This window comes from Thalassobacter stenotrophicus (assembly GCF_001458315.1).
Lineage (GTDB): Bacteria > Pseudomonadota > Alphaproteobacteria > Rhodobacterales > Rhodobacteraceae > Thalassobacter > Thalassobacter stenotrophicus.
In genome coordinates this window covers 111,746-167,397 of record NZ_CYRX01000031.1, presented here as the reverse complement: position 1 = coordinate 167,397, position 55,652 = coordinate 111,746, and the positions used below count along the sequence as shown (strand labels likewise).

The following is a 55,652-nucleotide window of genomic DNA, read 5'->3' as shown; positions in this document are numbered from 1 at the left end:
ACCATCTGACGACCTTCCATCTTGGGCATGTTCTCAACTTTGCCCAATCCGTCAACGTCACCGGCAACACGCTCAAGCAGCTCACGGCCCAAGTTCTGGTGCGCCATTTCACGGCCGCGGAAGCGTAGCGTGATCTTGACCTTGTCACCGTTCTCTAGGAACTTGTAAACGTTGCGCATTTTCACATCATAGTCATTGGTGTCAGTGCCGGGACGGAACTTGACCTCTTTGATCTCGATGATCTTTTGCTTCTTGCGCGCCTCTGCTTCTTTCTTCTGCTGTTCATATTTGAACTTGCCGAAGTCCATGATTTTACACACGGGAGGCACAGCGTTGGGGGAGATTTCTACCAGATCAAGCCCGGCTTCGTCAGCCAGCGACATCGCTTTGGCGGGAGAGACGACTCCAAGGTTTTCTCCTTCCGCGCCGATCAGTCGGATTTCAGTGGCACGAATTCGGTCATTCACGCGCGGTCCCGTATCACGAACGGGGGGCGCATTGTGTGGTCTGCGGGCTATCGGTTTTATCCTTCTATGATCTCCGACTAGAGTGCGCAAAATAGCTGCGAAAACCGGCATCTTCAAGCCGATAAAACGCGAAGTTTGCCCTTGGCTTGCATAACAGCCCTAAAGTCCGCATCTCAAAATTGTGTGGCCCGCTGTTCGGGTCGTCAAAAGGAGCGTGAAGATGTCTCGAGGTTTGATCGTAGGGGCGGTTGCGGTGGTTTTTGTTGCAGTTGGGGCTGTGGTCTGGACGCAATTGGGTGAGATGAACACTCAAGGCGCGGATCCTGCGCCAGTGGTGCAGGAGACACCGCCAGAGGCGGCACCCGAAGCCACGCAGGAGGCTGCTGAAACGGTGCAAGACGCGGTAGAAGCCACCACAGATGCCGCCGCTGAGGCCGCCAATGAAGCAGCAGAGACGGCGCAAGAGGCTGTGGATGACGCCGTCCAAAGTGTGACGGGTGCTGTTGAGGCTGCCGAAGAGGCCGCATCCGACGCGGCAACAAATGTGACGGACGCAGTTTCCGATGCTGTGCCTGAGGCCAGCGGACTGGAGGGTTTCTTGACCGCAGATGGGTTTGACGCCGACGGGATCCTTGATGCGCTGGAGAACTCGGATTTGGGTATCCTGCAAAAGACCGGACTTTCGGCATTGGTAGAAGAGGCCCGCAATAACCCAGAGCTGGTTGAGAGTGTGATTTCTCAGGTAAAAGAAGCACTTGGGTTGTGAGCTGACTTTAGATTAATGCAAAAGGGCGGCCCAGATGAGCCGCCCTTTTGTGGATGGCGTGTCTGTCCTAGGCGGAACGCTTCCGCCGGCGGGAAGCCGCACCAGCGCCGAGCATTGCGAACGCACCGAGCATCATAAAGCCCGATGCGGGCAAGGGCACCGCCGATACCGGTGCCACGGTGCCGCCCCGCGCGCCATAACGCGCTGAGGTCACAAACGTTGTTACATCGCCAACCAGTTGGGTTTCGCCCAAGCGACCGTTTACGCCGCTGCGGGCCTCTGAAACTGAAAACGAATAGTCTGACACGACGGCGAAATAGGTGCCGAGGCTAAGGCTCTGCGCCTCAATCAGCGAGTTGTGCCAAGCACCCGCTTGGTTACAAAACGACCGGAACCCGACGCGGCAGCTGTCATCATTGCTCGCGATCAAGGGGTCGCTGGCGTCAATCGCGCCATTCCCGTCGCCATCAGCGATCAGGTATAGCACCGGGTCGATGGTTGGACCGTCGGTGTAAATATCAAACAAGCCCGCTTGGGTCACTTGGAACTGAAGCGTGCTGACGGAGCCGACAGTGCCGGCTTGGGTCAACGTGTGGGTGGCCGAAAGGGTAGAGGCCGCGGCCGGACCGCCAAAAAGGGCGAGGCTTGCGGCAGCGATGAGCGATGCAAATTTGGTCATGAAATCCTCAGAACGAACAATTGATTGCCCTCTGAGTCGCTCAAAACCCGTGTAAATTTGAGACTTAATTCGTGAAACATTGCGGCGTCCCCGCCCCGGGAACGCCACAATTGGGTGTTGAAGCTTAGTCTAGGAAGGCTTTTTCAACCACGTAATGCGCGGGTTTTGAGTTTGCGCCTTCTTCCAGTCCGTAGTTTTCGAGCATCGCCTTCAGTTCTAGATTGAACGCGAGATTGCCGCAGATCATGGCCCGGTCCGTTTCGGGCGTGGGTTGGGGCACGCCAAGGTCTTTAAACGCTTCGCCAGAGTTCATCAGGTCGGTGATGCGGCCCATCTTTGGGCTCTCTTCACGTGTGGTGGTCGGGTAGTATTTGATCTTTTGCCAAAAACCCTCGCCGATGACTTCTGCGAGTAACTCGTCCTCTTTGAGGGCTTCGATCAGGTCGCGGCCGTAGGTCAGCTCACCCACTTCGCGGCACGTGTGGGTGATGATGATTTCATCGAAATCTTCATATGTCTGCGGCTCACGCAACAGCGAGGCAAAGGGCGCAAACCCGGTACCGGTTGCAAACAACCACAGTCGTTTGCCGGGGATCAGCGCATCATGGACCAGCGTGCCCACGGGTTTGGGCCGCAGGATGATCTGATCACCAGGCGTGATGTGTTGCAGCCGTGAAGTTAGCGGCCCATCGGGCACCTTGATCGAGTAAAACTCTAGCTCTTCGTCCCAGCTGGGCGAGGCAATGGAATAGGCCCGCAAAAGCGGCTTGGCCTTGCCGGTCTTGGGGTTTGGTTCCCCCATCAAGCCGATCATCACGAACTCACCCGAGCGGAAACGCATGCTCTGGGGGCGGGCGACTTTAAAGGAAAACAAACGGTCAGTGTAGTGCTTTACCTCCGTCACGGTTTGGGCATCGGGCAAAACGGGGGTAGCTGTGGCGGTGTCGGTCAAGGGCTTGTGCTCGGTCATGGGTATAATCGCACGCAACATACTGCGTGCCCCTCTCATAGGCTTTGATCTGTCTCAGGGAAAGGCGGCGGGTGGCCGCGCCTTGGCGCAGGTTATCCGCGCATACGATTTTGATAGCTGTGGGTCTGCCAATCGGCGCGGGCCAGCCACTCAGGCTCTGGCTGACGCTCTGCGAGGGCTTGGGGGATTTCGACCTCATCGAAGCCGGACCGCCGTGCCATCGCGTATTGGTCTGCGATCACGTGGCCATGGGCGCGTAGCCGACCTGTGAACCCAATCCGCCGCAGTTGAGCAGCGATTGTAAAGCCGCGCCCATCCGCAAAGCTGGGGAAATCCACGCGAATGGTGGTAATCCGGTCCAGCAGGCCATCCAACACGGCTAAATCGGCATCAGATCCTAGATCCACGGCCAAGGCCGCATCGTTGGCGGGCAGGGCCTCGGGGGGCAAAAACGTGCCGGTGAAATCATCGGCCACAAAGCCTGTGTCTTGGATCAAAACGTTCGTCATAGTCATGTCCTAACCTGCGACCACAGCGCCAGAGGCTGTGCCGCGTTCAGCGCCGCGCGCTGTAAAATGGATACCACATTCGGTTTTTTCTTTGCCCCGCCACCGGCCAGAGCGTGGGTCATCGCCGGGTGCGACCCGCGATGTGCAAGGCGCGCAGCCAATAGATGGATAGCCCTGCGCCACAAGTGGATGGCGTGGCAGTTTGTTGTTGTCCATATAGTCAGCCACGTCGGCGGGCGCCCAATGGGCCAAGGGGTTCACCTTGATGCGCAGATCGCCGGCTTCAAAGAATTCAAGCGCTGCGCGGTCCCCGGATTGGAAGCGTTTGCGCCCGGTGATCCACGCGTCAAAGTCCCCCAAAGCGCGGTCCAGTGGCGCGGTTTTGCGCAAGGCGCAGCAGGCATCAGCGTCGCGTTGGTGCAGATCCCCTTCCGGGTCGTGGGCAAAGGTTGCGTTCGTGTCCGGCCGGATCAGGCGTACGTCGCGCAGGCCCAAGTGCTCCGCAAGGTCCTGCTGATACCTCAGGGTTTCGGGGAACAGCATGCCTGTCTCAAGGAACAGTACGGGCGTGTTGCGGTCCATGACGGACAGCATATGCAACAGCACAACGGATTCCGCCCCAAAAGAAGACACCAACGCGATGCGGCCGACGTCCGGATCGGTCAAGGCGCGCGACAGCACAGCAAAGGCCGAATGGTGCTTGTATGCGGCGTTGAGGCCCGCGACCCGGTCGGTCATGGGGCCTTCAAAATCAAGCGGCATCGGCTTTGCCCCCTGCGTTCACGGCCGGATAAAGGGCGGCCTTAAACGGCGCGAGGCCGAGGCGGCGATAGGCGTCGATGAAGCGCTCATCCGGGCTGTTGCGCAGATGGAGATACGCCGCAATCAGACGCTCAATCGCGGGCACGATTTCATCGTAGGCAAAGCCGGGGCCCGCCCGTTCGCCGACTGCCGCGGTCTCGGTATGGTCGCCGCCAAGTGTGATCTGATAGTTCTCAACTCCGGCGCGATCCAAGCCTAGTATGCCAATGTGACCCACGTGGTGGTGCCCGCAGGCGTTGATGCAGCCCGAGATTTTGATCTTTAGCTCACCAATGTCATGCTCCAGCTTCAGTTCATCAAACCGGGTGGCGATTTGTTGCGCAACAGGGATCGAGCGAGCCGTCGCAAGCGCGCAATAATCCATGCCAGGGCAGGCGATGATGTCCGAGATGAGGCCAATGTTAGAGGTCGCCAAGCCATGCGCCTTAAGCGTGGCGTGCAGCGCAGGCAGATCGGCGCGGTGAACATGGGGCAGGATCACGTTTTGCTCATGCGAAATGCGCAATTCGTCATGCCCGTAGGTGCGGGCAAGTTCAGCCATAGCACGCATTTGTTCGGCCGTCGCATCGCCCGGGGTGTCGCCCTGTTTCTTGATTGAGATCGACACAATGGCGTAGCCCGGTGCCTTGTGCGCGGTCAGGTTCGTATCCGCCCAAGACCGGAAAACCGGGTCGGCATCATAGGCCGCCGTAAATGGTGCCTCGGATTTCTTGGCAAAATCGGGGGCCGCAAATTGGGCTTTGATGTCCGCTAAAAGGGTCTGATCGACCCCGGTAAAGGCCGGGCGGATCTGCGCAAAACGCGTCTCAACTTGGTCGCGGATTGTCTCAATTCCGTTCTCATGCACGGTGATCTTGATGCGGGCTTTGTATTTATTGTCCCGGCGCCCAAGGCGGTTGTAGATCGATACGATTGCCTCGCAATAGGGCAGCAGGTCGGCCATGGGCAGGAAATTGCGCAGGACCTTGCCGATCATTGGCGTGCGTCCAAGCCCACCACCGACGATCACCCTAAACCCGATCTCTCCGACTTGCTCGACCAGTTGTAGGCCGATGTCATGGGCGCGGATCACGGCGCGATCAGCCTCAGCCCCAGTGACCGCGATCTTGAATTTGCGTGGTAGGAATTGGAATTCCGGGTGATCCGTGGACCATTGGCGCAACAGCTCGGCATAGGGGCGCGGGTCTGCGACCTCATCTGCGGCAGCACCGGCAAAATGGTCCGCCGTCACGTTGCGGATCGTGTTGCCCGAGGTCTGGATCGCGTGCATCCCGACGGTGCCCAGATCGTCCAACATATCGGGGATGTCCCGCAGTTTGGGCCAGTTGTATTGGATATTTTGACGGGTGGTGAAGTGCCCATAGCCTTTGTCGTATTTCGCCGCCAAATGCGCCAGCATGTCCATCTGCGCGCTGTTGAGCGTGCCATATGGGATCGCGACGCGCAGCATGTAGGCGTGCAATTGCAGGTAGACCCCATTCATCAGGCGCAGCGGCTTGAATTCGTCCTCCGTCAGGGAGCCGTTGATGCGGCGTTCCACCTGAGCGCGAAACTGAGCGTTGCGTTCCGTCAGAAATGCGGTGTCGAAGTCATTGTATTGATACATTAGTTCAGCTCCGCTTGGGTTGAGGCCTGTTTGCCATGCGCATAGTTCGAAGGCCCCGTCGCGCGAAAATCTTCGCGGAAGTGTTTGGGTTGGCCCTCAGCTGTGACATCGGCGAGGTACACGCCGACAACAGTGTCGACCTGTTGCTCGGCCTCGATGAGGCGGATTTGAGCGTCGACCTCATTGGTGAGCACTTCGGCCTGCGCAAGGTCGCGCACCCAACCGCCAGACGCGCTGAGGTAGACGACATCGCCTTCGAGCAAGTGGTTGGCGGTCAGGACTTTGGGGGTAAAGGCGCGGGTCATTGGGCGACCTCCTGTAGGGGCAGGGTTTCGACCGCATCAAGTGCGGCGCGCGGCGCGAGGCCGTAAAGAGTGAGGGCAGGGCCGGTGACACCCGCCATAGTGTCGGACAGCGTGCCCAACGTCGCAGTGTGGATGCGTTGGCCGGGTTGGCTGGCGTGTTCTACGATGGTGACGGGCGTCGCCGGGTCCGCACCGTGCATCGTCAATCGGCCTTGGATATAGCGTGCGGCCGTGCGGCCCATATAAATGGCGGCAACCTCACCGGGAGTGGCCAGCGCGCGCCAATCTTGGTCGGCATAGCCCTTGGTGTCGTGCCCCGTGATCAAGCGCACCGCAGAATTGCGGCCCCGCTTGGTCAGGCTTTGCCCGATGGTTGCAACAGCGGCAGAGGCGGCGGTGATGCCGGGGATGATCGTGTAGCTGACCCCTGCGGCGGCAATCGCATCCAACTCTTCATCCAGACGGCCGAACACGGTTGCGTCGCCGGCTTTGAGGCGGACAACATGTGCACCGGCGCGCGCGTGCTCGACGATCAGGGCGTCAATATCACCTTGCGGTGTCGAGGGGCCAAACCCAGTTTTGCCCGCATCAATGATCGTGGCTTCGCGGCGGGCCAGCTCAAGAATTGTATGTGGCACGAGGCGGTCGTGGATGACGACATCGGCCTTGTCCAACGCCTTGCGCGCCTTGAGCGTCAATAAGTCAGGATCACCCGGACCTGCGCCGACCAGATCAACATGGCCGACCTCTTCTGATTTATTCAGGGTGTTTGCCAGGTGATCTTCAAGTGCCGGAATGACCGCGTCTTCGCCCAGTTCCAACGACTTGGGGCCGTGGTCAAAATAATACTCAGCCCAAAAATCACGCCGTGCCTTGCCGAATGGCAGAACCTCAACTGCGCGGCGAAATGTTTTGCCGATACGGGCCAAGGTGCCCAGTTGCGCTGGCAGCTTTTCCTCAAGGTCGCGCTTGATTGCGCGGGCCAAAACCGGGGCGGCACCTTCTGTGCCGATGGCCACGACAACGGGGTCCCGGTCGACGATTGCCGGTGTGATGAATTGGCTGTCGGAAAGGTTGTCGACGATGTTGACGCGCGCGCCATCGCGGTGGGCTATATCGGCCACGCGGGCGTCTTCGGTCGCATCTTCGTTGGCGGCGTAGAACAGGACGGCACACATGGCATCACCGGGTTCCATTCCGCGGGGGTGCAGCGTTAGGCGGTCTTGCTGGGCCCACGTCTGGATCTCGGGTGCAGGGTCTGCGGCGAAGACTGTGACGTTGGCTTCGGTCTTGAGCAGAAGGCGCAGTTTCGCGAGAGCCGCGTCACCGCCGCCGGACAAAACGATGCGCCGTCCCGCGACGGCCATAAAGATGGGGAAGTGTTGCATTGCGTGCCTCTTCGGTTCCCCTCTAATATAGAACAATGTTCTGGTTAATTGCACCGCATCCGCGTAGATAAGAAACAACGTCCCGATCCTGTTCGGATTTGGAATGAGCGTTTGGAAAAAGCGGAGAATACGGAATGGCGATGCGCCTTGATGAGACAGACAGGAAAATCCTTGCGGAGCTGCAAGCGGACGCCTCACAAAGTCTTGATGAAATTGCCAAGAAAATTGGGTCTTCGAAGACGCCAGTATGGAACCGAATCCGCAAGATGCGCGAAGGCGGGGTGATCAAGGCGACCACTGCCGTTTTGGATGCAGATGCCTTGGGGCTTGAGGCGTGTTTCTTTGTCTTGATCCGCACGTCCGAGCATGAGGCAGAGTGGCAGGCCAAGTTCCTGAAAGCGCTCATGGCCCGGGATGAGGTACTGGAGGCGCACAGGCTCGCCGGGGAAATCGATTATATACTCAAGGTGCGGGTCGCGAATGCGCGGGCCTATGATGTGTTCTATCAGGCTTTGATCTCAGAGGTGCGGGTGTATAACGTGACCGCGCTGCTTTCGATGGAAGAGATTAAATCCACCACCGCTTTACCGCTGTAGGCGGGCCAATTCCTCGGCAATGAGGGCGGTGCCTGTGGGTATGGCGGTCGAGTCGATGGATGAATACCCCAACCGGTAGTGGTTTTGTCCACGCGCGTCGCCGGGCCGGAAAAAGGCAGCGCCCGGTTCGATCAACACGGACCTTGCACGTAGGCGCGCGGCCAGATCATCGGCAGACACCCCGTCCGGGGTGCGCATCCAAACGCTGGACCCGCCAAAGCCATTGCGCCCCGCAGGCTCCAACCCATTGCGCGCAAGGCTTTCGTCCAGCACCTCACGCCGCGCGCGAAAGGCGCGGGCGGTGCGCTGAACCTGCGCATCATAATAGCCGTGGGTCAGGTAGTAGGCCGCAAAGCGTTGGATGTGACCGGGCGGGTGGCGCAAAACCAGCCCCCGCAGCGAGCGCGCCTCGCGGATGACGGGGGCCGCCGCTACCATGTAGCCCAACCTCAGCCCCGGAAAGAGCGACTTGGAAAACGAGCCGATGTAAATCACGCGCCCATCCGTATCGAGCGATTTGAGCGCGGGGGCAGGGCGGGTCATAAAGCCCAACTCAAATTCGTAGTCGTCCTCAACGATCAAAAAATCGTCGTCTTGTGCGCGTTTCAAGAGCGCGCGGCGACGGTCCAGCGGAAGGGTCGCAGACGTGGGGCAGTGATGCGATGGCGTGGTGAACAACACGTCTGTCTCGGGTGGGATGGTTTCGGGGCGTAGGCCCGCGTTGTCCACGGTCAGCTCGGTCGTATTGCATCGGCTTTGGGTAAGGATATCGCGCAAAACAGGATAGCAGGGATACTCCATCGCCGCCGTTCGGCGTTGCGTCAGAAGGACCTGCGCCGCTGTCCAAAGCGCGTTCTGAGCCCCAAGCGTGATCAGGACCTGATCAGGGCGCGCCGAAATACCACGGCGCGGCAGGATAAGGCGAATGATCTGAGCAACCAGCTCCGGGTCATCGGCCTCATAGGCGTCAGCGGTTAGGGCGTCGAAATCCCGTCGCCCCAAGGCCTGCATCGCGCAGCGCCGCCAGCTTTGATGGTCAAAGAGCCGCTGATCGGGTTGGCCGTAGATGAACGGATAGCGGTAGTCGCGCCAAGCCTCGGGTCGCGAAATCGTAAGCGATGTGCCAATCCGCCCGCCCAAAGTGCGCGACCAATCCACCGTTGATGGCCCAGCAGGCGGGGGCAGCGTGTCGACCGGTGCGGGCGCCTGATCTGATACGAAATAGCCCGAGCGTCCGCGTGATGTGAGGTAATCGTTCGCCACCAATTCGGTGTAAGCGAGGGTCACGGTAATGCGGCTGATCCCAAGGTGTGTCGCAAGCTTGCGAGAGGACGGCAGCCTGTCGCCGGGACGGAACCTGCCACCTAGAATGCCATCCGTCACAAGGTCCTGCACCTGACGCTGAAGCGTGCCGGTGTTGGTGGGATTGAGCAGAAAGGATTCGACGGCGATAGACATGTGGCTCTACCCTTAGTCAGAATTTGGACATAAAGGTAGAGCCTTTGTTGGACCTGCTACGTACCGGGTCTGGACTTAAGAGAATACGCGGGTCAGGGCCTTGTCGACGCCTGCCGTGATCTCATCAATGTCGTCCGCAGTCGAGATCAACGCCGGCGAGAAGCACAACGTGTTGTTGAACCCCGGCAGCGACCGGTTGGTCGCCCCGATGATCAAGCCCTGCGCCATGCAGTCGGCCACGACGGCTTGGACCTTCTTTTCATCGGCGGGCTCTTTGGTGGCGCGATCAGCAACCAATTCTGCGCCACAGAACAAACCCTTACCGCGCACGTCACCGATGACACGGTGCTTTTCCGCGAGGCCCTGCAGGTTGTTCACAAACCGTTCGCCCATGGCGATTGTGTTCTCAAGCAGGTTTTCACGAACAATGATGTTCATGTTCGCGATCGCGGCGGCCGGGCCCGCTGTGCAGCCCCCAAATGTCGAAATGTCGCGGAAATAATGCAGCGGGTCCGACACGTCATCTTTGAACATCTCGAACACGGCCTCGGTGGTCACGGTGCACGAAATCGCGGCATAGCCAGAGGCCACGCCCTTGGCCATGGTGACGAAATCAGGCTCAATCCCGTAGTGCTGATAGCCAAACCAAGTGCCCGTCCGGCCGACGCCGCACACGACTTCATCGATGTGCAGAAGGACGTCGTACTTTTTGCAAATCTCCTGAACGCGGGGCCAGTAGCTAGGGGGTGGGGTGATGACACCGCCGCCAGCAGTGATCGGCTCAAGACACAAAAGACCAACCGTATCAGGGCCTTCGCGCAGGATGACCTCTTCGATCGCGTTGGCCGCGGCGATGCCGTAATCCTCTGCGTCGGGGAATTGGTTGCGATACTCAAGGCAATGCGGAACCTCAACGAAACCGGGGGTGTAGGGGCCATACTGAGCTGCGCGCTGCGGCTGACCTGTGGCGGAAAGGGCCGTGATCGTCGTGCCGTGATAGTCGCGTTCGCGGTAGAGGACTTTGTATTTCTTGCCGCCGTGCCGCAATTGGCTGATCTGGCGGACCATCTTAAAGACCTTCTCATTGGCCTCAGACCCTGAATTCGAATAATAAACGCGGCTCATGCCGGGCATCTTATCGATCAGCATTTCAGCGAACTGCGCACCGGGTATCGAGCCCGCGGAGTTGGCAAAGTAGTTCAGCTTCACCAGCTGGTCGCGCACGGCATCTGCGATTTCTTCGCGACCGTAGCCCACGTTTACGGTCCAAACGCCGCCCGACACCGCATCAAGGTGCTCTTTTCCTGTGGCGTCCCACACGCGCATACCCTTGCCCTCAACGATAATGCGCGGGTCAGTGGTTTCGAGTGGCTTGTGGGGCAGCAGATGGTGCCAAACGTGGGCGCGGTCGGCCTCAATCACGCTGGAGATGTCATTGGGAATAGCAGAGGGCGGTGCGGCAGTGACGGACATTTGACAAGACTCCGGTCAAAAAGATGCATTGGTTTTCGGCACTGTGCCTAAGGGTGAGGCGGCGATATAGGGCCAGATGTAATTACGCAATATATCCAAATATTGTCTGGCAAATGTTGGGATTGCCATTCGCGACAAAGCCACCCTAAGCTGCGGCCAAGGATGCTGTAAATGTATCCATCAGGATGGCCTGGGTATGACCTTGGGTGGCCTGAACAACGCAAAACCGGGAGACGTATTATGCGTATGAAATCCAAACTTATGGGCGCCGTCGGGGCCCTCGCGATGCTGACAGGTGCTCAGGCTGCGATGGCTGGTGGCCACGGCGGTGAGATCACTGTCGCCTACTTCCTCGAGTGGCCGATGCCATTCCAGTACGCCAAAGCCAACGGCATCTACGAAGAAGAAATGGGCGTCAAAATCAACTGGGTGTCGTTCGACGCCGGTACCGCAATGTCCGCTGCAATGGCGTCGGGCGACGTGCAGATTTCTGTCAGCCAAGGTGTGCCACCCTTCGTGGTTGCTGCATCCGCAGGCCAAGACATCAAGGCCGTCGATGTTGCTGTGAGCTATTCGGAAAACGACAACTGCGTCGTGTCCTCTGCGCTCGAAATCGACAAAACCAACGTAATGGACCTTGAGGGCAAGCGCGTTGCTGTGCCACTCGGGACCGCTGCACACTATGGCTTCCTGAGCCAGATGAACCACTTCGGCGTCGATATCTCGAAGCTGGAAGTCGTTGACATGGCCCCTAACGAATCCGCACCTGCGTTCGCACAAGGCTCGCTCGACATGGCATGTGGCTGGGGCGGTTCGCTGCGCACCATGCTGGATCACGGCAACGTCCTGCTGACTGGCGCAGAAAAAGAAGACCTGGGCATTCTCGTGTTTGACGTCACATCGGCACCTGCTGATTTCGTCGCCGAAGAGGGTGAGTTGCTGTCCAAGTTCCTCAAGATCACCGCAGACATGAATGATCGCTGGAACTCAGGTGCTGCGGCTCAGGCTGAAATGCTGCCCGTCATCGCAAAAGACGCGGGCATGGACGAAGACGCAACAGCAGCCACTATGGCCACGTTCGTGTTCCCCTCTGCTGAGGATCAGCTGTCCGAGAAATGGCTCGGTGGCGGTGCTGCTGACTTCATGTCCGGCGTGGCTGGCGTGTTCGTCGATGCAGGCTCGATCCCATCGGCTCTGGGCACTTACGCTGACGCCGTAGACACGGCTCCTTTGGCTGCTGCCAAAGGCATGTAAGTCGCATTTTGGGCCGCGCGGGCAATCCGCGCGGCCCTTTTCTATTGTCTGACCTTTTCAGAATTGGAGATCCCGATGACCACCGGGCTCGCAATCGAGAACCTCTCGATGCGGTTTGACCTTCCTAACGGAGGTCATGTGCAAGCATTGAAGGACGTGTCCCTTCAGCTTCAAAAAGGCGAATTAATGAGTGTGCTGGGCCCCTCGGGCTGCGGCAAGACTACGCTTTTGAACATTGTCGCAGGGTTTCTTGCGCCGACCGCAGGCAAAATCGTCCTGAACGACCATACGGTCCAAGGCCCCGATGCCGAACGCGGTATGGTGTTTCAGCAGGGTGCGTTGTTCGAATGGATGTCGGTGCGTGACAACGTCGAGTTTGGCCCCCGGATGAAGGGCACCCCCGAGGCGGAGCGGCGCGAAAGCTCGGACCACCTGTTGGAAATCACCGGTCTGGGTGATTTTAAGGATAAAGCGATCTATGAATTGTCCGGCGGGATGCAACAGCGTGTGGCTTTGGCCCGCTGTCTTGCGAATGACCCGGACGTGATCTTGATGGATGAACCGCTTGGCGCGCTGGACGCGTTGACGCGCGAAAAGATGCAAGGCCTCGTGCTGAAGCTGTGGAAGGAAACTGGCAAAACCGTCATCCTGATCACGCACTCTGTCGAAGAGGCGCTGCTGCTGGGGGAACGTTTGTTGGTCATGGCACCGCGCCCGGGTCGCATCCACAAAGAATACCGTCTGCCATTTGCAGAGATGGGTGTGAACTCGGACCTGCGCGATGTCAAAAAGGATCCGCGGTTTGCCCAAACCCGTGAGGAAATTCTTGGCATGATCTGGGAGATGGAAGAAGAAATCATGGGTCGGGCGGAGGACGCATAAATGACTGCTCTTGTTATTCTGCTCGCATATGTGGCGTTGTTCGTTGCCTCGATGGTGATTGTGAACACGCTCACTGCGAAAAGCCGCCCCAAGGATTTCACATCGCTCAAGACGGTGACATTCGGTGACGAAAGCGCCGTGCGCCCGAACAGGTTCGCCTCTGTTATTTCGGTGGTTGTTCTGTTCATGATTTGGGGCGCGTTTACGGGCTCTGTGATTTCTCCCATCCATGTTCCCGGCCCGTTTGAGGGCGAGACATCGTTCGAATACACCGCGCAAAATGGTGCGGGCGAAACGGATGACGCCGAAGTACGGGTCATCGTCTTTCCGGTCGGCACTGAGGTTGATCCACCCGAAGTGGCCCCCGGTGACGGTTTTGCCCTGAACGACAGTGATGAGGTGGGCGTTTGGCGTTCCAAGCTGATCCGCGTGCAGGCCAATGACGTCGGCTCCAAAGAGGACGGCTATGCTATTATCGCTGTGAACGGTGAGGCGATTGCCCCCGGCGGTTCCGTCAGCGTGGCTGACGGTCAGGTCAATATGACCGACAAAGGCTCGCTCAACTTCATCCCCGCAACTGGGTTGCAAATGCAGCCCCTGTACCTGCCATCGCCAGAGCGTGTGGTTGAGGCGATGTTCGAAGTCGCGACAGATGGCTTCCGCAACTTTACCTTGGTCGAGCACCTTGGTTGGTCACTGATCCGCGTGTTGGGGGGCTTTGCCCTCGGGGCTTTGGTCGGAATTCCGCTTGGCTATGCCATGGGCCTTAGCAATTGGTTCCGCGGTTGGTTCGACCCGATCGTTGAGTTCATGCGCCCGGTGCCGCCCTTGGCACTGATCCCGCTGATCATCATCTGGTTCGGGATTGATGAAACCGGCAAGATCGTTTTGCTGTTCCTTGCAGCACTTTGGATCATGGCCATTGGCGCGCGGGCAGGGGTGTCTGGTGTGAACATTACCAAGGTTCATGCGGCCTACTCGCTGGGTGCGTCCAAGTGGCAAATCCTGCGCCACGTGATCGTGCCCAACTCCCTGCCTGAGATTTTCACGGCAGCCCGGGTCGCGATGGGCGTCTGCTGGGGCACCGTTGTGGCGGCTGAACTGGTGGCTGCAAATGTCGGCGCGGGCATGATGATTACCGCCGCGAGTAAGTTCCAACAGACCTACATCGTGGTGATGGGGATCATCCTCATCGGGATCATTGGCTTCGGTATCGATATCCTCATGCGCAAAGCGGAAAATTGGCTCGTGCCCTGGAAAGGTCGAAGCTAAGACCAACAGACGTTATCAAAAGGGCGCCGCGTGGCGCCCTTTTTTGTGGGTGGCCTCGACTTGCTGGATTGTGTGTGCCCAAGCTATCAAAGCCGAAAGGAGCGTCCGAATGACTGACCCCAAACAGCCTCGCGATTTTATCCGCCATGTTGTGTTTTTCACAGCCAAGGACCCAGCGGATCTTCCGAAGATTATTGAGGGGCTAAAGATTTTGGGGGGCATTCCGGGTGTGCAGAACTTCGATGTCGCGCAAAGCAGCAATACCGATCCGCTGACGGATCGGGTGGATGTCGTGGTGTATGGTGAGTTTGCGGATGAGGCCGCGTTGACAGCCTATCGCGCGCATCCGCTGTATCAAGAAAGCATCCGCCGGGTCCGGCCCTTGCGTGGCACCCGTGTGGCGGCTGACTTTTAGTTGCCGCGCCAGATCCAGCCGCCACCAAAGATGCGGCTGCTGTCGAGGTCGTAGAACACACAAGCCTGCCCAGGGCTGACGCCTTCTTCGGCGGTCATCAGCTCAACAGTTGCCTCGGTCGCAGAGATGGGCCGAATGATCGCTTCACGCGGGGGGCGGGTTGAGCGGACCTTGACGCCCACGTGCCATTCATCCCGCGCGGTCAGCGGCGTGTCGCCCAGCCAGTTAATCTCACGCACAGGCACAGACCTGGTGGCGAGCATGCTCTTGGGCCCGACAACGACTTGTTTCGTGTCCGCGTCCAATTTGACCACATAGAGAGGATCGGCCAAACCACCGATGCCCAGCCCGCGGCGTTGACCGATGGTGTAGTTGATCACGCCGGTGTGGCTGGCCAACACGCGGCCCTCGGTGTCGACAATGTCGCCGGGCTGACCCGCGCCGGGGCGTAGCTTTTCGATAACTGCGGCGTAGTCACCGTTGGGCACAAAACAGATGTCCTGACTGTCTGGTTTGTCCGCGACGCTCAGCCCGTATTTGGCCGCCAGTGCACGGGTGGCCTCCTTAGAGGGCAGGTGGCCCAGCGGGAACCGCAGATAATCGAGTTGTTCCGCCGTCGTGGAAAACAGGAAATAGCTTTGGTCCCGCGCGGCATCGGCGGCGGAGTGTAGCTCGGCCCCTGCGGCGCCCATCTTGCGTTGGATATAGTGGCCCGTCGCCATGCAATCGGCATCTAGGTCCTTGGCCGTTTCGAGCAGGTCTTTGAATTTGACCCGTTCATTGCACCGAATACAGGGCACAGGTGTGGCCCCGCCAAGATAGCTATCGGCGAACTCATCAATCACCGCCTCGCGGAAGGTGTTTTCATAGTCGAGCACGTAGTGGGGAAAGCCCATGTCCTCGGCCACTCGGCGAGCATCATGAATGTCACGACCCGCGCAGCAGGCACCTTTTTTGGCCAAGGCCGCGCCGTGATCGTACAATTGTAGCGTCACACCGACGACATCATACCCTTCTTCGGCCAATTGCGCGGCCACAACGGAGCTGTCCACGCCGCCCGACATCGCCACAACGACACGCGTGTCAGCAGGGGCTTTTGCAAATCCTAGGGAATTCAAACTCTTGTCGAGGGGCATGCGGCAATCTCCGGGAAACTCTGCGCAGATATATGAAAATCTGAACTATTCTCAAGGGATGACTTCATTTGTCCTTAAAACCTTAGGCTGCATGTGGGGGCCGAAACAGCACACGAGATAGTTAACATGTTTATCAGACGGCCCAAACAACCCCATTCTGTGACCCTGCCGGATGGGCGCCAAATGACCCGCGAAGACTTGCCTTCGCCCAATACACGCCGCTGGGTTGCCAGCCGAAAGGCCTCGGTCGTGATCGGGGTTCAGTCTGGACTTTTGACGCTGGAAGAGGCTCTAGAAACCTATTCCCTGACAGAAGAAGAGTACGCGTCGTGGGTTTATGGGGTCTCGGCGCATGGGGTTTCTGGGCTGAAAACCACTCAAATACAGCGATTTCGGTAATGTTACTTAGGATTTTGTCTATTTGGCCATACAGTAACCAGTAGTTAACCATTTCGAGTCAATCTCTCGTTAACGCCGGGGGCAAACATGGAGATTTGAGATGCGCGTTTTGTTGGTTGAAGATGACCCTACGACATCGAAAAGCATCGAAATGATGCTGACGAATGCAAACCTGAACGTCTATTGCACAGACATGGGTGAGGAGGGGATCGATCTCGCCAAACTTTACGATTACGATCTCATCTTGCTTGACCTGAATTTGCCGGACATGAACGGTCACGAAGTGCTGCGACAACTGCGGATGAGCCGGATTGAAACCCCGATCCTGATCCTGTCCGGCGCGGATGACACCGAAAACAAACTCAAAGGGTTTGGGTTCGGGGCCGATGACTACATGACCAAACCGTTCCATCGCGAAGAACTGGTCGCGCGCATTCACGCCATCATTCGGCGGTCCAAGGGGCACTCTCAGTCGGTGATCAAAACGGGCCGTGTAACGGTTAACCTGGACGCGAAAACGGTCGATGTGGACAATCAGACGGTTCATTTGACAGGTAAAGAGTACCAGATGTTGGAGCTGCTTTCGCTGCGCAAAGGCACGACGCTGACCAAGGAAATGTTCCTGAACCACCTCTATGGCGGTATGGATGAACCTGAGCTGAAGATTATCGATGTGTTCATCTGCAAGCTGCGTAAAAAACTGTCAGAAGCCACCGGTGGCGAAACACATATCGAGACGGTTTGGGGCCGTGGGTATGTGTTACGCGATCCTGTTGAGGATGAATCGAATAAACCCATGGCCATCGGCGCTTAATCGTACGAGCTGGACTGGAAAAGCGGGCAACACCCTCCTATCACTACCGTGATGAGCGGAGGGGATACTATGCAGCTTGATGACAATCTTGACGTGCTGACACAAACAGAAGCCGCCGCTGAGCTTGAACGCTTGGCGGCACTTTTGCGTGATGCAAACCTTGCCTATCACCAAGCTGACGCGCCGATCATGTCGGACGCCGAGTTTGATGCGCTGCGCCGGCGCAATGCAGCGCTTGAGGCGCGCTTTCCCGACCTCGTGCGCCAAGATAGCCCCTCTGCTACTCTCGGGGCTCCTGCCGCGGAGGGTTTTGGTAAGATCACTCATGCACAGCGGATGCTGTCACTTGGCAACGCATTTACCGACGAAGATGTGGAAGACTTTGTAAAGCGCATCCGTAAATACCTCGGGTTAACTGCGGATACTCCGCTCTGGTTTACGTCTGAGCCAAAAATCGACGGGCTGTCGCTGTCCTTGCGGTATGAGCATGGCAAACTCGTGCAAGCGGCGACACGCGGGGATGGTGCCATAGGTGAGAATGTCACCCAAAATGCAAAAACGATCGAAGATATCCCCCACGTTCTTCCCGCCTCAGGCCCTGAAATCCTAGAGGTTCGGGGTGAAGTTTACATGAGCCACCAAGACTTTTCGGCCCTAAATCAACGGCAAGAAGCTGCAGGGGCAAAAACCTTCGCCAACCCGCGCAATGCGGCTGCAGGATCCTTGCGGCAGTTGGATGTGGCTGTCACCCGTAGTCGCCCGCTGCGGTTCTTTGCCTACGCGTGGGGCGAAACGTCCGCCCCAATCGCAACTTCGCAGGCCGCCGCGATTGAGCAGTTGGCCGAGTGGGGGTTTAGCACCAACCCACTTACGCAACGGGCTTGCAGTGCCCAAAACCTCATCGCCCAATATCACAAAATCGAAGAGCAGCGGGCCGACCTTGGCTATGATATTGATGGGGTGGTCTACAAAGTTGATGATCTGGCCTATCAGGACCGGCTTGGCTTGCGCTCGACCACGCCGCGTTGGGCCATTGCTCATAAATTTGCCGCTGAACTCGCATGGACAAAAATCGAAGCCATCGACATTCAGGTAGGGCGGACCGGCGCGCTTAGTCCGGTTGCGCGATTGGTCCCGGTGACTGTGGGCGGGGTGGTCGTGTCGAACGCGACGCTCCACAACGAAGATTATATTGCGGGGCGAAACGCGCAAGGGGTCGAAATCCGCGACGGTCGAGACATCCGGGTCGGCGACACAGTGCAAGTTTACCGCGCCGGTGACGTAATCCCCAAGATCAAAGACGTCGACGTCTCTCGGCGACCTGAAGATGCGAAACCTTTTGAATTCCCGACCTTATGCCCCGAATGCGGATCCGAAGCGGAGCGGGAGGCCGGTGACGCTGTGCGCCGTTGCACGGGTGGTATGATCTGCCCCGCGCAAGCCGTTGAAAAGCTAAAGCACTTTGTGTCTCGCGCGGCATTTGACATCGAAGGAATGGGGGCAAAACAAGTTGAGCAATTCTACCGCGATGAGTGGATTGCTGAACCTGCGGACATTTTCACACTAGAAGCGCGATACGGCTCAGGCCTGCAGGCATTGAAAAACAAAACGGGGTGGGGGGATCGATCGGCCCGAAACCTCTTTGCGGCAATTGATGAAAAACGCAAAATCCCGCTCAACCGGCTGATTTTTGCCCTTGGATTGCGCCACACCGGTGAGGCCGCGAGCAATCTTTTAGCGCGCCATTACAATACATGGCCCCGTTTGGCCGCGGCGATGGATGCCGCAACCGACCCGAACAGCGCCGCTTGGTCGGGGCTGATCGACATTGATGGTATCGGCCCCGTAATGGCGCATTCGTTGGTGATGGCCTTTGCCAACCCGCGCGAACGTGCCGCCATAGACAGACTTGTGGCGCATCTGGATGTGCAGCGGGTCGAAGCCCCAGCAAGTGATGGCAGCCCCGTCGCGGGCAAAACGATCGTGTTCACCGGTACGCTTGAAAAGCAAACAAGGGCAGAGGCCAAAGCCCGGGCCGAGCGGATGGGCGCAAAGGTGTCGGGATCAGTTTCCGCTAAGACTGACATTTTGGTTGCGGGCCCGGGCGCGGGTTCTAAGGCGAAAAAGGCCGCAGATCTCGGCATCGAGATCCTTGATGAGGACGCGTGGTTGGCCCTGAGCCAAGCATGAGCAGCCGTCCCGAGCTTCTTTTCCCGCTGTTTGCGAGTACGGAAACCCTTGCAGGTATTGGCCCCAAAACGGCCAAAGCGTTAACGAATTTGGGCGTCGAGGCGCCCATAGACTTGTTGTTAACACTGCCAAGCTCAATCATCGACCGCCGCCCGGTGCCGACGGTGCAAGGTGCACTAACCGGCAGCGTTGTGACCACCGAGGTTGAAGTTGGCGCGCATATCCCGCCGCGTAGTCGTGGCCGTCCTTATCGGATAGAAGTGCACGACAGTCAGACCGATTTTACGCTCATCTTTTTCCATGCCCGCACTGATTATCTTGAACGAATTCTGCCGGTTGGGGCACGTCGTATCGTCTCTGGCAAAATCGAGTACTTCGATGGTGGTATCCAGATGTCGCATCCGGATCACGTTGTGGCCCCGGATGAGGCAGGGTCGTTGCCGACGTTTGAGCCTGTCTACCCGCTGACGGCAGGGATCACGCAAAAGGCGATGTTCAAGGCCACGAGTGACGCATTGGCGCGTGCGCCAGCCTTGACGGAGTGGGTTGACCGTTCGTTGCTGGAGCAACGGCTGTGGCCTGATTGGTTAACCGCATTAACCATACTGCATCGGCCCACCCCTGAGGATGGCGCACACCCGGAGGCCCGCGTGCGCTTGGCTTACGACGAATTTTTCGCCCACCAACTGACACTCGGGTTGGCACGTGCGCGGGATCGTGCACAGCCGGGGATTGCGTCGCGCGGATCCGGCGCATTGACGGCCAAAATCATGGAAGCCTTGCCCTACACCCCCACAGGCGCGCAGTCGCGCGCAGTACAGGAAATCGGTGCGGATTTGGGGCGGCCAGTGCGGATGTCACGGCTTTTACAGGGCGATGTCGGCGCGGGGAAAACATTGGTCGCGCTACTGTCGATGGTCACTGTTGTCGAGGCCGCAGGCCAAGCTGTCATGATGGCCCCCACGGAAATTCTGGCGCGTCAACACTTGGCAGGGTTGCGCCCTTTGGCAGAAGCAGCCGGCATCGTCGTTGAAATTTTAACGGGCCGCGACAAAGGTGCTGAACGTCGCGCAAAGCTAGCGGCCCTCGCGGCCGGCGATATCCATATCCTTGTAGGTACCCACGCGGTATTCCAGCCGGATGTTGTCTTTGCTGATCTGCGCCTTGCGATTGTGGATGAACAGCACAGGTTTGGTGTCGCGCAGCGTCAGATGTTGGGGGAAAAGAACCGCGCAGTTGATATGCTGGTCATGACCGCCACGCCAATCCCACGTTCCCTTTCATTGGCGCAATATGGGCATATGGACGTGTCGGTTTTGGATGAGAAGCCACCTGGCCGCACACCGGTCCGTACCGCACTTGCGGCGCACACGCGGCTTGAGGAAATCGTGGGAAATCTGCGCGGCGCTATAGCTGAGGGCAGACAGGCCTATTGGGTTTGCCCGTTGGTTGAGGAAAGCGAGGTCGTGGATCTGACCTCCGCAGAGACACGTTTCAAATTGCTGCGCGCCGAATTGGGCGAGGGAAAAGTGGGGCTGGTACACGGCCAGATGCCGGCCGCCGAAAAAGATGCGACCATGGCCGCGTTTGCCGCTGGGGAATTGTTGGTTTTGGTGGCCACAACGGTGATCGAGGTCGGTGTTGATGTCCCCAATGCGTCGATCATGGTGATCGAACGGGCCGAGACGTTCGGCATGGCACAATTGCACCAGCTACGGGGGCGGGTTGGGCGTGGGGCTGCGGCGTCTACGTGCGTTTTGATGTACAAAGCGCCTTTGTCAAAAACGGCCGAACATCGGTTGCGAACCTTGCGGGACAGCGAGGATGGGTTCTTCATTGCAGAGCAAGATCTGCAAATGCGCGGGGCCGGTGACGCAATTGGTACCGCTCAAAGCGGTGTTCCTCGGTTTCGAATTGCCGACTTGGAACAACAGGCCGATCTGATGGCGATTGCACAGTCGGATGCTCGCAAACTTCTCCATGACGACCCTGAGCTGCAAAGCCCTCGGGGCCTCGCAGCGCGTCAGCTTTTATGGCTTTTGCGCCAAGATCGGGCGATCCAGTTGATCTCGGTTGGCTAACTCTCTGGAGTACCTATTCACGAATGTTCTCATAAAGTTCTTTACATGCTGTACTGTTTGTGAGAACAAAGTGACAACACTCATGAATTAAGTCTTAAGGAGCCTCCTATGACGAACCTTGTGTCTATGATCCGCCGCGCCCCTGAACAGCTAATGATGGATATGCTGGGTGGCGTTTGGCTCGTCTCTCTTGTGCTTGGTGCTCTGCACCTCCCGTCTTTTCTCTGAGCAACCCTCCTTTGCCACTGGCTTTCGTCTGCGGACACTTCTGTCCCCATTGTGTGCGCTGAGTTCGACAAGTCCACTGCCTCTGGACATATGAACATTGCGAAAACGAGTGGTTTCACCGCCGCCTCCTCGGAGAGCGGCGGTTTTTTATAGTTTATAGCCCATCCGCAATCCGCCCCAATGTTTGCCCTGAACGGTGATGGGAACGGCAAGATCTTTCATGAGAATGAACTCTCCGTTTCCCATGTCGCGGCGATAAACCTGCAATAAAAATGGATCTTGGTTCTGACCCGCTTTCAGGCCAACCCGGTCATCAAACACCCGACGATTTCGGCAGTTTCCTGCGTTCCATTCCGTGTCGTTACCTTGGGGGTGTGAGAACTGTTTATTGTGTGTCGGCAAATATCCGCTCCGTGTAACGGCGGCGCAAAAGGCAACGCGCGCATCGATTTGAAGGGCTGCTTCTAGGATCGGCGGCAGGACTTGATCAGTGAACTTGGTGAATGGCGCCATATGTTGTTGCGGCGCGGTGTTGTTTATCGGGGTCAGTTGCTGACTGAACAGATCGTTTTGCGAAATCGTGCCAACCTCGATCGCGTGTTCAAAAAGATCGGCGATCTGTTCCGCCATATCCATTCCAGCCGCGATAAAGGCGCTGTCCGGGGTCTCTGCGCCCAGTCCAGTGGTTGCTTGGACGATTTTCTCACAGCTGTCTACCATTCCCTCAAGTCGGCCGCGCGCCTTAGTAATCCCGTCCCCCACGGTCGTCGCACTCGCTTCAATCAGTTTGAACGGGGCGGCGAAGGCTGCGGTCGCGGCCTCAACATCACGGGCGCGGGCCGAGATGTTGGTTGCGTCTTGATGGGTGCGTTCGGTGCTATGCGTGATATCGCGCAGAGCTGCGTGCGTGCTATCGGCAGCGTCGACCAAATGGGCTGTTTGCTCTGCGGTGGTTTGGGCGTCTACGCGCATTGCGGTCGTCCAATCACCAAGGTTGGTTATATTGTCGCCGATGCCTGCGGCGGCCTGTGCTGTCTGGCGGGACAAGTCTTTGATCGCATCAGCCACAACCGCAAAGCCTTTGCCTGCGTCGCCTGCGCGCGCGGCCTCAATCGTAGCGTTGATCGCAAGGATATTAACCTGCTTGGCAATCGTCGTGATTTGCCCATTCGACTGGACAATCGATTTGAGCGTGGCGTCCAACTCGGCAACGCGGTCCTCTATGCCAGCGACCCAGGCGGCCATGTTTTTGGTCGTATCAAGTGACGCTTCAATCGACGCGGAAGAGGCTTTGACCTTCTCCAACGTTTCTGTCGCGGCTTGGGTGACCGACACGACAGTTTCGATCACGCCTTGGTTTGCGGTCTCAATGTTCTGCGCACCATTGCGCGCATCCCTAAGGCTGACCATCTGGTTTTGTGCGAGGCCGTCCACCTCATCAAAGAACCCAGCCAAGTCCACGACATCGTAGCCCGTGCGCGAGGCAAGGGTGGCAAGCCGTGTCACGGCAGCGGTGTCAATATCGGTGGCCTGTGCGCCTAATTCTGGGCCCTCGGGTAAAGCGACCATTGCGAATCTCCCGTGGTTTCTTTCCAAACCATAGGCGCAGATCGGTTACGGAGCCGTTAAGTGTGAACCACCTGTTTCGCTTGGCGCGATTTGTTCAGCGGCCTCTAGGGCTGCATCAAACGCCAGCAGGATCGACGCATGGCGGTTCTTGTATTCCCGCGCGGGCAGTAACACTTCCAGATCATGAAACGGTGCGTCGGGTGCAGGGCCCTCATTGCACAGCATTTCAATCAATTGGGCACGCGCGGTGCTTACTTCATCAATCGTACGCCCGATAATTCCAGAGCCGACAACAGACGCCGCGGCTTGACCCAGTGCACAGGCCTTCACGTCTTGGCCGTATTCGCTAATGCGCCCGTCATCCATCGCCAAATCGACAGTCACCATTGATCCGCACATCGGTGATCGCTTGCGCGCAGTGGCCTGCGGTGCGCTCAGACGCGCAGTATGGGGCATATTGGCCGCGAGTGCCAAAATTCGTCCGCTGTAAAGCTTGATCAGGTCTGTATCGCTCATCTGCCAGTGCCTTGATGTTTTGGACAAAAGCGGGTGCATCCGCGTGGCGTCATAGATAGACTGTTTGTGGACTTTTGCAATGGAGCAACCCGATGGCCTTTGACCCCTCAACCCTGACTTATAACGCACAAGGGCTCATCCCCGTGATCGCACAAGACTGCGACACGCATGAGGTCTTGATGATGGCGTGGATGAACGCAGAAGCCGTCACCAAAACACTTGAAACACGTCGCGTTACCTATTGGTCGCGCTCGCGGCAGGCGTTTTGGGTCAAGGGCGAAAGCTCGGGCAATACCCAAGCCCTTGAGGCGCTGCGCGTCGATTGCGACCGCGATTGTCTGCTCGCCTTGGTGCGTCAAAACGGGCCTGCCTGTCACACCAACCGAAGGGTCTGTTTCTATACGGATATCACGGATGAGGGCGAACAGGTGCTGATGGAGCCAATGGCCTGATCACAACCCGCGTTCTGAGGGTTGACCGTTAGCGCTAACATTGATACTTGGCGGTGACGAAAGAGGAGAGACGTATGCCTGTTAACGACACAATTGCCGCCATTACCGAGCGTGTTGTGGCACGTTCCAAATCCGCCCGGAGCCAATACTTGGATCGGATGCGCCGCGCCGCCGAAGATGGCCCGCGTCGCGCGCATCTGTCCTGCTCGAACCAAGCCCACGCCTACGCCGCGATGGGCGACGACAAGGACGCGCTGGTCGCAGAGCGTGCGCCCAACATCGGGATCGTGACGGCCTACAATGATATGCTCTCTGCGCACCAACCGTTCAAAGACTATCCAGATCGCATCAAGGACGCCGCCCGCAAGGTCGGCGCCACCGCGCAGATAGCGGGCGGTGTTCCCGCGATGTGCGACGGCGTCACACAAGGGCAGGTCGGGATGGAGCTTTCGCTCTTTTCACGCGATGTGATTGCCTTGGCGACGGGGGTCGCACTTACGCACAACACCTTTGATGCGGCACTTTACCTTGGGGTCTGTGACAAGATCGTCCCAGGTCTGATTATCGGGGCTGCAACCTTTGGTTATCTGCCGGGCATCTTTGTGCCTGCAGGGCCAATGGTCTCGGGCCTACCGAACGACGAAAAAGCCATGATCCGTCAGCAATTCGCAAAGGGCGAGATTGATCGCGCCACGCTGATGAAGGCCGAGATGGATAGCTATCACGGCCCCGGAACTTGCACGTTCTACGGTACCGCGAATTCAAACCAAATGCTGATGGAGTTCATCGGTCTACATATGCCCGGTGCCTCCTTTATCAACCCCGGCACACCGCTGCGTGACGCGTTGACGGATGCTGCAACCGAGCGCGCGGCTGCGATCACGGGCCTTGGCAATGCCTACACGCCCGTGTGCGATATCCTCGACGAAAAGGCGATCGTGAACGGCCTTGTGGGCCTGATGGCGACGGGCGGCTCAACGAACCTTGTGATTCACATGATCGCAATGGCGCGTGCGGCAGGTGTCATAATCGATCTCCAAGATTTCGCGGATATCTCAGAGGCAACGCCCCTTATGGCGCGGGTCTATCCCAACGGTCTCGCGGACGTGAACCACTTCCACGCGGCGGGCGGGCTGGCCTACATTATCCACGATCTACTCGAGACTGGCCATCTGCATGAGGACGTCAAAACAGTCGCGGGCGCGGGCCTGTCCAACTATGCCACTGAGCCGAAACTCAGTGGTGACCGCGTCAACTGGGAACCGGGGCCTCGCGCCACACTCAATTCCAAAATCCTCCGTTCCGCGTCAGAGGCTTTCCAGCCCTCGGGCGGCCTCAAACAGCTTTCGGGCAACCTAGGGCGCGGGGTGATGAAGGTCTCCGCTGTCGACCCGGCCTACCACAGCCTTGAGGCCCCGGCGCGGGTTTTTGAGGACCAAGAACAAGTCAAAGCCGCCTTCAAGGCGGGCACGTTGACCGACGATGTTGTGATTGTCGTCCGCTACCAAGGCCCCAAAGCCAATGGCATGCCCGAACTGCACGGGCTGACCCCGGTGCTCTCGATCCTCCAAGGGCGCGGCCAGCGCGTGGCCCTCGTGACGGATGCTCGGATGTCGGGCGCATCAGGCAAAATCGCGTCCGCCATTCACGTCTCGCCCGAGGCGCTTGATGGGGGCGTGATCGCGCAAGTCCAGGATGGCGACATTGTACGTGTCGATGCCACCAATGGCATCCTCGAAGTGCTGACACCCGGTGTCACGGATCGTCCGATCAAGCATCCCGACCTTACCGCAAATCAATCCGGCATCGGGCGGGAGCTGTTTGACATCTTTCGCCAAACCGCTGGCAGCGCCGACACGGGCGCAGGTGTGGTCGTCTAGCACGCTCCGCCTCCTTTGTTCCCCAAATACTCCCGCCGGAGGCACCCGACCTCTCAACACAGGACCACACTATGACCCCTCTCGAACAATCCTCCGCCACACGTGCCATCTGCGCCGCAGCCCCCGTCGTGCCTGTGCTCGTTTTGGATGATGCAAGCACGGCAGCTGATCTGGCGCGGGCGTTGGTGGCCGGCGGCTTGCCCGCACTTGAGGTCACATTGCGCACAGATGCGGCTCTCGACGCGATCCGTGAGATGGCGCAGGTTGAAGGCGGGATCGTCGGGGCCGGCACGCTCCTGACGGCGGCGGATGTAAAAGCCGCCAAAGAAGCAGGCGCGCAGTTTGGTGTCTCGCCGGGGGCCACACCTCATCTCTTGGCGGCCTGCCAAGAATACGGCCTGCCGCTCTTGCCCGGCGCGGCCACGGCAACAGAAGCGATGGCCTTGCTGGAGCAGGGCTATGACATGCTCAAGTTCTTCCCTGCTGAGGCTGCGGGCGGTGCCCCTGCGCTGAAATCACTGGCCAGCCCGCTGCCACAAATCACCTTTTGCCCCACGGGTGGTGTGTCTCCGCAGAACGCGGGCAGCTACTTGGCGCTGCCCAACGTGGTCTGTGTTGGTGGCTCTTGGGTCGCTCCTGCCTCCGCTATTGCGGCGCGGGATTGGGCCGGGATCGAGGCTTTGGCACGTGAGGCGGCAAGCCTCACGGCCTAAGGTCTATTGGACAGGCAGTTTGACCGGGAACCGGGCGCGCAGGCGGGCGTCCAATCCTGCATCGAACACCGCATTTGACCGCTGGCTAAGGATCTCCTCCTTGCGTGCTGTGGCTTTCTTGAGCAACTCGGGGCGGCCGTTTTCCTCCCATTCCTTGGGGGAGCTTCGGTCCGCCAGCGCGGGGTAAATGAACTCGGTCTGCATCAACCTCAGGGTTTGATCTGTCCCGAGGTAATGACCCGGCCCGCCAAGGCAGGTGCTGCGCATCGTGTCCAGCGCGAGAGTGTCAGAGTTAACCTCAATCCCACGCACACACCTGAGGGCTTGCCCGATCAGGTCATCGCCCAAAATGAGGCTCTCAAGGCAGAACCCAAGAAGAGAGGCGTGCATGCCTGCCGCTTCATAGACCATGTTCAAACCGGCGAGCCCTGCAAGTGTGTTCGATATCCCTTGTTCCCATCCAGCTTGCATGTCGGGCAGCTTGGCATCGGCAATGCCGGCCGCGGCACCTCCGGGAAGCCCGTAAAAGCGGTGCATCTGTGCGCAACCTGCGGTCAACAGCGCTTGCTCGCCCGAACCGCCCGACATCGCGCCCGTGCGCAAATCAGACACAAATGGCCACGTGCCAAAAATAGCCGGATGCCCCGGTGCCATCGCGTTGACATAGACAACGCCCGCAAGGCACTCAGCCACGGCCTGGACAATGGCACCTGCGATGGGGGCAGGGGCTGTCGCACCCGCTTGACCGGCCGATAGAAGCAGTACCGGCATGCCCGCCCCGATACAGGCCTCCATCACAAGGCAGCTTTCGGTGGCGAACTTCATAGGTGGGACGACAAAACAGTTCGAGTTTGACACAAATGGCCGCGCGCGCCAGGCCTCATCACTGCCCGCCACCTCACGCAGAAATTCGAGGCACATGGGCACGGTGACGGCATCCACAAATGAGGTGCCGATGTGCTTGGTTGTGCCCGAAACGCAGGCATACAGGGTGTTGAGGTCCATCTCCTGTGCGTCCGGGATGTCGCGCGGGACCATGGGGCGTTGCAAAAAGTGGACGTTATCCAAACGGTCCGCAATACGAGCCGCGTCGTAAAGGTCCTGTAAGGTGCTTTCGCGGTAGGTGCCGGTTTCAACGTCCACCATATGAACCGCGGCCCCGGCTGTGCCGTAGTGCACTTTGCTACCACTTAGGTGCAAATCGTGGGCCGGGTCGCGTCCTTGCAATGTGATCTCACGTGCGGCCAATTCCAGCGATTGCATGACCAGCGCGCGTGGGAACCGCAGGCGTTTGTCTTCGCCCAGTGTGGCACCTGCGCGGGTCATGATCTCCACCCCCGAGGGGGGCGCATCCGCGAGGCCGATTTCTTCGAGCGCTGTAAGTGCGGCCTCATGGATGGCAAGTATGTCATCTTGGCTGAGCGGGTTGAACGTGCCGCCGGGCAATCCGGCGCGAACGGGTGTCACATCGGCCGCAAGAGGGGCTGCACGCAGCGCATGACGCGCGGCGCGGCCACCGGCGCGCGGACTGCGCCGTTTGGGTTCTGCATTCATGTTTGATCTCGATCTGGAGTAAGGGCAGGAAAGGGTGATCAGCCTTTGGTCGGTCTGCCCCGCGCCGCACGTCCCCGATCCGCACCGATGGTGCGGCTCACAAGCGCGATCTTCCAATCATTGTCGCGGTGGTGTTTTTTCTTGCGGCTCATGGTGCCAGCTATGCACGCGATTCCCCGTTCCGCGCGCTTGGAAGCGACAAAGTGTCGTTTTCAGACCTCAAAGGCGGATACGCTGTGGGGCTAGGCCGCCTTAGAGGCGAGATGCGCTGCGAACTGCAAAAGCGTTTCGACCGCTGAACGCAGGGCCGCATCATCCACCGTCAGCGCCAGCCGGATGTGGCCAGCGGCCGATGCGCCAAAGCTTTCGCCGGGCATGGTCGCGATGTGATGGGCGTCGAGCAAGGCATCGGCAAACGCCTCACCGCTCAGGCCCGTGGCACGGACATCCAACATTAGATACATCGCCCCCCCAGAAGGCAGGGCGCGCACGATATCTTGGGCGTTGATCTGGACCAGCGTTTGATCGCGGCGGCGCCGGAAGGGTGCAGCGATTTCAGCCTCAAACGCATCCCCTTGGCGCAAGGCCCACAGAGCTGCGTCCTGCAAGAAACCCGGCACGCCATAGGTCGTGTGGGTCGATAGGTTGATGAGGTGGGCGATGATGTCTTCGGGCCCCACCAACCACCCGACCCGAGAGCCGGTCATCGCATGGCTCTTGGACATTGAACCGACCACCAAGGTCCGTTCCGCCATACCGGGCAGGGCGCGGGGTGACAGGTGCGCGCCGTCCCAGACTTGGGTGTCATAGACCTCATCCGAAATCAGCCACATGTCGTTGGCACAGGTGAAATCGGCAATGATGCCAAGTGTTTCGGCGCCATAGATCACGCCTGTGGGGTTGTTGGGCGTGTTGATTAGCAGGCTGCGGGCTGGAGCGTCGCCTAATGCAGCATCAAGGGCCGCGCGTGTGGGTTGGAAATCGGCCTCCGACTGGGTGGGAACGGATACGGCCACACCACCGGCGCCCCGGATCGTGCCGGGGTAGGTCGCGTAATACGGGTCAAGGTAAAGCGCGCGTTCACCGGGGTCGAGCGCGGCCATATGTGCGGCAAACAGTGCGGATTGCCCGCCGGGGGTGATGACAACGTTTTGTGGTCCGGTTGGGACGCCTGTACGGGCTTGGACACGGGCGGCGACGGTGGCGCGCAAATCGGGGATGCCGGGCACGGCGGCATAGCCTGTGTGGCCCGCACGGGCGGCCCTGTGCATTTCGTCCAAGATCGCAGGGCTGGTGCGAATGTCATGCTCTCCGATGGTCAGCTCAACCACGGGCGTGCCTGCGGCCTTCATGGCGCGTGCTTTGTAGAACACATCCCACCCGTCGGAGCCGCCGCCGGTCAATCCACTCAACCTGTGTGATACATTCATTGCGGCGTCCCCCACTGTGATTTGGTCGCACCAAGCCATGGGATCGCGCCCATGTCAAACCGCACTACGGGGTGTTAACGCTCGGCGCTGCCCGCGCTGAGCCGCCGCGCAGGCGAGAGGGTCGAGAGTACGACCTCATAGGATGTGGTCACTCGATCCATGATCTCACTTCGGGGGCGATTCCACCCAATCATGACCCATCCACCCTCACGCAGGTAGGGCGGTTGGGTTGCTTTGCCCAATTCAATCAGGACCGAGGCGCTGTGGGCTGTTCGGCATTTTACGGAGATTCCAGAGCCGTCTGTAGCATAGGCCGCAAACATTTTGCTCCCGACTTTCCAGACCTTAATTTCGGGCCCGAAAGGGAAGTCTAACGTGGTGCCCCGTAGGCTCGCACAATGTGTATCTACGTCAGCAGCAAGCATGAAATACAACCTATTGGAGAATTAGTGATTTGCAAACCTTTTTCAACGCGATCTGGGCGGTGGATGCGGGCGGCGGGTTTCAAGATGCAGCGCAACCTGATAACCGAGCGCGGCAGGCGGGTAGATGTGCTCGCCCCTGACAAGGAGATCCGGCCATGACGGCGCCCCAGATCCGTTTGCGCAACTCGCTCACGCGCAAAGTTGAGCCCTTTGACCCGGTAACGCCCGGCGAAGTGAGCATGTATCTGTGCGGCCCCACGGTCTATGACCGCGCCCACCTTGGCAACGCGCGCAACGTGATCCTGTTCGACGTGCTTTTCCGTTTGTTCCAAGAGGTTTATGGTGCGGATCATGTCACCTATGTGCGGAATTTCACTGACGTAGACGACAAGATTAACGCCCGTGCAGCGCAATCGGGCCGGGCGATCGGCGACATCACCGATGAGACGATCGGCTGGTATCTGGACGATATGGGGGCGCTTGGCGCGTTGGAACCCACGCATATGCCACGGGCCACGCAGTATATCCCGCAGATGGTGGCGATGATCGAAGATTTGATCGCCAAAGACCATGCCTATGCGGCTGAGGGGCACGTGCTGTTTCGGGTCGCAAGCTATAGTGACTATGGACGGCTCTCGGGGCGGTCTGTGGACGACATGATCGCGGGGGCACGGGTGGAAGTGGCCCCCTACAAAGATGACCCCATGGATTTTGTCCTTTGGAAACCGTCGGACGCCGAGACGCCCGGTTGGGATAGCCCGTGGGGCCGGGGTCGTCCGGGTTGGCACATCGAATGCTCGGCGATGGCCTATGAGCTATTGGGCGAGACCTTCGATATCCATGGCGGTGGCAATGATCTGATGTTCCCGCACCATGAGAATGAGATCGCACAATCGTGCTGCGCCAATCCGGGCGCGGGTTTTGCGAAGGTTTGGCTGCACAATGAGATGTTGCTGGTCGAGGGCAAAAAGATGTCCAAATCCTTGGGCAACTTTTTCACCGTGCGGGACCTTTTGGACAAAGGCGTGCCGGGTGAGGTGATCCGGTTCGTGTTCCTATCCACGCATTACGGAAAGCCGATGGATTGGACCGAACGGAAAGCCGAGGATGCCGCGAAAACGTTGCGCAAGTGGAGGGCGCTCACGGCGGGCGTTGAACCCACCGCAACCGCGGCCCCTGAGGTGATCGCAGCGCTTTGTGACGACGTGAACACGGCCGGGGCTATCGCGACGTTGCACAAATTGGCGGGCGCGGGAGACGCGGCGGTTCTGTTGGCGTCGGCCCGTTTGATGGGCCTTTTGACCGAGGACTTGGGGGGCTGGGACAACGTGGACCTGAGTGTTTATGAAACCGCCCTAACCGAGGCGCGCGCGACGGCTATGGCGACCAAGGATTTCACTGAGGTGGATCGATTGAAAACGGCTCTCTTGGCCGCTGGCGTTGAAGTCCGGATGAGCAAGGAAGGCGTGGCCTTGTCTGCTGGTACGGGGTTCGATCCGGCTGCGTTGGAGGGACTTGTATGATGTACCCCCACCAAACCGCACTGAACGCCGAACAGGGGCAGGCCTTATGACCCGCGCTAAACTCTCCCTCTATGACACAACCCTGCGCGACGGGCAGCAGACCCAAGGCGTTCAGTTCTCCACGGCTGAGAAACAAGCGATTGCGGCCATGCTCGACACGCTTGGGGTCGACTATATTGAGGGCGGCTGGCCCGGAGCGAACCCAACAGACAGTGCGTTTTTTGAAACCGCACAGACACAGCACGCGACCCTGACGGCCTTTGGCATGACCAAACGGGTTGGCCGCTCGGCGGAGAACGACGATGTGCTGGCCGCCGTGTTGAACGCAGGCACTCCTGCGGTGTGCTTGGTGGGCAAAACGCACCCATTCCACGTGGATACGGCATTGGGCTGTACGCTTGACGAAAACCTTGAGGCGATCCGCGCCTCCATCGCGCATGTCACGGCCCAAGGGCGCGAGGCCCTGTTCGACGCGGAGCATTTCTTTGACGGCTACTCAGCTGATCCAGACTACGCGATTGCCTGCGCGACCACCGCCCTTGATGCCGGCGCGCGCTGGATCGTTCTGTGTGACACGAACGGCGGCACAATGCCCGGCCGCATCGCGGAAGTAACCCGCGCGGTCATCGAAGCCGGTGTGCCCGGAAGCCATCTGGGCATCCACACGCACAACGATACCGAACAGGCCGTTGCGGGCAGCTTGGCGGCGGTTGAGGCAGGGGCGCGCCAGATCCAGGGTACGCTTAACGGGTTGGGGGAGCGTTGTGGAAACGCCAACCTGACTGCGCTGATCCCAACACTGGTCCTGAAATCTCCCTATAGGGAGATGTTCGACACCGGCATTTCCACCGATGGCCTTGCCGACCTCACGCGGATTTCGCGCAAACTGGATGATATTCTTAACCGCGTGCCCAGACGCGAAGCGGCCTATGTGGGCGCCTCGGCGTTCGCGCACAAAGCGGGCCTACACGCGAGCGCAATTGCGAAAAACCCCGCAACCTATGAACATATCCCACCTGAAACCGTGGGAAATGCGCGCATCATTCCGATGTCAAACCAAGCGGGTCTGTCGAACTTGCGCAAACGGCTTGAGGGCGCGGGCCTGCCGACCGACGACACGGACGCGCTGCGGCTTATCCTCGATCGGATCAAAACGCGTGAGGATGCGGGCTACAGCTACGACACCGCACAGGCCAGTTTTGAGCTGCTCGCCCGCGAGGCTCTTGGCCAGCTCCCCGACTTCTTTGAGGTCAAGCGCTACCGCGTCACGGTTGAGCGGCGCAAAAATAAGTACGACCAAGTGGTGAGCCTGTCGGAGGCCGTGGTGGTCGTAAAGGTCGGCGGTGAGAAAAAGCTATCCGTCAGCGAAAGCATGGATGCCGAAGGCACGGACCGCGGCCCCGTTAACGCGCTGGCGAAGGCCTTGACCAAGGATCTCGGCGCCTACCAAGACCTGATCGAAGACATCCGACTGGTGGATTTCAAGGTCCGCATAACCCAAGGCGGTACCGAGGCTGTCACCCGTGTGATCATCGACAGCGAAGACGACAAGGGCCGCCGCTGGTCCACCGTGGGGGTTTCGGCCAACATAGTAGACGCGAGCTTTGAGGCCTTGGTCGATGCGATCCGCTGGAAGCTGGTGCAAGACACGTGAGCCTACAGGCCTGCGCCGAACTGGTCGAACGGGGCGATCCTGACCGCTTTCTGGCAACGATGGCTGCGCCGCCGGCGCTGCGGGCCACACTCTTCCCGCTGTATGCGTTCAACGTGGAAATCGCACGCGCCCCTTGGGTGACCCAAGAACCGATGATCGCAGAGATGCGGTTGCAATGGTGGCGCGATGCGCTCGAAGAGATAGAGGCGGGTGGGGCGGTGCGCCGTCATGAAGTTGTCTCACCGCTGGCTGAGCTATTGGATGCAGAGGCATGCGCCACGCTCGATCTGGCTGTGGCCGCCCGGAGATGGGACATCTACAAGGACCCATTCGAAGACGCGGCGCACTTCGAAAAATACCTCGATGAAACAAGCGCAGGCGTCCTCTGGACAGCGGCTCGGCTTACTGGCGCGCGCGCCTCCGAAGAACCAGCCGTTCGCGCTTGGGGCAGGGCACTGGGCCTCGCCAACTGGTTCCGCGCAGTTCCGGCGCTTGAAGCCGCAAACCGTATTCCCCTTGTGGATGGTCGTCCCGAAGCCATTCGGACCCTCGCGGCCCACGCTCTGAACCTCCTCAAACCAGCGAAAAACGCGGCCCTGCTTCCGGCGTGGGAGGTCAAGGTGCTTTTGAAACAAGCGGCTCAAAACCCGATGCGCGTCGCGGAGGGAAGCCTCGGCCAATCTGAATTCAAAAAACGGATCAGCCTCGCAAAGGCCGCAATTCTAGGCCTTTAGCGCGCTCCTTTGTTCCACAAATACTCATAAGCGCCGCAGGCGCGCATCGCATCGCGATCAAAGAAAAACGTCTTAGGCGACTTCCAGAGGCCTCAAGCGAAGCCAGATCAAAGCCGCCCCGGCAAGCGTCAAAAACGGCACCATCGCGATGTTTACGGCTGTCCAGCCCGCGACCATATCAGCCCCCGAGTTCACCAATCCGCCCGAGCTGAGCGAGGCCAGTGTAACGAACCCGAACACGATCAAATCGTTCAAACCTTGCGCAGTGCCGCGCTCCTCTGGTGCGTGGTTCGCCGTTAACATGGCGGTTGCGCCGATGAAGCCAAAGTTCCAACCAAGCCCGAGCAATACCAACGCGCCGTAAAAGTTGAACAAATCCACACCTGCGATCGCGACCACACCTGCAAGGCCAAGTGCCAACAGGCCTACGGACACGACCTTGCTCGCGCCGAAGCGCGCGATCAAATGCCCGGTAAAGAACGACGGCGCGAACATCGCGATCACATGAGCGGACACAATGTCCGCCGCATCGCCGGTCGTAAAGCCGCAGCCCACGACGGCCAATGGCGTCGAGGTCATGATGAGGTTCATCAGTGAATAGGTTACCATCCCACAGATGATCGCGACCAAAACGGCAGGGTCGCGCAACAGCTCCATCCTCGTGCGGCCTTTTGGGGCGTTGGCGGCAACAGGCGCAGGTTTTGGCATGTCTAGGAACCAAAACAGCGACATACCAACAATGTTCAGAACGGCCGCCGCGAGATATGTGCCCAAGAACGGATAAATAAACGCTTCGTTCGTGACCTTGACCAGCTGCGGCCCCAACAGAGCCGCCACAAGGCCGCCTGCCATCACGTAGGAAATCGCTTTGGGCCGATAGGCATCCGATGCACCATCAGCCGCGGCAAAGCGGTAGAACCCTTGCGCGGACATATAAATGCCGGTGGAGTAGCTGCCCATCAGGAACAGCGCGAAGCTATCTAGGTAAAGTGCCGCCGCACAAATCAGCCCGCCAGCGGCCCCGCCAAGCGCGCCGATCACAAAACCAACCTGTCGGCCCATCCGCTGCATAAGCGGTGAAATCCACGGCGCTGTGGTCATTGAGCCAAACACAATCAGCGAAATCGGCAGCGTGGCCAGCAGCGGGGAAGGCGCAATCGTCAGGCCCGCCAAACCGCCCACCACAAAGAGCATAGGCATCTGAGCGCCCAAAATCGCTTGGGCCATGACCAAGACGATTACATTGCGTTTGGCGCGGGCGTCGTTTGTCGACGAATCAACGATTGCTGTCATGCTCTTGTCCTACAGTCTGCCCAGCACCGCGTCCAGCGCGGGTCACAGTGGTGCGATCAAATGTGCAAATGACCCGCTGACCGCGCCATCGCGCAGACCCATCGGGGATAATTTGGTGCCCTCAGCGTCTTGGGCGGTGAACAACGGCTCACCTTTTGCCCTGACGGTCGTGGCGTAGTGAAATTCGTGGCCTGTCCATGCGCCGGGAAAGGCGCCGTGATCTGCGTGCAATCGGCGGTAGCCGAGGTGCAGTTTTCGGGTCGAAAAACTGGTTTCTAGGTTCAACAGGCCGGCCATGGCGTGGGGAGTGCCCGTTGCATCAACCAAGGTCTGACCTAGCACCATGTAGCCGCCGCATTCGCCATAGATCTGCGCGGTTTCACTGGCCCGCCGCAGCGAATGAAGAAACACGGCACTCGCCGCCAGCTTGCCTGCGTGCAATTCAGGGTAGCCGCCGGGCAGGTAGACCAGATCACATTCTGGCACAGCCTGATCCGCAAGCGGCGAAAACGGGATCACTTGTGCCCCTGCGGCGCGCCATGCGTCCAAAAGGTGCGGATAGGCGAAATCAAACGCCGCGTCCGAGGCCAATGCAATCCGCTGCGCAGGGGGCTTGGCGGGCTGCGGTGTGGGTGCTGTTGCGATGGGCGCTGCTAGGTCATGCAGCTTGTCTAGATCAACCGTTAGGGCAAGCGTGTCGCCTGCGCGATCGAGGAATGCGTCTAGGTCCGGCCGCTCTTGCGCCTGCACAAGTCCCAAATGTCGGTCCGGGTGTTCAAGCCCGCGCACGCGTGGGACCGCACCGAGGACCGGTATGCCAAGCGGCTCAAGGGCAGCCCGTAACATCCCAGTATGCCGGGGGGAGCCAACGCGGTTAAGGATCACACCGGCAATCGTAACCTCTGGGTGAAAGTTCGCAAAACCGGCCACCAAAGGCGCGATGGAATGGGCCATGCGCCCGGCATCCACGACCAAGACGACGGGCAGGCCGAGGGTTCGGGCGAGGTCTGCGGTGGATCCCCTTCCGGCCGGGGGCGCCCCGTCAAATAGGCCCATCGCGCCTTCGACCAGCAAAAGCTCTGGTGTGCCTTTGGTGGCAAGCGCACGCAATTGTTCGGGGCCCATGGCCCATGCGTCCAAAGACATACAAGGCCGCCCGCAGGCGGCCTCATGAAAGCGGGGATCAATGTAATCGGGGCCAGATTTTGCGCCTCTGACGTTGACGCCAGCTTCGCTCAGCGCGCGCAACAGCCCCAGCGTGACCGTCGTTTTGCCGGATCCAGAGGTGGGTGCGGCGAGGATCAGGCCTTTCACGACACTTCTGCCGGGCGCCCACGGTCCAATGGGTCCAGGCTGCGCGGGGCCTCTCCGGCGGCCATGGCCTGCCAGTCGAGGGCTTGGCGCAGGCTAACGGCGCGGCCTACGCAGATGATCGCAGGTGCGCCCATGCCGCTGGCCTCGACGTCCGCCGCTGCGCGCGAAAGCGTGGTTTCGAGCACTTCTTGGGTCTCGTGGGTGGCGTAGCGCACCACGGCCACGGGTTCGTCCGGATGCCTGCCGCCAGCGATGATGGCCTCGGTGATCTGGGCGATATGTTTGATGCCCATGTAGATCACGATGACCTCACTGCCGCGGCCGATTGCGGCCCAATCTAAGCCGCACGGCGTGTTTCCACTGGCGTCATGTCCGGTGACAAAGGTCACAGATTGGTTAACGTCTCGGTGGGTGACGGGGATGCCCGCATAGGCCAAGCCGCCCACGCCCGCGGTTATGCCGGGAATGATGCGGATCGGGATGCCATGCTGCACAAGGGTCTGAGCCTCTTCGCCGCCACGGCCAAATACAAACGGATCGCCCCCCTTGAGCCGCAAGACCCGCTTGCCCGCGCGCGCCAGCTCAACCAAGCGGAGCGAAATATCGCGCTGCTTGGACGAAGGCTTGCCGCCGCGCTTGCCTGCATAGATATGCTCGGCTTGCGGGGCCCATTCTAACAGGCGGTCGCCCACAAGTGCGTCATACACGATAACATCAGCCTGACGCAGCGCGTTCAGACCGTGCAGCGTCATCAGGCCGGGATCACCCGGGCCAGCACCACATAGCCACACCCAGCCAGTACGCATCTCGGGCCAGTTACCGCCCGGAAAGGAAACAGAGTCGTTCATGCCGCGCTTATGCCTGTTCTTTAGCGCGGCGAAAAGATGCGCTGACGACAAGCCTTTGCCCATTGGCGACGCATCCACGTGTCGCTAGGGTGCCGGCATGACTGATGCTGTCACATTACGCCGGGGGTGGACCACTGGCACCTGCGCCACCGCGGCTACGAAGGCCGCGTTGATGGGCCTGTGGGCGGGTACCGTGCCGGGGCAGGTTTCGGTCATTCTGCCCAAGGGAGAAAACCCAGAATTTGAGGTGGTTGGCGGTCGTTGTTCATCTGATCAGGCCGAGGCCGGGATCATCAAAGATGCAGGCGACGACCCCGACGTGACCCACGGTGCCGAGGTCCGCGTGACCGTCCGGCCCAGTGCAGGCGGCGTGGTGTTTCGCGCGGGTGCGGGCGTGGGGCTGGTGACCAAACCGGGGCTGCCAATTGCCGTGGGTGAACCCGCAATTAACCCCGTACCGCGCAAGATGATGGAAGAAGAAGTCGTGGCGCTTGCCGTGGCGTACGACCGAACCCCTGATGTTGAGATCACTGTGAGCGTGATTGGCGGCGCGGAACTGGCCCTCAAGACATGGAACCCGCGCCTTGGGATTGAGGGTGGTTTATCAATTTTGGGCACCACAGGTGTTGTGCGCCCGTTTTCCTGTGCGGCGTGGATCGCCTCGATCCACCGTGGGATCGACGTGGCGCGAGCCAGTGGGCTGCCCCATGTTGCGGGCTGCACCGGTGCCACGTCTGAGCGGATCGTGCAGGGGGTACATGGCCTGCCGGATCACGCGATGCTGGACATGGGGGATTTCGCGGGGGGGCTGCTAAAATATTTGCGGCGCCACCCGGTTCCGCGTCTGACGATTGGCGGGGGCATTGGCAAAATGTGCAAACTGGCCCAAGGCGCGATGGATTTGCACTCGGGCCGGTCTCAGGTTGACCTTGGCGCGCTATCTTCTTGGGTTGGGCAGGATCTGACGGACTGCAACACCGCGCTTGAGGCCTACACCCGTGTGGGGCCCAACCTTGCGGAAGCGGTTGCGCATAGGGCACTCAATCAGGTGAAGATCACTTTGCAAGACACTGATATTAAAGTTGATACAATTATCATCGACCGTGCGGGCACCATCATTGGGCGCGCTGCATGACGGTGTTACTGTTGGGGGGGACGGGTGAGGCGCGCGCGCTGAGCCAGCGGCTCACCGGGCTTGCGGTGATTGCGTCACTTGCGGGTGTAACGCGGAAACCTAAACCCTACGGTGTCCCCACAAGGATAGGTGGTTTTGGCGGGGCCGATGGGTTCCGGTCCTTTCTAAAAGATGAAGGTGTCACCGCAGTTATTGACGCGACACACCCTTACGCCGCGAAGATGTCGCAGCGGGCCTCTGCTATTTGTGGTGAAATGGCCGTACCGTATCTGCGCCTGTTGCGCCCTGCTTGGCAGCCGCAATCGGGCGATCAATGGCAAGAGGTGGCTACCCTCGCGGACGCGGCGGCCATCCTCCCGACCAACAGCACCATCTTTCTTGCAACCGGGGGGCAAAGTGCTGATCACACCAAAGCCTTGCACGCACATACGATCTGGCTTCGACGCGTTGATGATACAGGTCCCGCGCCCTGGCCAAAAGGCGGGGTGATCGTGGGGCTGCCCTCCAATGATCCGCAAGTTGAGGTCGCGCTTTTGCAACGGCACGGTATCACGCACATGATCGCAAAAAACTCAGGGGGCCCTATGGGTTACGCCAAACTGGACGCCGCGCGCACCCTTGGATTGCCGGTCATTTTGCTGTCTCGGCCACCCGTTCCGGATGCGCCGGTCACGACATCCCTCGATACAGCCGAAAGTTTTGTCAAAGCCCATGCCTCATAACGAACGGATCATCGAGACGCCGGAATGTGTAGCGGAAGGTGCCATGGCGTTGGCGGCTGCGTGCCCGCGCATGGCCTATGCGCTGACCCAAACCGGGCCGCTGCCGTTGCGCCGCAAGCCTGACGGATTTGCGCCGTTACTCGATGCCATTGTGAGCCAACAAATCTCGGTTGCGGCGGCGGATGCGATTTGGGGGCGGATGAAGGCCGCTAAACTGACAGGCCCACGCAAAATCATGTGGGCGACAGATGAGGATCTGCGCGTATGTGGGCTATCGGCTCAGAAAATCCGCTATGCCCGGGCACTTGCCGAGGCGCGGATCGATTTTAAGGCGTTGCGCGACGCCCCAACCGAGGCGGTGATTGAGGAATTGACCCAAGTGTCCGGCATCGGGCGTTGGACCGCGGAAATATACGCGATGTTTGCGCTGGGGCGTGCGGATGTCTTTGCGCCGGGTGACCTTGCCCTCCAAGAAGGCGTGCGGATTTTGTACAATCTAGACACGCGCCCAAAGGAAAAAGAGATCCGCGCCATGTCCGAGGCTTGGGCCCCGTGGCGCGCCGTTGCAGCCCGCGTTCTTTGGGCCTACTACGGGGTGGCTAAATCAAGGGAAGGGACCCGATGACACGCACGCTCGATCACCAAAGCCGCGCGCCCCAGTCGGGGACGACCAAGAACCTTGTGGTTTTTCTGCATGGATACGGCGCAGATGGCCCAGATTTGTTGGGGCTGGCCGATCCACTGGCTGAACACCTGCCGGACACAGCCTTTGCCGCGCCCAACGCGCCAGAGCGGTCTGTGGCGAACCCTATGGGATTTCAATGGTTTCCCATTCCGTGGATTGATGGCTCCTCCGAGGAGGAATCGCGCAAGGGCATGATGCTCGCGGTGGATGACCTGAACGCGTTTCTTGATGATCTGATGGCGGAACACGGCGTGACCCCGGCGCAAACGGTTCTCTTTGGCTTTAGCCAAGGGACGATGATGGCGTTGCACGTTGCCCCACGCCGGGCCGAGGCCTTTGCGGGCGTTGTCGCGTTTTCGGGCCGTTTGCTAGAGCCAGAAAGCCTAGCCGAAGAGGTCGTATCACGCCCCCCGGTAATGCTTGTTCACGGCGACGCCGACGATGTGGTTCCGGTCGAAAGCCTGCCCAAAGCCGCCGAAGCGTTGCAAGAGGCGGGGTGGGAGAAAGTCTTTGCCCACGTTCAAAAGGGCACAGGCCACGGGATTGCGCCCGATGGGCTAAGCGTTTCGCTTGCTTTTATGCGGTCCGTGTTGGGACTGGAATAGCGTCACGCGCCCGTTACATCGTCTTCGTATGACACTCTTGGAAGCTGCCATCTAGGGTCTTGCCAGATGGCAGCCGCCATATATAGTGAAAGTTGCTGGGGCGGGGCTCCCGCTCTGGTGGCCACTGCGGCATACGGAGCGAGGACGGAGTCTTTGATGGACGCACGACCAAACGACGTTGGGATTACCCCCCCAACGCATCCCACGCCCCCGACGGGCGATGATTTTAAAACCGCGTTTTTACGCGACCCCCAAACACTGAAACACTATCCGGCGCTTGTGCTGAACGCGGATTACCGGCCGCTGAGCTACCTGCCGCTCAGCCTTTGGCCGTGGCAAGACGCGGTGAAGGCGGCGTTCTTGGATCGGGTGGATATTGTGGCTGAGTACGATCACACCGTGCGCAGCCCCACGACGGAAATACGCGTGCCCTCGGTTGTGGTTCTTAAGGACTATGTAAAACCGCAAAAACGCGTAGCATTTACTCGGTTTAACCTGTTTCTGCGCGATGAATTCACCTGTCAGTATTGCTCCTCGAAGGGGGATTTGACGTTTGATCACGTGGTGCCTCGGGCCAGTGGTGGGGTGACCTCGTGGGAGAATGTGGTGGCTTCATGCTCTCGGTGCAATTTAAGAAAGGGCTCCAAGTCATTGAAGCAATGCGGGTTTAGCCTGCGCCGTGCGCCGCGTCAGCCTGCAAGTGCCGAGTTGATGAACTTGGGTCGAAAGTTTCCACCCAATTATTTGCACGAAAGCTGGATGGATTATCTGTACTGGGACGCCGAGCTAGACGCCTAGACCGCGTCGGGGATGTCAAATCCCGGCTCTGCGAGGGTGAAGCCCTCAAATTGAAAGCCCGGTGTGACGGTGCAACTGACCAAAGTCCAAGCGTCCATGGGTGCATCCTTTGGCAGGCGAGCCGCTTGCCACGCGTCTTTGGGCACAAGCGCTTGGGGCTGCATTTGCGAAATGTCAGGGCCTAAAAGGTTCACCTTGGCGGGGCCTGCGTCATCGTCCGATACGCGTAGCTCCAACGGATGGCCTGCGTACCAAAACCACATCTCATCCGCATCGACCCGGTGCCAATGGCTGTGTTCGCCCGCCTTTAATAGAAAGTAAATCGCCGTACCCGCAGGACGTTCACCATCTGTGGCATCGGCCTTCCATGTTTCGCGATAATGGCCGCCCTCGGGGTGGGGCTGTAGGTTGAGTGTTGCGATGATCTGATCGGCGGTCATGCAGACCTCCCCTTGTTTTCGCGCAAAATGATGTAGAGACCGGTCAGGACTGTGACGCAGATCCCGACAGCCGCAAGGCCGTTGGGCAGGTCACCAAAGGCGGCGAACCCGATGATGGTTGCAACCGGAATTTCGAGGTATTGCATAGGGGCAAGCGTGGAGGCCGGGGCCAAGCGCAAGGACCACGTCATGCACAGGTGCCCCAAAGTGCCCAACGCGCCAAGGGCAAAAAGCCACAATATATCAGCGCCTTGGGGTATAGGCCATGTGCTCTGTGCCCCTGTGAGTAGGACCGCAGCACCAACCAGAACGCTTGCCTGCGCGCCATTGATGGCCTGCAATGTGATTGGGTCAATTTCCTTGGAAATCTGACGTGTGACCAACATAAACAGCGCAAAGACCACCGCGACGACCAGCGGCAGCATCGCGGGCCAGCCGACGTTTGCAAAGCTTGGCTGGATCACCATCAATGTGCCCATAAATCCGACTGCGCAGGCCCCCATGCGGTGCGGCCCGACCTCTTCGCCCAGCACGAAATGCCCAAGCAAAAGCAAGATGAACGGCATTACAAACGCAATCGCGATGGCATCGGCTAGCGGCAGATAGGTGAGAGAGGCGAACATCGCCCAAATCCCGAGGATGTACAGGCACGCACGCAGCAGCGTTAGGCGCCAAAGCCGGGAGGAGAGGTGTAGCGAAGCTAGATTGCGGGCAACAAGTGGGGCCAGCAATACGGTTTGTGTCGTGGTTCGCACGAACACCAGCATCAAAATTGGGAACGTCCCGGCCAAAGCCTTGACCATCCCGTCCCCCAGTGGCGCCATGAGGCAAAAGCCAAGCATGAACGCGATGCCCAACATGGGCCGGTCGAGCGATGGAGCGGGTAGGTGGGTCATGACGCGACCCTAGGCCGCGTCATGTAACGGTACAAGTGCCCGCGCCTAGCCGCGCAGGATCGAGGTGCCAGCGTAGACAGCGGTCTCACCGAGGGCTTCTTCGATACGGATCAGCTGGTTGTATTTGGCCAGCCGGTCCGAGCGCGCGAGGCTGCCGGTTTTGATCTGCCCGCAGTTGGTTGCGACGGCGAGGTCGGCAATGGTTGCATCCTCTGTCTCACCGGAACGGTGGGACATCACGCATGTCATCTGCGTGCGTTGCGCAAGGCTCACGGCCTCAAGTGTTTCGGACAGAGTGCCGATCTGGTTAACCTTAACCAACAAGGAGTTCGCGCAGCCTTGCTCAATGCCCATCTCGAGGCGTGCGGGGTTCGTGACGAACAGATCGTCGCCCACCAGTTGCACTTTGTCGCCGATCGCGTCGGTCAGGATCTTCCACCCCTCCCAGTCGTCTTCGGACATACCATCCTCGATCGAGATGATTGGATAGTCGTTCACCAGCGCTTCTAGGTAGGCGGCGTTCTCTGCTGGTGTCAGGGTTTTTCCCTCACCCGCAAGCACATATGCGCCGTCCTTAAAGTATTCTGTCGCGGCGCAATCGAGTGCCAGATAGATATCTTCACCGGGTTTGTAACCCGCTTTTTCAACGGCCTTGAGGATGAAATCCAGCGCGTCACGGGTCGAGCTGAGGTTCGGTGCGAAGCCACCCTCATCGCCGATGCCGGTGCTGTAGCCTGCATTGGACAGTTCTTTTTTCAGGGTGTGGAACACCTCGGACCCCATGCGCACAGCTTCGGCAATGGATGTGGCCGAGACGGGCATGATCATGAATTCTTGGATGTCGATGGGGTTATCCGCGTGTTCACCACCGTTAATGATGTTCATCATCGGTACAGGCAGAACACGGGCGGATGTGCCGCCGATGTAGCGGTAAAGTGGTTGGCCCACATAGTCGGCGGCGGCGTGCGCCACAGCCATAGAAACGCCCAAGATGGCGTTTGCGCCAAGGCGCGCTTTGTTGGGGGTGCCGTCAAGCTCGATCATGGCGGCATCGATGGCTTCTTGTTCTGTTGCTTCAAAGCCCACAAGCGCGTCGGCGATTTCACCGTTCACAGCGGCCACAGCGTTTAGAACACCCTTGCCCATGTAGCGGCTTTTGTCGCCATCGCGCAGTTCAACCGCCTCGTGCACGCCGGTGGATGCGCCCGAAGGCACAGCCGCGCGACCCATGGTCCCGTCTTCGAGGGTGACGTCAACTTCCACGGTGGGGTTGCCGCGGCTATCAAGGATTTCGCGGGCGTGGACGTCGATAATGGTGCTCATGAACTGGTCTCCGGTGGTCGGTAAATGGGGTGAGGACGTCCTACCGGGTCACGTCCTTAAGGGGAAGGGGTCTTGGGTGCGCGCCTTGCCACACGTGCCTCGCGCATGAGGGTGTATATGCCCGATGCAAGTACGATCGCCGCACCCACAAGCGTTAACGCGTCAGGGCGTTCGTTAAAGATAACGACGGCAATGATGAGACCAAACAAAAGCCGGGTATAGCGGAATGACGTGACCACAGCGACATCGCCGAGCCGCATCGCGGTCACAATGGCATAGTAACCCGCCAGCCCCGCAAAGGTTGCAAACACCAGACCCGCTAGCCCTAGCCAACTGGGCAACGGGCTGCCGCCAGTGAACAGCATCAACCCTGCACCCACGGGCACAATCGCGGCCAATCCGTGTGCAGCCAACACCATGGATGGCACGTTTGCAGGCACTGCTCGGGTCGCCAAATCACGGATCGACAAGCCGATGGCCGCACCAACACCCAACAAAAGATACGGATCAAACGATACAGTGCCGGGACGCACAATTAGCAGAACCCCAAGAAAGCCTACGATGATCGCGCTCCAACGGCGCCACCCCACCGGCGCGCCTAGGAAAACTGCGGCCCCCAGCGTGACGATCAGCGGCCCAGATTGGAAAATCGCTGTGGCCGTGGCCAGCGGGACCAAGGCCAGCGCGCTGACAAAGCACAGCGTGCCCACGGCCTCACCCGCGATTCGCAACCCAACGGGCCGGGTCGCCAATTCCGCAGACCAGAGCGCGTGGCCTTGGGCCCGCGCAATGCTTGCGAATATCGCAAAGCCAATCAGGCCGATCACGAGGATAATGAAGCCCACCGTGACCTCGCCCGATACCCATTTGATAAAGGCGTCCTCAACAGCGAAAAGCGCCATCGCAAGGGTCATCCAAACCGCGCCACGCAGCGTGTCGTTCATACAAAGGCTCCGAAAAATGAGGGGGCTACAGGCCCGAAGGACGTCATCCCTTGCGCCGCACGCCGTATAGCTCAAGCCGGTGGCCTTTGAGCGTAAACCCAAGCCGTGCGGCGATTTTTTCCTGCAAGGCTTCGATTTCGGGGTCGACGAACTCGATAACTTCGCCGGTTGTCATGTCGATTAGGTGATCGTGGTGATCCCGGTCGGCGTCCTCGTACCGGGCGCGGCCATCGCCAAATTCCAGCTTTTCTAGGATGCCGGCTTCTTCAAACAATTTGACCGTCCGATAGACCGTCGCGATGGAGATATTGGGGTCCTGCGCCGAGGCGCGGGTATAGAGGTCTTCGACATCGGGGTGGTCATCTGCCGCTTCAAGCACGCCCGCAATGATGCGGCGCTGTTCGGTCATGCGCAGGCCTTTGGCCTCGCAGCGGCTTAAAATTGTTTCTCGCATCAATCTTCCCTCTCAACACCCAAGGTCTAGGGGCGCGCACTGCCGTTTGCAATTCGCGCCTTTGGGTCAGGTCCCGCAAAAGGTGCGAGTGACGGCTTCTTCGGGGGTTGCGTGCTGGCGATAGGGCGCGTTGGCATCCGTTTCGGCGAAGGGATCGCGCAAAACGTCCCAAAGCGCGTGAAACGGCGCGTCATCGCCCGCGTCGCAGGCGGTGATTGCCTCTTGGATGCGGTGGTTGCGCGGGATCACGGCGGGGTTGGTGCGCGCTATCAATGTATGATCTGGCGCATGGGCCTGCCATTTGGCGTGCCACGCGGCGTAGGGGGCCGTGTCGGTGAACAACGTGTGGGCGGTATCTGAGGCCAATGCGCGGAAAGTATTGGTGAAATCGGCGCGCTCTGCGGCCATCAATTCCAGTAGCTCGACACCCAGCCCAAAATGCGCCCTCTCTAGTCCGATTTTGGCTGCGAGTTTACTTTCCCAGGCGGCGGCGTAGGCGGTGTGGAATTGCTCCAACGCATCGGTCATTTCGGCAATGCCCGCCTCCTGGTCATCCCACAGTGGCAAGAGGGCGGTCGCCAGTTGCGCAAGGTTCCAAAGGGCAATGTTGGGTTGGTTGCTATAGGCATAGCGGCCCATTTGGTCGATCGATGAAAACACCTGGCCGGGGGTGTAGCCTTCCATGAATGCGCAGGGGCCGTAATCGATTGTCTCGCCCGAAAGGGTCATGTTGTCGGTGTTCATCACCCCGTGAATAAAGCCAAGGCCCATCCATTCTGCGATCAAATGGGCTTGTGCGTGCATCGCATGGGCAAGCAGGCCAAGGGGGCCTTCGCGGTCGGGAGCATGGCGATTGAGCGTATAGTCAACCAGTGCCGCAACACCCTCCCGATCGCCTTGACTGGCCAGCCATTGAAAGGTGCCCACACGAATATGGCTGGCGGCGACGCGGGTCAGAATGCCGCCGGGTTCCCACCCGGATTGCCGCAACACCTGCTGACCGGTGCGCACAGCACATAGCGCGCGGGTGGTCGGCACGCCAAGGGCGGCCATTGCTTCGCTAACCAAAAATTCGCGTACAACAGGCCCAAGGGCTGATCGTCCATCGCCCGAGCGGGAGTAGGGCGTGGGGCCCGCACCCTTGAGCTGGACGTCGCGCCGGTTGCCTTGGGTGTCGATCACTTCACCCAGTAGGAGCGCGCGACCATCGCCCAATTGTCCGGACCAATGGCCAAATTGATGCCCGCCATAAACTTGCGCCAATGGCTGCGCGCCCGCAGGCGGGGTGTTACCTGCAAAGACCTCCAGATGCGCGCGGATGTCCGCCCCGCTGGTGCCGAGGTCTTGGGCCAAGCCGTCATTCACCGCCAGCCAAGACGGGTCGGCCACAGCCGTGGCCTGCATCGCCGTGTAGAACCGGGCGGGCAGATCCGCATATGTGCTTTCAAACGCTAACATCGCCCACCTCATGGGGTTAATTTGTGGATGGTTCCGCCCGTAATAGCGGTCAAAGCCGTGCCAAACGCTCAACCAAGAGGGCAAAGAACCCTTCGGCGTCAAGATCGCCTAGGAACAAGGCGTTGGGCGCGCGGTCCGTTACGCGCCACCAGTCGGCCACGGTCATGCCGCGGGTGAGGGGGCTGTTCACCTCAATCTCAACGTTGATGAAGCGCCCTGTGAACAGTTCTGGTTTCAGCAGATAGGCAATCACGCATGGGTCATGCAATGGGGCACCCGCACTGCCGTATTTCTCTTTGTCGAACCGTTCAAAGAAGTCGGTCCACGCGGCGACCATGCGCCCGACCTCTGTGCCAAGCGCGCGGAATGCCTCCACACGCGGCGCAGTCGTGAGCGCCTTGTGTGTTACATCCAAGGGTGCGACGACCAGCGGCACACCGGATGCGAACACAGCCATCGCGGCCTCAGGGTCGACATAGATGTTAAATTCAGCGGCGGGCGTAATGTTGCCCACCTGAAAATAGGCCCCACCCATTAGGACAATTTCTTGCACCCGTTCGATGATATCTGGGGCGCGGGCAAAGGCGGTCGCGATGTTGGTCAGCGGCCCCAATGGGCACAGCGTCACAGTGCCCGATGGCTCAGCCCGGAGGGTATCGATAATGAAATCGACGCCGTGTTGTTCCTGCAAGGGCATCACGGGATCGGCCATTTGTGGCCCGTCGAGCCCGGTCTTGCCGTGCACATGTTCCGCCGTCACAAGCGGGTGGCGCAGGGGCCGGTCGCAGCCTGCAAAAACGGGCAAATCGGGGCGTCCCGCCAGTTCACACACGATGCGCGCATTTTTCTGGGTCAAGGGCAGGGGTACATTGCCCGCAACTGCCGTCAGGCCAAGAACCTCCAGCTCCGGCGAGCCAAGTGCCAACAGGATCGCGACGGCGTCATCTTGTCCGGGATCGGTGTCTATGATGATTTTGCGGGTCATTGTTGCGCCTCCCATGGTGTTGGTCTCGCTGCGGTGTCGTGCAAGTGCAAGGTGTTTTGCCGCCCTAGGAAGTCTTTTCCGCGCGCTTGGCGGCATCCCAAAGGGCGTCCATCTCGGCCAGATCGCTGTCTTCGGGGCGTCGGCCCTCTGCGGCAAGAGACGCCTCAATTGCGCCAAACCGGCGCACAAACTTGGCGTTGGCAGCCCGCAACGCGGCCTCCGGGTCAACTCCCATGTGGCGGGCAAGGTTTGCCATAACAAACAGCAGATCGCCCATTTCTTCGGTCACTTCGTCCGCCGTAAGGTGGTCTTGCGCCTCGACCAATTCGGCGGCCTCTTCTTGCATCTTGGCCAGCACTTGCGTGGTTTCTGGCCAATCAAAGCCGACACGTGCGGCGCGCTTTTGCAACTTGACGGCGCGCAACAGGGCAGGAAGCCCAAGGGCTACGTCATCGAGCACCCCACCACGCGCCTTGGCCGCGCGTTCGCGGGCCTTTTGCGCCTCCCAATCGGCGACTTGTTGTTCGGCGGATTTATCGCGGCTTTCGTCGCCAAAAATATGCGGGTGCCGGTCGACCATTTTTTGCGCTACGCCCTCGGCCACGGCGTCAAAATCGAAATGCCCGGCCTCTGCGCCGATCTCCCCGTGATAGACGACCTGTAACAACAGATCGCCCAACTCGCCCTTTAGCTCGGCCATATCGCCACGCTCAATCGCGTCGGCGACCTCGTAGGCCTCTTCGATGGTGTAGGGCGCGATGGTTTCAAAGGTCTGCTCGATGTCCCACGGGCAGCCGGTGTTCGGGTCGCGCAGGCGGCGCATAATCTCGAGCAAACGGGGCAATCCGCCGCCGGGGGTCTTGCAAAGTGTGTCACTGTCCATTGCGGGTCCCCGTGTGTGCTTTACAGTCGCGATAAAATCCCAGAATCCCAGTGAGGACAACCCATGCCCGTGCTCAATTCCATCGCTGACCTTGCGCCGCAAATGACTGAATGGCGGCGTTGGTTGCACCAGAACCCTGAGATTGATTTTGCCTGCCACAAGACGGCCGCGTTCGTGGCCCAAAAGTTGCGCGAATTTGGGGTGGATGAGGTGAACGAGGGAATTGCCCAAACCGGGTTGGTCGCGATCATCAACGGCCAAGCAGAGGGGCCGACGATTGGGCTGCGCGCGGACATGGACGCCCTTCCGATGCAGGAGGAAACGGGCGCCGACTGGGCCAGCCTCACCCCCGGTGCGATGCATGCCTGTGGTCATGACGGGCACACGACAATGCTCTTGGGCGCGGCCAAGTACCTAAGCGAAACGCGGCGTTTCTCGGGTCGGGTTGCGCTGATTTTTCAACCCGCCGAGGAGGGCGGCGGCGGTGGCCGTGTCATGGTCGAAGAGGGCGTTATGGATCGCTTCCACATTCACGAGGTCTATGCCCTGCACAATGGGCCGGGCGTCGCCCCCGGTGCGTTCTGGACAACGCCGGGTCCGATCATGGCGGCCGCTGACACCTTCCGGATCGAGATCACGGGCAAGGGCGGACATGGGGCCGCCCCTCACAACACATGTGATCCGATCACAGCGGCATTGGCGATTGGCAGCGCGCTGCACACCATCACCAGCCGCAATCTGCGCTCTGGTGATGATCTGGTTCTGTCGGTGACGCAAGTTCACGCAGGCACTGCGGATAACATCATTCCCGCCCACGCGTGGCTGGAAGGCACAGTGCGCACATTCGCGCCTGAGGTGCGCGACATGGCTGAGGCCCGATTGACCGAGATTGTGGCGGGGCAGGCGGCAAGCTTTGGCGTGCAAGCCGTGGTTAATTATGATCGGGGCTATCCCCCCACAGTGAACCACCCTGCGCAGGCCCAGTTTGCGGCGGATGTTGCCGCCGAAATCGTGGGGCAAAGCAATGTAGCCCCGGATCGGCGTCCCGAAATGGTGGCCGAAGATTTCGCCTATATGCTTGAGGCGCGCCCCGGCGCGTACCTCTTCATCGGCAATGGCGATAGCGCGGGGCTGCATCACCCCGGCTATGATTTTAACGATGCGATTGCACCTGTCGGGGCCAGCTTTCTGACCCGTCTGGTAGAAACCGCGCAGCCGCTATGACGCTGGCGCGGCCTTAGCCCGCACGCATCAACATACCCCACAGGTCCCGCGTGTCATCGGGGTCCGCAAGCATGTCGAGCGGGTCAAAAAACGGATGGGTCTCAAGCTGGGCGTGGACATACCGCAGGGCGCTGAAATCCTCGGTCGCAAAGCCGACACTGTCGAACAGGGTGATCTGATCCTCGCGGGTGCGTCCCGGCTTTTGGCCTGCAAACACGTGCCAAAGCTCTGTCACAGGATGCTCGGGGTCTAGCTGCTGTATCTCACCCTCAACGCGGGTCTGGGGCGGATATTCCACAAAGATATCAGAGCGGTGAAGGATATCTGGGTGCAGTTCCGTTTTGCCTGGGCAATCACCGCCAATGGCGTTGATATGCATGCCGCTGCCGATCATGTTGTCTGTCAAAATGGTCGCAAATTGTTTGTCGGCGGTGCAGGTCGTGATGATCTGGGCGCCAGTTACGGCGTCCTCAGGGCTTGTGTGGGTGGTGACGTCAAAGCCTTGCGCGCGCAGGTTCTTAGCGGCTTTGTTGGTGGCTTTGTCGTCGATATCATACAGGCGCAGGGTGTTGATTTTGCACAACTCTCGTATGGCGACGGCCTGAAACTCACACTGTGCACCATTACCGATCAACGCCATGGTGTGTGCCCCTTTGGGCGCCAACAGCCGTGTCACGAGAGCCGAGGTCGCAGCCGTGCGCAGCGCCGTCAGCAACGTCATTTCTGTCAGCATAACCGGGTAGCCTGTGTCCACCCGGCTCAGCACCCCAAAGGCCGTAACGGTTTGGAACCCACGGGCCATATTTGCCGGGTGGCCGTTCACGTATTTGAAGCCATATTGCGCGCCGTCCGAGGTGGGCATCAGCTCAATCACGCCCTCCTCGGAGTGGGCCGCGATACGGGGTGTCTTGTCAAATTCGGGCCAGCGTTTGAAATCCGCCTCAATCACGGATGCCATGTCGGCCATCATTTGCCCGGGGCCAATCGTATGGATAAGGCGCATCATATTCGCGACACTCACAAAGGGAACATACGCAAGCTCAGAGGGTTGCAGGGTGTCTTTCATGTTGTCTGTTCCTTCATGCACTGCGTGTGACCCTATCCAAAATTGTCCGCCCCGCGAGGGAGCCGCACAAATCCACCATCAATTTCGCGGTCCGGCCTCGGTCATCGAGAAAGGGGTTCAGCTCCACCAGATCAATCGCGTTCACAAGCCCGCTTTCGTGTAGGACCTCCATGATCAGATGCGCCTCACGGAAGGTGGCGCCACCGGGAACGGTCGTGCCGACGGCGGGCGCGATGCTTGGGTCCAGAAAATCCACATCAAGACTGACATGCAGGCGGCCATTGGCGGCGCGCACGCGGGCCAAGAATGCCTCAAGCGGTGCGCGTACGCCGGTTTCATCAATGGCGCGCATATCATGGGCGTCTATGCCAAGGCGCTGGATCGCGGCCCGCTCCGCCGGATCAACGCTGCGCAGGCCCATCATGCAAATGTTCGGGCCGGGAATAGGGGCTGCGAGGGGCGGATAAATGCCCTCAAAACCCGTGCCGCCCGTCAGGTATCCCATTGGCGTGCCGTGCAGATTGCCGCTTTCGGTCGTGTCGAGTGTGTGCAGGTCGGGATGCGCGTCCAGCCATAACACGAACAGGGGACGGCCATCGTGATGCGCTGCGTTGGCGTGCCCGCCAATTGATCCGGCCGCCATCGCGTGATCACCACCCATGAAAATGGGGGTATGCTCGGTGCGGCAGGCATGAAAGCTGAACTCTGCGATTTGGTGTGTCCAGGCCACGACCTCTGCAAGGTGATGCACAGCCGGATTTGGGTGCGGAATGTCCGGGCCGACATCGACCCAAAGGGTGCCGACGTCTTGGACGTCATGGCCGAGGGACGCAAGCGACGGCCCAAGCCCCGCTGTGCGGTAGGCATCGGGCCCCATAAGGCAACCGCCCCGGCCTGCGCCGATCTCAATGGGACTGCCGATCAATTGGTAACTGGGCACGTGTCTGTTCCTGTGCTGGGGTGCGTTAGCCCCAATATCGCCGCCCAAATTGTCAGGACACAGTGCCAAAGCTGTACAAATCGTGCCACATTGTTGGCATATTGTTTGGTTAATGCGACAGAATGTTTGATCTAGATGATACCGACCGCGCGTTGATCGCGGCATTGAAGCGCGACGGACGGGTCGCAACGACGCAACTTGCGCGGCAGTTGAACCTGTCGCGTGCCACGGTCCAAGCCCGGATTGAGCGGTTGAAGGACCGTGGCGTAATCAAGCGTTTCACGGTTGAGGTCACCCTCGCAAGCGAAGATGACGCGATCGCGGCGATCATGTTTATTGCACTTCAAGGCGCGATGAGCCGGGCGGTTATCCGACAGCTGCGCAAGATGCCCGAGATTGTGACGCTGAATTCAACCAACGGTGGCTGGGACTTGGTCGCGCGGATTGAGGCGCAGGACCTGCGCCGGTTCGACCGTGTCCTGCGTGAGGTGCGCGAGATTGAGGGCGTCGTAAACTCGGAAACATGTCTGCTATTGGCAGAGGCCTAATACTACAATAGCGCGCCGGTACCCTGTAGTACCCCATGTTCCAACGCATAGCGCGTTAGCCCCGCGGTCGAAGAAATCCCCAACTTGCGCTTGATGTTCTTGCGGTGGGTTTCCACGGTGCGGACCGAAATATCCAATTCCACCGCGACATCCTTGTTGGACTTGCCCTGGGCCAGTTGCAGCAAAATTGTCTGTTCCCGGGACGTGAGCGCCTCAGACGCGCCATCCACCGGCGTAAGTGAGCCTTCGGCGCCGGGGCACAGATACCGCTCTCCGGCCATGACGGTATCAATGGCGCGACGAATTTCCTCTGTCGGAACATCCTTTAGGACATAGCCCATCGCGCCGTGGCTGAGCGCGGTGTTGATGTATTCAGGCGTGTCGTGCATCGACAGAATAAGGATGCGGGTATCGGGGTGGTTTTCAAGCAAGATTTCCGTGGCCGAGAGACCGTTGACCAACGGCATGTTAAGATCCAGCAGGATAACATCCGGGGCCAGTGTCGCGGCCTGATCGATGACTTCTTGGCCGTTCGCGAGAGTGCCGACCACAACGATATCATCGTAGGTTTCGAGGATTGCGCGGATACCGTCGGCTACCATTGGGTGGTCGTCTACCACAAGAACCTTAATCGCATTCATAGGCTCAGCCCCTTTGCTCGTTTGCTGGTGCCATCGCGTCCCGCTTGCGGCGCAAGCAGGTGGCTTAGGGGCACGTCCGCCTCAATCACGGTGCCCGCATCCGTAGTTGTAACGCGCAAGGTGCCGTCCAATTGTTCGACGCGTTCTTGCATGTTTCGCAACCCAAGGCCACTGCGCCCGGTGCGCGCAACCGTTTGGTCGCGGCCTGCGGTCAGCCCCTTGCCGTTATCGGCAATGCGCAGTGTGGCTCCGTTGCGGTGCCCGGCCACGCTGACTGACACCTCGGTGGCTTCGGCGTGGCGTTCGATGTTGGTCAGAGCCTCTTGCGCAATGCGGTAGAGGGCATTTTTGGCCTCCGCATCGAGGCGGTTGCGAAAGACCACGGTTTGAAAGTTCACGGGCACTTTGGTCCGGGCAGAAAAATCCTCGGCCAGCGCTTTTAGGGCAGGGCCGAGCCCAAGGTCATCCAGCACGCCGGGGCGCAGATCACGACTGATACGGCGGACCTCTCCGATGGCGCCTTGCAGGCCTTCGATGCCTTCATCTACGGCCTTGGTCGCCCCAGCGCCGCCCTTTGAAGTCAGCCGCTTTGCGAGTTCTAACTTATACCGCACCCCCACTAGGATTTGAGAGATAGAGTCGTGCAATTCACGCGCGACACGGCCGCGTTCTTCCTCTTGGGTGTCGAGGACCCGTTGGGTCAGTGCCTTCAGCTTGGCGTCTGCCAAACGCCGTTCGCGCACGGTGATAAACAGCCCCGAGAGGAAGACGATCGTAAGGGCCGCCCCGGTGATCAATCCGATCTGCACGAATGTCCGCCGCACACGGCTTTGCGTTTCGGCGCGGGCGGCCGCCACGCTGGTCAATACGTCGTCAATGAAAACGCCGGTTCCAATCGCCCACTGCCAATCCTGCAAGCCGATCACATAGGTGATCATGGTCGCGGTTTCCCCGGTGGAGGGTTTTTCCCACTCATAGGTATGATACCCGCCGCCTGAGCGCGCCACATCGATAAGCGTGTCGGTCACAGGCACCCCGTTGGCATCCGTCATCCCCGTCCAATTGCGCCCGATCAGCCGTGTTTGCCGGGGGGAAACAAGGTTTGTTCCGTCGTAGGCATAGACAAAAAAGAACCCATCTTGCCCGTAGACCATCGCCGAGAGGATTTGTGTCACCCGCAGCTTTGCCAACGCATCATCAGGCGCCGCATTGCCATAGATCGTGACAAAGGCGGTCCGCGCGAGGCTGAGGTAGTTTTTCAGCTCTTCTTTTTTCGTCTCGATCAAGGTGCGTTCAAGGGCGGCCAACTCTCGTTCCGCCATCCGGCTGGATTGGACGTTTACCAATAGCGCGATCGCGGCCGCGGCCAGCACCAAGGGGATTGTGGCCAGCCCAAATAGCTGCTGACCGTAGGTCACACGGCGCAGACGGGATAGGCGAGAAGAACGATGCGCAGGGGACATTTAGGGCCAATTGCCAATGGATTAGGCATTACGCCTAAGAATTTCTGACGCGTAGGGCAAGATTTTTTCAAAAATCAGGGTTCTTGGGTATTTCCTTGTGGGGGCCGGGACCCTACCTTCGCGCGACTAACTCGTGTCAGTGGCTTCCGAGGGGGGAGCCTCTGCTCATTTGTCCATAGGGGAGGAAAACCATGGATCGTCGTTCGTTTTTGAAAAATTCCGCGCTTGGCGGGACGGCAGCTGCCGCCGCAACGCTGGCCGCACCGGCCTACGCTCAGGGCAAACGCACCCTGACGATGGTGACAACGTGGGGCCGTGGCCTTGCGGGCGTGCATGATGCCGCACAGCGCGTCGCCGACAACATCACTGCCATGACCGATGGCATGCTCACCATCGACCTGAAAGCCGCTGGCGAACTGGTTGGTGCGTTTGAAGTATTTGACGCGGTCAGCTCCGGTCAAGCCGACATGTACCACGGCGCAGACTACTACTTTGTGGGTCAGCACCCTGCCTACGCGTTCTTCACAGCTGTGCCCTTCGGCATGACCGCGCAAGAACTGGCAAACTGGTACTACCATGCCGGCGGCATGGAGAAGCACGACGAGCTGGGTCAGATCTTTAACCTCAAGTCGTTCCTCGCAGGCAACACCGGCGCACAGGCCGGCGGTTGGTACCGTCAGGAAATCAACGGTCCCGAGGACTTCAACGGCCTCAAGTTCCGTATGCCCGGCCTCGGGGGCAAAGCCCTCGGCAAGCTCGGTGCATCGGTGCAAAACCTGCCCGGCTCCGAAGTGTACCAAGCGCTCGCGTCCGGCGCGATTGACGGC

Annotated in this window: 55 protein-coding genes (2 of these 55 running past the window's edge); 24 read left to right on the top strand and 31 right to left on the bottom strand. The window is 59.5% G+C overall.

The annotated features are described in order from the left end of the window. Positions 1–467: the 5' portion of a translation initiation factor IF-3 gene (gene infC, locus THS5294_RS11530; RefSeq protein ID WP_324618323.1), read on the bottom strand. It extends 28 nt beyond the left edge of the window; 467 of the gene's 495 nt are visible here — the first part of the coding sequence; the start codon lies at positions 465–467; its stop codon lies beyond the left edge, outside the window. A 220-nt stretch (positions 468–687) separates the two neighbouring features. Here infC and THS5294_RS11525 point away from each other — a divergent pair, with 220 nt between their 5' ends. Then, on the top strand, positions 688–1,233 hold the full coding sequence (locus THS5294_RS11525) for a hypothetical protein (protein ID WP_058123877.1): 546 nt from the start codon (positions 688–690) through the stop codon (positions 1,231–1,233). Between the two features lie 67 nt (positions 1,234–1,300). On the opposite strand, the gene THS5294_RS11520 is transcribed toward THS5294_RS11525, so the two are convergent. From THS5294_RS11520 to cysG, 7 genes are all read right to left on the bottom strand, one after another. After that, entirely contained in the window at positions 1,301–1,912 is a 612-nt protein-coding gene (locus tag THS5294_RS11520; protein WP_058123876.1) for a DVUA0089 family protein, read from the bottom strand. Positions 1,913–2,036: 124 nt separating this feature from the next. Further along, a complete protein-coding gene (locus tag THS5294_RS11515; RefSeq protein ID WP_116904088.1) occupies positions 2,037–2,903 on the bottom strand; it encodes a ferredoxin--NADP reductase in 867 nt (288 codons plus the stop codon). A gap of 71 nt (positions 2,904–2,974) precedes the next feature. Further along, positions 2,975–3,391: a DUF934 domain-containing protein gene (locus THS5294_RS11510; RefSeq protein WP_058123875.1), complete on the bottom strand. Its 417-nt coding sequence runs from the start codon at positions 3,389–3,391 to the stop codon at positions 2,975–2,977. A 9-nt stretch (positions 3,392–3,400) separates the two neighbouring features. Further along, the gene (locus THS5294_RS11505; RefSeq protein ID WP_038003468.1) at positions 3,401–4,153 is read right to left on the bottom strand and encodes a phosphoadenylyl-sulfate reductase; all 753 of its coding nucleotides are present in this window, start codon (positions 4,151–4,153) and stop codon (positions 3,401–3,403) included. After that, entirely contained in the window at positions 4,143–5,819 is a 1,677-nt protein-coding gene (locus tag THS5294_RS11500; protein WP_058123874.1) for a nitrite/sulfite reductase, read from the bottom strand. Before THS5294_RS11500 ends, THS5294_RS11505 begins: the two co-directional genes overlap by 11 nt. Continuing rightward, positions 5,819–6,124: a DUF2849 domain-containing protein gene (locus THS5294_RS11495; RefSeq protein ID WP_058123873.1), complete on the bottom strand. Its 306-nt coding sequence runs from the start codon at positions 6,122–6,124 to the stop codon at positions 5,819–5,821. The genes THS5294_RS11500 and THS5294_RS11495 overlap by 1 nt, the downstream gene beginning before the upstream one ends. After that, positions 6,121–7,512, bottom strand: coding sequence for a siroheme synthase CysG (gene cysG, locus THS5294_RS11490; RefSeq protein ID WP_058123872.1), 1,392 nt, complete (start codon positions 7,510–7,512; stop codon positions 6,121–6,123). The genes THS5294_RS11495 and cysG overlap by 4 nt, the downstream gene beginning before the upstream one ends. A 134-nt stretch (positions 7,513–7,646) precedes the next feature. Between cysG and THS5294_RS11485 the strand changes: the two genes are divergently transcribed. After that, positions 7,647–8,108, top strand: a complete 462-nt coding sequence (locus tag THS5294_RS11485; RefSeq protein WP_038003459.1) for an Lrp/AsnC family transcriptional regulator — start codon at positions 7,647–7,649, stop codon at positions 8,106–8,108. Here THS5294_RS11485 and pdxR read toward each other — a convergent pair. Together pdxR and THS5294_RS11475 are read right to left on the bottom strand one after the other, a co-directional pair. Then, complete coding sequence (pdxR, locus tag THS5294_RS11480) at positions 8,097–9,566, bottom strand: MocR-like pyridoxine biosynthesis transcription factor PdxR (RefSeq protein ID WP_038003457.1); 1,470 nt, start codon at positions 9,564–9,566, stop codon at positions 8,097–8,099. The two genes, THS5294_RS11485 and pdxR, sit on opposite strands and share 12 nt — an antisense overlap. A 75-nt stretch (positions 9,567–9,641) precedes the next feature. After that, positions 9,642–11,039 (bottom strand): aminotransferase family protein, encoded by a 1,398-nt coding sequence (locus THS5294_RS11475; protein ID WP_058123871.1) that lies wholly within the window; start codon positions 11,037–11,039, stop codon positions 9,642–9,644. 240 nt (positions 11,040–11,279) lie between these two features. Here THS5294_RS11475 and THS5294_RS11470 point away from each other — a divergent pair, with 240 nt between their 5' ends. The 4 genes from THS5294_RS11470 to THS5294_RS11455 all read left to right on the top strand — a co-directional run bounded on the left by THS5294_RS11470 (position 11,280) and on the right by THS5294_RS11455 (position 14,862). Next, positions 11,280–12,293: a taurine ABC transporter substrate-binding protein gene (locus THS5294_RS11470; RefSeq protein WP_058124183.1), complete on the top strand. Its 1,014-nt coding sequence runs from the start codon at positions 11,280–11,282 to the stop codon at positions 12,291–12,293. Positions 12,294–12,368: 75 nt separating this feature from the next. Further along, on the top strand, positions 12,369–13,175 hold the full coding sequence (locus THS5294_RS11465; RefSeq protein WP_038003453.1) for a taurine ABC transporter ATP-binding protein: 807 nt from the start codon (positions 12,369–12,371) through the stop codon (positions 13,173–13,175). Beyond that, complete coding sequence (locus tag THS5294_RS11460; RefSeq protein ID WP_038003451.1) at positions 13,176–14,447, top strand: ABC transporter permease; 1,272 nt, start codon at positions 13,176–13,178, stop codon at positions 14,445–14,447. It abuts the gene before it with no gap. Positions 14,448–14,556: 109 nt separating this feature from the next. Continuing rightward, on the top strand, positions 14,557–14,862 hold the full coding sequence (locus tag THS5294_RS11455; RefSeq protein WP_058123870.1) for a Dabb family protein: 306 nt from the start codon (positions 14,557–14,559) through the stop codon (positions 14,860–14,862). On the opposite strand, the gene mnmA is transcribed toward THS5294_RS11455, so the two are convergent. Next, positions 14,859–15,998, bottom strand: a complete 1,140-nt coding sequence (mnmA, locus tag THS5294_RS11450) for a tRNA 2-thiouridine(34) synthase MnmA (protein ID WP_038003447.1) — start codon at positions 15,996–15,998, stop codon at positions 14,859–14,861. The genes THS5294_RS11455 and mnmA overlap by 4 nt on opposite strands. A 126-nt stretch (positions 15,999–16,124) precedes the next feature. On the opposite strand from mnmA, the gene sciP reads away from it, so the two are divergent. The 4 genes from sciP (at position 16,125) to recG (ending at position 21,482) form a co-directional block, all read left to right on the top strand. After that, positions 16,125–16,397, top strand: coding sequence for a CtrA inhibitor SciP (gene sciP, locus THS5294_RS11445; RefSeq protein WP_038009611.1), 273 nt, complete (start codon positions 16,125–16,127; stop codon positions 16,395–16,397). Between the two features lie 100 nt (positions 16,398–16,497). Next, positions 16,498–17,211, top strand: coding sequence for a response regulator transcription factor CtrA (gene ctrA, locus THS5294_RS11440; protein WP_058123869.1), 714 nt, complete (start codon positions 16,498–16,500; stop codon positions 17,209–17,211). 69 nt (positions 17,212–17,280) lie between these two features. Beyond that, complete coding sequence (ligA, locus tag THS5294_RS11435) at positions 17,281–19,401, top strand: NAD-dependent DNA ligase LigA (RefSeq protein ID WP_058123868.1); 2,121 nt, start codon at positions 17,281–17,283, stop codon at positions 19,399–19,401. Continuing rightward, positions 19,398–21,482, top strand: coding sequence for an ATP-dependent DNA helicase RecG (recG, locus tag THS5294_RS11430; protein ID WP_058123867.1), 2,085 nt, complete (start codon positions 19,398–19,400; stop codon positions 21,480–21,482). Before ligA ends, recG begins: the two co-directional genes overlap by 4 nt. A gap of 375 nt (positions 21,483–21,857) precedes the next feature. Here recG and THS5294_RS11425 read toward each other — a convergent pair whose 3' ends face one another. Both THS5294_RS11425 and THS5294_RS11420 read right to left on the bottom strand, forming a co-directional pair. Beyond that, positions 21,858–23,279, bottom strand: a complete 1,422-nt coding sequence (locus THS5294_RS11425; RefSeq protein ID WP_058123866.1) for a methyl-accepting chemotaxis protein — start codon at positions 23,277–23,279, stop codon at positions 21,858–21,860. 45 nt (positions 23,280–23,324) lie between these two features. Continuing rightward, on the bottom strand, positions 23,325–23,795 hold the full coding sequence (locus tag THS5294_RS11420) for an iron-sulfur cluster assembly scaffold protein (protein ID WP_058123865.1): 471 nt from the start codon (positions 23,793–23,795) through the stop codon (positions 23,325–23,327). A gap of 92 nt (positions 23,796–23,887) precedes the next feature. Between THS5294_RS11420 and hisI the strand changes: the two genes are divergently transcribed. The 3 genes from hisI to eda all read left to right on the top strand — a co-directional run bounded on the left by hisI (position 23,888) and on the right by eda (position 26,840). Further along, positions 23,888–24,247: a phosphoribosyl-AMP cyclohydrolase gene (gene hisI / locus THS5294_RS11415; RefSeq protein WP_058123864.1), complete on the top strand. Its 360-nt coding sequence runs from the start codon at positions 23,888–23,890 to the stop codon at positions 24,245–24,247. 74 nt (positions 24,248–24,321) lie between these two features. After that, the gene (gene edd, locus THS5294_RS11410) at positions 24,322–26,127 is read left to right on the top strand and encodes a phosphogluconate dehydratase (protein ID WP_058123863.1); all 1,806 of its coding nucleotides are present in this window, start codon (positions 24,322–24,324) and stop codon (positions 26,125–26,127) included. A gap of 71 nt (positions 26,128–26,198) precedes the next feature. Continuing rightward, entirely contained in the window at positions 26,199–26,840 is a 642-nt protein-coding gene (gene eda / locus THS5294_RS11405) for a bifunctional 4-hydroxy-2-oxoglutarate aldolase/2-dehydro-3-deoxy-phosphogluconate aldolase (protein ID WP_058123862.1), read from the top strand. 3 nt (positions 26,841–26,843) lie between these two features. On the opposite strand, the gene THS5294_RS11400 is transcribed toward eda, so the two are convergent. From THS5294_RS11400 to THS5294_RS11385, 3 genes are all read right to left on the bottom strand, one after another. Then, positions 26,844–28,394 carry a trimethylamine methyltransferase family protein gene (locus THS5294_RS11400; protein ID WP_058123861.1) on the bottom strand — a complete coding sequence of 517 codons (1,551 nt, stop codon included), beginning with the start codon at positions 28,392–28,394 and terminating at the stop codon, positions 26,844–26,846. A 242-nt stretch (positions 28,395–28,636) separates the two neighbouring features. After that, positions 28,637–29,824, bottom strand: coding sequence for a pyridoxal phosphate-dependent aminotransferase (locus THS5294_RS11390; RefSeq protein WP_058123859.1), 1,188 nt, complete (start codon positions 29,822–29,824; stop codon positions 28,637–28,639). 74 nt (positions 29,825–29,898) lie between these two features. Further along, positions 29,899–30,249, bottom strand: coding sequence for an MmcQ/YjbR family DNA-binding protein (locus THS5294_RS11385; protein WP_072936621.1), 351 nt, complete (start codon positions 30,247–30,249; stop codon positions 29,899–29,901). Between the two features lie 155 nt (positions 30,250–30,404). Here THS5294_RS11385 and cysS point away from each other — a divergent pair, with 155 nt between their 5' ends. From cysS to THS5294_RS11365, 3 genes are read left to right on the top strand one after another with little or no spacing between them, the layout of a single operon-like run. After that, the gene (gene cysS, locus THS5294_RS11375; protein WP_058123857.1) at positions 30,405–31,772 is read left to right on the top strand and encodes a cysteine--tRNA ligase; all 1,368 of its coding nucleotides are present in this window, start codon (positions 30,405–30,407) and stop codon (positions 31,770–31,772) included. A 46-nt stretch (positions 31,773–31,818) separates the two neighbouring features. Next, positions 31,819–33,426 (top strand): citramalate synthase, encoded by a 1,608-nt coding sequence (gene cimA / locus THS5294_RS11370; RefSeq protein ID WP_058123856.1) that lies wholly within the window; start codon positions 31,819–31,821, stop codon positions 33,424–33,426. Next, positions 33,423–34,160 (top strand): squalene/phytoene synthase family protein, encoded by a 738-nt coding sequence (locus THS5294_RS11365; protein ID WP_058123855.1) that lies wholly within the window; start codon positions 33,423–33,425, stop codon positions 34,158–34,160. The genes cimA and THS5294_RS11365 overlap by 4 nt, the downstream gene beginning before the upstream one ends. Positions 34,161–34,232: 72 nt before the next feature. On the opposite strand, the gene THS5294_RS11360 is transcribed toward THS5294_RS11365, so the two are convergent. From THS5294_RS11360 to cobA, 3 genes are read right to left on the bottom strand one after another with little or no spacing between them, the layout of a single operon-like run. Continuing rightward, entirely contained in the window at positions 34,233–35,453 is a 1,221-nt protein-coding gene (locus THS5294_RS11360) for an MFS transporter (RefSeq protein ID WP_058123854.1), read from the bottom strand. Between the two features lie 42 nt (positions 35,454–35,495). Continuing rightward, positions 35,496–36,767: a cobyrinic acid a,c-diamide synthase CobB gene (locus THS5294_RS11355; RefSeq protein WP_058123853.1), complete on the bottom strand. Its 1,272-nt coding sequence runs from the start codon at positions 36,765–36,767 to the stop codon at positions 35,496–35,498. Further along, on the bottom strand, positions 36,764–37,615 hold the full coding sequence (gene cobA / locus THS5294_RS11350) for a uroporphyrinogen-III C-methyltransferase (RefSeq protein WP_058124182.1): 852 nt from the start codon (positions 37,613–37,615) through the stop codon (positions 36,764–36,766). Before cobA ends, THS5294_RS11355 begins: the two co-directional genes overlap by 4 nt. Before the next feature lie 97 nt (positions 37,616–37,712). Between cobA and THS5294_RS11345 the strand changes: the two genes are divergently transcribed. From THS5294_RS11345 to THS5294_RS11325, 5 genes are all read left to right on the top strand, one after another. Further along, positions 37,713–38,750, top strand: a complete 1,038-nt coding sequence (locus tag THS5294_RS11345; RefSeq protein ID WP_058123852.1) for a cobalt-precorrin-5B (C(1))-methyltransferase — start codon at positions 37,713–37,715, stop codon at positions 38,748–38,750. Beyond that, a complete protein-coding gene (locus THS5294_RS11340; protein ID WP_058123851.1) occupies positions 38,747–39,472 on the top strand; it encodes a cobalt-precorrin-6A reductase in 726 nt (241 codons plus the stop codon). The genes THS5294_RS11345 and THS5294_RS11340 overlap by 4 nt, the downstream gene beginning before the upstream one ends. Next, positions 39,462–40,097 carry a DNA-3-methyladenine glycosylase family protein gene (locus THS5294_RS11335; RefSeq protein ID WP_058123850.1) on the top strand — a complete coding sequence of 212 codons (636 nt, stop codon included), beginning with the start codon at positions 39,462–39,464 and terminating at the stop codon, positions 40,095–40,097. Before THS5294_RS11340 ends, THS5294_RS11335 begins: the two co-directional genes overlap by 11 nt. Beyond that, complete coding sequence (locus THS5294_RS11330; protein WP_038003410.1) at positions 40,094–40,762, top strand: alpha/beta hydrolase; 669 nt, start codon at positions 40,094–40,096, stop codon at positions 40,760–40,762. Before THS5294_RS11335 ends, THS5294_RS11330 begins: the two co-directional genes overlap by 4 nt. A 156-nt stretch (positions 40,763–40,918) precedes the next feature. Further along, positions 40,919–41,560 carry an HNH endonuclease gene (locus tag THS5294_RS11325; protein ID WP_081946034.1) on the top strand — a complete coding sequence of 214 codons (642 nt, stop codon included), beginning with the start codon at positions 40,919–40,921 and terminating at the stop codon, positions 41,558–41,560. Here THS5294_RS11325 and THS5294_RS11320 read toward each other — a convergent pair. From THS5294_RS11320 to mazG, 8 genes are all read right to left on the bottom strand, one after another. Continuing rightward, positions 41,557–42,000, bottom strand: coding sequence for a cupin domain-containing protein (locus THS5294_RS11320; RefSeq protein WP_058123849.1), 444 nt, complete (start codon positions 41,998–42,000; stop codon positions 41,557–41,559). The two genes, THS5294_RS11325 and THS5294_RS11320, sit on opposite strands and share 4 nt — an antisense overlap. Then, positions 41,997–42,896 carry a DMT family transporter gene (locus THS5294_RS11315; RefSeq protein WP_058123848.1) on the bottom strand — a complete coding sequence of 300 codons (900 nt, stop codon included), beginning with the start codon at positions 42,894–42,896 and terminating at the stop codon, positions 41,997–41,999. Before THS5294_RS11315 ends, THS5294_RS11320 begins: the two co-directional genes overlap by 4 nt. A gap of 45 nt (positions 42,897–42,941) precedes the next feature. Further along, positions 42,942–44,219, bottom strand: a complete 1,278-nt coding sequence (gene eno / locus THS5294_RS11310) for a phosphopyruvate hydratase (RefSeq protein WP_038003404.1) — start codon at positions 44,217–44,219, stop codon at positions 42,942–42,944. Positions 44,220–44,275: 56 nt separating this feature from the next. After that, complete coding sequence (locus tag THS5294_RS11305) at positions 44,276–45,163, bottom strand: DMT family transporter (RefSeq protein WP_038003403.1); 888 nt, start codon at positions 45,161–45,163, stop codon at positions 44,276–44,278. A gap of 43 nt (positions 45,164–45,206) precedes the next feature. Then, entirely contained in the window at positions 45,207–45,617 is a 411-nt protein-coding gene (locus THS5294_RS11300; protein WP_038003401.1) for a Fur family transcriptional regulator, read from the bottom strand. Positions 45,618–45,683: 66 nt separating this feature from the next. Continuing rightward, complete coding sequence (locus tag THS5294_RS11295) at positions 45,684–47,075, bottom strand: protein adenylyltransferase SelO (protein WP_058123847.1); 1,392 nt, start codon at positions 47,073–47,075, stop codon at positions 45,684–45,686. Between the two features lie 49 nt (positions 47,076–47,124). Further along, positions 47,125–48,060 (bottom strand): nucleoside hydrolase, encoded by a 936-nt coding sequence (locus THS5294_RS11290; protein WP_058123846.1) that lies wholly within the window; start codon positions 48,058–48,060, stop codon positions 47,125–47,127. A gap of 64 nt (positions 48,061–48,124) precedes the next feature. Continuing rightward, positions 48,125–48,943, bottom strand: coding sequence for a nucleoside triphosphate pyrophosphohydrolase (gene mazG, locus THS5294_RS11285; protein ID WP_058123845.1), 819 nt, complete (start codon positions 48,941–48,943; stop codon positions 48,125–48,127). A gap of 63 nt (positions 48,944–49,006) precedes the next feature. Between mazG and THS5294_RS11280 the strand changes: the two genes are divergently transcribed. After that, positions 49,007–50,167 (top strand): M20 aminoacylase family protein, encoded by a 1,161-nt coding sequence (locus THS5294_RS11280; RefSeq protein WP_058123844.1) that lies wholly within the window; start codon positions 49,007–49,009, stop codon positions 50,165–50,167. A 13-nt stretch (positions 50,168–50,180) separates the two neighbouring features. On the opposite strand, the gene ocd is transcribed toward THS5294_RS11280, so the two are convergent. Beyond that, on the bottom strand, positions 50,181–51,233 hold the full coding sequence (gene ocd / locus THS5294_RS11275) for an ornithine cyclodeaminase (RefSeq protein ID WP_058123843.1): 1,053 nt from the start codon (positions 51,231–51,233) through the stop codon (positions 50,181–50,183). 13 nt (positions 51,234–51,246) lie between these two features. Continuing rightward, a complete protein-coding gene (gene rocF / locus THS5294_RS11270; protein WP_072936619.1) occupies positions 51,247–52,173 on the bottom strand; it encodes an arginase in 927 nt (308 codons plus the stop codon). Between the two features lie 122 nt (positions 52,174–52,295). On the opposite strand from rocF, the gene THS5294_RS11265 reads away from it, so the two are divergent. Then, positions 52,296–52,721, top strand: coding sequence for an Lrp/AsnC family transcriptional regulator (locus tag THS5294_RS11265; protein ID WP_038003388.1), 426 nt, complete (start codon positions 52,296–52,298; stop codon positions 52,719–52,721). A gap of 2 nt (positions 52,722–52,723) precedes the next feature. Here THS5294_RS11265 and THS5294_RS11260 read toward each other — a convergent pair whose 3' ends face one another. Together THS5294_RS11260 and THS5294_RS11255 are read right to left on the bottom strand one after the other, a co-directional pair. Then, positions 52,724–53,362, bottom strand: coding sequence for a response regulator transcription factor (locus tag THS5294_RS11260; protein ID WP_038003386.1), 639 nt, complete (start codon positions 53,360–53,362; stop codon positions 52,724–52,726). After that, positions 53,359–54,825, bottom strand: a complete 1,467-nt coding sequence (locus THS5294_RS11255; RefSeq protein WP_038003384.1) for a cache domain-containing protein — start codon at positions 54,823–54,825, stop codon at positions 53,359–53,361. Before THS5294_RS11255 ends, THS5294_RS11260 begins: the two co-directional genes overlap by 4 nt. Before the next feature lie 191 nt (positions 54,826–55,016). On the opposite strand from THS5294_RS11255, the gene THS5294_RS11250 reads away from it, so the two are divergent. Beyond that, positions 55,017–55,652 carry the 5' portion of a TRAP transporter substrate-binding protein gene (locus THS5294_RS11250; protein ID WP_038003382.1) on the top strand. It continues 447 nt past the right edge of the window, so only the first 636 of its 1,083 coding nucleotides appear in the window; its start codon is at positions 55,017–55,019; its stop codon lies off the right edge, out of view.

What these genes read in the sequence shown, in the direction of transcription:
- THS5294_RS11525 (WP_058123877.1), top strand. Translation starts at nt 688, where the DNA reads ATGTCTCGAGGTTTGATCGTAGGGGCGGTTGCGGTGGTTTTTGTTGCA.
- THS5294_RS11520 (WP_058123876.1), bottom strand. Translation starts at nt 1,912, where the DNA reads ATGACCAAATTTGCATCGCTCATCGCTGCCGCAAGCCTCGCCCTTTTT.
- THS5294_RS11515 (WP_116904088.1), bottom strand. Translation starts at nt 2,903, where the DNA reads ATGTTGCGTGCGATTATACCCATGACCGAGCACAAGCCCTTGACCGAC.
- THS5294_RS11510 (WP_058123875.1), bottom strand. Translation starts at nt 3,391, where the DNA reads ATGACGAACGTTTTGATCCAAGACACAGGCTTTGTGGCCGATGATTTC.
- THS5294_RS11505 (WP_038003468.1), bottom strand. Translation starts at nt 4,153, where the DNA reads ATGCCGCTTGATTTTGAAGGCCCCATGACCGACCGGGTCGCGGGCCTC.
- THS5294_RS11500 (WP_058123874.1), bottom strand. Translation starts at nt 5,819, where the DNA reads ATGTATCAATACAATGACTTCGACACCGCATTTCTGACGGAACGCAAC.
- THS5294_RS11495 (WP_058123873.1), bottom strand. Translation starts at nt 6,124, where the DNA reads ATGACCCGCGCCTTTACCCCCAAAGTCCTGACCGCCAACCACTTGCTC.
- cysG (WP_058123872.1), bottom strand. Translation starts at nt 7,512, where the DNA reads ATGCAACACTTCCCCATCTTTATGGCCGTCGCGGGACGGCGCATCGTT.
- THS5294_RS11485 (WP_038003459.1), top strand. Translation starts at nt 7,647, where the DNA reads ATGGCGATGCGCCTTGATGAGACAGACAGGAAAATCCTTGCGGAGCTG.
- pdxR (WP_038003457.1), bottom strand. Translation starts at nt 9,566, where the DNA reads ATGTCTATCGCCGTCGAATCCTTTCTGCTCAATCCCACCAACACCGGC.
- THS5294_RS11475 (WP_058123871.1), bottom strand. Translation starts at nt 11,039, where the DNA reads ATGTCCGTCACTGCCGCACCGCCCTCTGCTATTCCCAATGACATCTCC.
- THS5294_RS11470 (WP_058124183.1), top strand. Translation starts at nt 11,280, where the DNA reads ATGCGTATGAAATCCAAACTTATGGGCGCCGTCGGGGCCCTCGCGATG.
- THS5294_RS11465 (WP_038003453.1), top strand. Translation starts at nt 12,369, where the DNA reads ATGACCACCGGGCTCGCAATCGAGAACCTCTCGATGCGGTTTGACCTT.
- THS5294_RS11460 (WP_038003451.1), top strand. Translation starts at nt 13,176, where the DNA reads ATGACTGCTCTTGTTATTCTGCTCGCATATGTGGCGTTGTTCGTTGCC.
- THS5294_RS11455 (WP_058123870.1), top strand. Translation starts at nt 14,557, where the DNA reads ATGACTGACCCCAAACAGCCTCGCGATTTTATCCGCCATGTTGTGTTT.
- mnmA (WP_038003447.1), bottom strand. Translation starts at nt 15,998, where the DNA reads ATGCCCCTCGACAAGAGTTTGAATTCCCTAGGATTTGCAAAAGCCCCT.
- sciP (WP_038009611.1), top strand. Translation starts at nt 16,125, where the DNA reads ATGTTTATCAGACGGCCCAAACAACCCCATTCTGTGACCCTGCCGGAT.
- ctrA (WP_058123869.1), top strand. Translation starts at nt 16,498, where the DNA reads ATGCGCGTTTTGTTGGTTGAAGATGACCCTACGACATCGAAAAGCATC.
- ligA (WP_058123868.1), top strand. Translation starts at nt 17,281, where the DNA reads ATGCAGCTTGATGACAATCTTGACGTGCTGACACAAACAGAAGCCGCC.
- recG (WP_058123867.1), top strand. Translation starts at nt 19,398, where the DNA reads ATGAGCAGCCGTCCCGAGCTTCTTTTCCCGCTGTTTGCGAGTACGGAA.
- THS5294_RS11425 (WP_058123866.1), bottom strand. Translation starts at nt 23,279, where the DNA reads ATGGTCGCTTTACCCGAGGGCCCAGAATTAGGCGCACAGGCCACCGAT.
- THS5294_RS11420 (WP_058123865.1), bottom strand. Translation starts at nt 23,795, where the DNA reads ATGAGCGATACAGACCTGATCAAGCTTTACAGCGGACGAATTTTGGCA.
- hisI (WP_058123864.1), top strand. Translation starts at nt 23,888, where the DNA reads ATGGCCTTTGACCCCTCAACCCTGACTTATAACGCACAAGGGCTCATC.
- edd (WP_058123863.1), top strand. Translation starts at nt 24,322, where the DNA reads ATGCCTGTTAACGACACAATTGCCGCCATTACCGAGCGTGTTGTGGCA.
- eda (WP_058123862.1), top strand. Translation starts at nt 26,199, where the DNA reads ATGACCCCTCTCGAACAATCCTCCGCCACACGTGCCATCTGCGCCGCA.
- THS5294_RS11400 (WP_058123861.1), bottom strand. Translation starts at nt 28,394, where the DNA reads ATGAATGCAGAACCCAAACGGCGCAGTCCGCGCGCCGGTGGCCGCGCC.
- THS5294_RS11390 (WP_058123859.1), bottom strand. Translation starts at nt 29,824, where the DNA reads ATGAATGTATCACACAGGTTGAGTGGATTGACCGGCGGCGGCTCCGAC.
- THS5294_RS11385 (WP_072936621.1), bottom strand. Translation starts at nt 30,249, where the DNA reads ATGCTTGCTGCTGACGTAGATACACATTGTGCGAGCCTACGGGGCACC.
- cysS (WP_058123857.1), top strand. Translation starts at nt 30,405, where the DNA reads ATGACGGCGCCCCAGATCCGTTTGCGCAACTCGCTCACGCGCAAAGTT.
- cimA (WP_058123856.1), top strand. Translation starts at nt 31,819, where the DNA reads ATGACCCGCGCTAAACTCTCCCTCTATGACACAACCCTGCGCGACGGG.
- THS5294_RS11360 (WP_058123854.1), bottom strand. Translation starts at nt 35,453, where the DNA reads ATGACAGCAATCGTTGATTCGTCGACAAACGACGCCCGCGCCAAACGC.
- cobA (WP_058124182.1), bottom strand. Translation starts at nt 37,615, where the DNA reads ATGAACGACTCTGTTTCCTTTCCGGGCGGTAACTGGCCCGAGATGCGT.
- THS5294_RS11345 (WP_058123852.1), top strand. Translation starts at nt 37,713, where the DNA reads ATGACTGATGCTGTCACATTACGCCGGGGGTGGACCACTGGCACCTGC.
- THS5294_RS11340 (WP_058123851.1), top strand. Translation starts at nt 38,747, where the DNA reads ATGACGGTGTTACTGTTGGGGGGGACGGGTGAGGCGCGCGCGCTGAGC.
- THS5294_RS11335 (WP_058123850.1), top strand. Translation starts at nt 39,462, where the DNA reads ATGCCTCATAACGAACGGATCATCGAGACGCCGGAATGTGTAGCGGAA.
- THS5294_RS11330 (WP_038003410.1), top strand. Translation starts at nt 40,094, where the DNA reads ATGACACGCACGCTCGATCACCAAAGCCGCGCGCCCCAGTCGGGGACG.
- THS5294_RS11325 (WP_081946034.1), top strand. Translation starts at nt 40,919, where the DNA reads ATGGACGCACGACCAAACGACGTTGGGATTACCCCCCCAACGCATCCC.
- THS5294_RS11320 (WP_058123849.1), bottom strand. Translation starts at nt 42,000, where the DNA reads ATGACCGCCGATCAGATCATCGCAACACTCAACCTACAGCCCCACCCC.
- THS5294_RS11315 (WP_058123848.1), bottom strand. Translation starts at nt 42,896, where the DNA reads ATGACCCACCTACCCGCTCCATCGCTCGACCGGCCCATGTTGGGCATC.
- eno (WP_038003404.1), bottom strand. Translation starts at nt 44,219, where the DNA reads ATGAGCACCATTATCGACGTCCACGCCCGCGAAATCCTTGATAGCCGC.
- THS5294_RS11305 (WP_038003403.1), bottom strand. Translation starts at nt 45,163, where the DNA reads ATGAACGACACGCTGCGTGGCGCGGTTTGGATGACCCTTGCGATGGCG.
- THS5294_RS11300 (WP_038003401.1), bottom strand. Translation starts at nt 45,617, where the DNA reads ATGCGAGAAACAATTTTAAGCCGCTGCGAGGCCAAAGGCCTGCGCATG.
- THS5294_RS11295 (WP_058123847.1), bottom strand. Translation starts at nt 47,075, where the DNA reads ATGTTAGCGTTTGAAAGCACATATGCGGATCTGCCCGCCCGGTTCTAC.
- THS5294_RS11290 (WP_058123846.1), bottom strand. Translation starts at nt 48,060, where the DNA reads ATGACCCGCAAAATCATCATAGACACCGATCCCGGACAAGATGACGCC.
- mazG (WP_058123845.1), bottom strand. Translation starts at nt 48,943, where the DNA reads ATGGACAGTGACACACTTTGCAAGACCCCCGGCGGCGGATTGCCCCGT.
- THS5294_RS11280 (WP_058123844.1), top strand. Translation starts at nt 49,007, where the DNA reads ATGCCCGTGCTCAATTCCATCGCTGACCTTGCGCCGCAAATGACTGAA.
- ocd (WP_058123843.1), bottom strand. Translation starts at nt 51,233, where the DNA reads ATGAAAGACACCCTGCAACCCTCTGAGCTTGCGTATGTTCCCTTTGTG.
- THS5294_RS11265 (WP_038003388.1), top strand. Translation starts at nt 52,296, where the DNA reads ATGTTTGATCTAGATGATACCGACCGCGCGTTGATCGCGGCATTGAAG.
- THS5294_RS11260 (WP_038003386.1), bottom strand. Translation starts at nt 53,362, where the DNA reads ATGAATGCGATTAAGGTTCTTGTGGTAGACGACCACCCAATGGTAGCC.
- THS5294_RS11255 (WP_038003384.1), bottom strand. Translation starts at nt 54,825, where the DNA reads ATGTCCCCTGCGCATCGTTCTTCTCGCCTATCCCGTCTGCGCCGTGTG.